The organism is Citrobacter sp. MNAZ 1397 (assembly GCF_023613995.1).
Lineage (GTDB): Bacteria > Pseudomonadota > Gammaproteobacteria > Enterobacterales > Enterobacteriaceae > Phytobacter > Phytobacter ursingii.
The window spans coordinates 861,290-918,797 of sequence record NZ_JAKIVH010000001.1 but is presented as its reverse complement, the minus strand read 5'-3'; the positions used below and the strand labels follow the sequence as shown (position 1 = coordinate 918,797).

General features: G+C 51.8%; 57 protein-coding genes (1 of these 57 only partly in view). 27 read left to right on the top strand and 30 right to left on the bottom strand.

From position 1 onward, the window contains the following. Positions 1 to 177: 177 nt before the first annotated feature. A complete protein-coding gene (locus L2097_RS04190) occupies positions 178 to 678 on the top strand; it encodes a YbaK/prolyl-tRNA synthetase associated domain-containing protein (protein WP_047369916.1) in 501 nt (166 codons plus the stop codon). Between the two features lie 28 nt (positions 679 to 706). On the opposite strand, the gene yoaI is transcribed toward L2097_RS04190, so the two are convergent. Continuing rightward, positions 707 to 817: a small membrane protein YoaI gene (yoaI, locus tag L2097_RS25675; protein WP_277922270.1), complete on the bottom strand. Its 111-nt coding sequence runs from the start codon at positions 815 to 817 to the stop codon at positions 707 to 709. A 311-nt stretch (positions 818 to 1,128) separates the two neighbouring features. Between yoaI and L2097_RS04185 the strand changes: the two genes are divergently transcribed. The 3 genes from L2097_RS04185 (at position 1,129) to L2097_RS04175 (ending at position 5,081) form a co-directional block, all read left to right on the top strand. Next, positions 1,129 to 2,463, top strand: a complete 1,335-nt coding sequence (locus L2097_RS04185) for a glycoside-pentoside-hexuronide (GPH):cation symporter (protein WP_250352184.1) — start codon at positions 1,129 to 1,131, stop codon at positions 2,461 to 2,463. Between the two features lie 16 nt (positions 2,464 to 2,479). Next, on the top strand, positions 2,480 to 4,519 hold the full coding sequence (locus L2097_RS04180) for a glycoside hydrolase family 31 protein (RefSeq protein ID WP_250352183.1): 2,040 nt from the start codon (positions 2,480 to 2,482) through the stop codon (positions 4,517 to 4,519). A gap of 115 nt (positions 4,520 to 4,634) precedes the next feature. Next, positions 4,635 to 5,081 (top strand): DUF441 domain-containing protein, encoded by a 447-nt coding sequence (locus L2097_RS04175; protein ID WP_041851670.1) that lies wholly within the window; start codon positions 4,635 to 4,637, stop codon positions 5,079 to 5,081. On the opposite strand, the gene L2097_RS04170 is transcribed toward L2097_RS04175, so the two are convergent. The 6 genes from L2097_RS04170 to L2097_RS04145 all read right to left on the bottom strand — a co-directional run bounded on the left by L2097_RS04170 (position 5,064) and on the right by L2097_RS04145 (position 9,136). Beyond that, positions 5,064 to 5,570, bottom strand: a complete 507-nt coding sequence (locus tag L2097_RS04170; RefSeq protein WP_250353129.1) for an ABC transporter permease subunit — start codon at positions 5,568 to 5,570, stop codon at positions 5,064 to 5,066. The genes L2097_RS04175 and L2097_RS04170 overlap by 18 nt on opposite strands. Before the next feature lie 9 nt (positions 5,571 to 5,579). Continuing rightward, positions 5,580 to 5,756 carry a hypothetical protein gene (locus tag L2097_RS04165; protein WP_250352182.1) on the bottom strand — a complete coding sequence of 59 codons (177 nt, stop codon included), beginning with the start codon at positions 5,754 to 5,756 and terminating at the stop codon, positions 5,580 to 5,582. Then, complete coding sequence (locus L2097_RS04160) at positions 5,746 to 6,501, bottom strand: amino acid ABC transporter permease (protein ID WP_142518124.1); 756 nt, start codon at positions 6,499 to 6,501, stop codon at positions 5,746 to 5,748. The genes L2097_RS04165 and L2097_RS04160 overlap by 11 nt, the downstream gene beginning before the upstream one ends. Further along, entirely contained in the window at positions 6,501 to 7,322 is an 822-nt protein-coding gene (locus tag L2097_RS04155; protein ID WP_250352181.1) for an amino acid ABC transporter ATP-binding protein, read from the bottom strand. Before L2097_RS04155 ends, L2097_RS04160 begins: the two co-directional genes overlap by 1 nt. A gap of 1 nt (position 7,323) precedes the next feature. Continuing rightward, complete coding sequence (locus L2097_RS04150; RefSeq protein WP_041851674.1) at positions 7,324 to 8,145, bottom strand: ABC transporter substrate-binding protein; 822 nt, start codon at positions 8,143 to 8,145, stop codon at positions 7,324 to 7,326. 205 nt (positions 8,146 to 8,350) lie between these two features. After that, complete coding sequence (locus tag L2097_RS04145; protein ID WP_250352180.1) at positions 8,351 to 9,136, bottom strand: AraC family transcriptional regulator; 786 nt, start codon at positions 9,134 to 9,136, stop codon at positions 8,351 to 8,353. 99 nt (positions 9,137 to 9,235) lie between these two features. Here L2097_RS04145 and L2097_RS04140 point away from each other — a divergent pair, with 99 nt between their 5' ends. Then, entirely contained in the window at positions 9,236 to 10,423 is a 1,188-nt protein-coding gene (locus tag L2097_RS04140; RefSeq protein WP_250352179.1) for a CynX/NimT family MFS transporter, read from the top strand. Between the two features lie 33 nt (positions 10,424 to 10,456). Here L2097_RS04140 and L2097_RS04135 read toward each other — a convergent pair whose 3' ends face one another. After that, a complete protein-coding gene (locus tag L2097_RS04135) occupies positions 10,457 to 11,164 on the bottom strand; it encodes a CTP synthase C-terminal region-related (seleno)protein (protein ID WP_085006514.1) in 708 nt (235 codons plus the stop codon). Positions 11,165 to 11,399: 235 nt separating this feature from the next. On the opposite strand from L2097_RS04135, the gene L2097_RS04130 reads away from it, so the two are divergent. Next, the gene (locus L2097_RS04130; RefSeq protein ID WP_047369906.1) at positions 11,400 to 11,741 is read left to right on the top strand and encodes a DUF488 domain-containing protein; all 342 of its coding nucleotides are present in this window, start codon (positions 11,400 to 11,402) and stop codon (positions 11,739 to 11,741) included. A 1-nt stretch (position 11,742) separates the two neighbouring features. Here L2097_RS04130 and L2097_RS04125 read toward each other — a convergent pair whose 3' ends face one another. After that, the gene (locus L2097_RS04125; RefSeq protein ID WP_047369905.1) at positions 11,743 to 12,048 is read right to left on the bottom strand and encodes a hypothetical protein; all 306 of its coding nucleotides are present in this window, start codon (positions 12,046 to 12,048) and stop codon (positions 11,743 to 11,745) included. Positions 12,049 to 12,123: 75 nt separating this feature from the next. Further along, entirely contained in the window at positions 12,124 to 12,366 is a 243-nt protein-coding gene (locus L2097_RS04120; RefSeq protein WP_071845983.1) for a putative hemolysin, read from the bottom strand. A gap of 317 nt (positions 12,367 to 12,683) precedes the next feature. Here L2097_RS04120 and L2097_RS04115 point away from each other — a divergent pair, with 317 nt between their 5' ends. Further along, positions 12,684 to 13,712 (top strand): sensor domain-containing diguanylate cyclase, encoded by a 1,029-nt coding sequence (locus L2097_RS04115; RefSeq protein ID WP_229221701.1) that lies wholly within the window; start codon positions 12,684 to 12,686, stop codon positions 13,710 to 13,712. A gap of 277 nt (positions 13,713 to 13,989) precedes the next feature. Next, positions 13,990 to 15,813: a sensor domain-containing phosphodiesterase gene (locus tag L2097_RS04110; RefSeq protein WP_250352178.1), complete on the top strand. Its 1,824-nt coding sequence runs from the start codon at positions 13,990 to 13,992 to the stop codon at positions 15,811 to 15,813. A 664-nt stretch (positions 15,814 to 16,477) separates the two neighbouring features. Here the strand turns inward: L2097_RS04110 and L2097_RS04105 are convergent. Beyond that, entirely contained in the window at positions 16,478 to 16,738 is a 261-nt protein-coding gene (locus L2097_RS04105; RefSeq protein ID WP_047369904.1) for a hypothetical protein, read from the bottom strand. A 938-nt stretch (positions 16,739 to 17,676) separates the two neighbouring features. On the opposite strand from L2097_RS04105, the gene L2097_RS04100 reads away from it, so the two are divergent. Continuing rightward, positions 17,677 to 18,300: a helix-turn-helix domain-containing protein gene (locus tag L2097_RS04100; RefSeq protein ID WP_085006516.1), complete on the top strand. Its 624-nt coding sequence runs from the start codon at positions 17,677 to 17,679 to the stop codon at positions 18,298 to 18,300. A gap of 154 nt (positions 18,301 to 18,454) precedes the next feature. Here the strand turns inward: L2097_RS04100 and L2097_RS04095 are convergent, their stop codons facing one another. From L2097_RS04095 to icd, 4 genes are all read right to left on the bottom strand, one after another. Further along, on the bottom strand, positions 18,455 to 18,982 hold the full coding sequence (locus tag L2097_RS04095; protein WP_250352177.1) for a helix-turn-helix domain-containing protein: 528 nt from the start codon (positions 18,980 to 18,982) through the stop codon (positions 18,455 to 18,457). Then, the gene (locus tag L2097_RS04090) at positions 18,975 to 19,187 is read right to left on the bottom strand and encodes a hypothetical protein (protein ID WP_047369900.1); all 213 of its coding nucleotides are present in this window, start codon (positions 19,185 to 19,187) and stop codon (positions 18,975 to 18,977) included. The genes L2097_RS04095 and L2097_RS04090 overlap by 8 nt, the downstream gene beginning before the upstream one ends. Positions 19,188 to 19,204: 17 nt before the next feature. Then, the gene (locus L2097_RS04085) at positions 19,205 to 19,678 is read right to left on the bottom strand and encodes an outer membrane beta-barrel protein (protein ID WP_172399057.1); all 474 of its coding nucleotides are present in this window, start codon (positions 19,676 to 19,678) and stop codon (positions 19,205 to 19,207) included. 955 nt (positions 19,679 to 20,633) lie between these two features. Then, a complete protein-coding gene (gene icd / locus L2097_RS04080; RefSeq protein ID WP_085006518.1) occupies positions 20,634 to 21,884 on the bottom strand; it encodes an NADP-dependent isocitrate dehydrogenase in 1,251 nt (416 codons plus the stop codon). A 116-nt stretch (positions 21,885 to 22,000) separates the two neighbouring features. On the opposite strand from icd, the gene rluE reads away from it, so the two are divergent. From rluE to L2097_RS04030, 10 genes are all read left to right on the top strand, one after another. Beyond that, the gene (rluE, locus tag L2097_RS04075) at positions 22,001 to 22,651 is read left to right on the top strand and encodes a 23S rRNA pseudouridine(2457) synthase RluE (RefSeq protein WP_250352176.1); all 651 of its coding nucleotides are present in this window, start codon (positions 22,001 to 22,003) and stop codon (positions 22,649 to 22,651) included. Between the two features lie 71 nt (positions 22,652 to 22,722). Next, entirely contained in the window at positions 22,723 to 23,649 is a 927-nt protein-coding gene (locus tag L2097_RS04070; protein WP_047369895.1) for a hypothetical protein, read from the top strand. A 23-nt stretch (positions 23,650 to 23,672) separates the two neighbouring features. Continuing rightward, on the top strand, positions 23,673 to 24,122 hold the full coding sequence (locus L2097_RS04065) for an NUDIX hydrolase (RefSeq protein WP_047369894.1): 450 nt from the start codon (positions 23,673 to 23,675) through the stop codon (positions 24,120 to 24,122). A 333-nt stretch (positions 24,123 to 24,455) separates the two neighbouring features. Beyond that, positions 24,456 to 26,408, top strand: a complete 1,953-nt coding sequence (locus L2097_RS04060) for a methyl-accepting chemotaxis protein (protein WP_085006541.1) — start codon at positions 24,456 to 24,458, stop codon at positions 26,406 to 26,408. Between the two features lie 187 nt (positions 26,409 to 26,595). Continuing rightward, positions 26,596 to 27,738 (top strand): tRNA 2-thiouridine(34) synthase MnmA, encoded by a 1,143-nt coding sequence (gene mnmA, locus L2097_RS04055; protein ID WP_255498899.1) that lies wholly within the window; start codon positions 26,596 to 26,598, stop codon positions 27,736 to 27,738. A 35-nt stretch (positions 27,739 to 27,773) separates the two neighbouring features. Further along, positions 27,774 to 28,403, top strand: a complete 630-nt coding sequence (gene hflD, locus L2097_RS04050; protein ID WP_085006522.1) for a high frequency lysogenization protein HflD — start codon at positions 27,774 to 27,776, stop codon at positions 28,401 to 28,403. A 19-nt stretch (positions 28,404 to 28,422) separates the two neighbouring features. After that, positions 28,423 to 29,793, top strand: a complete 1,371-nt coding sequence (gene purB, locus L2097_RS04045) for an adenylosuccinate lyase (RefSeq protein WP_041851691.1) — start codon at positions 28,423 to 28,425, stop codon at positions 29,791 to 29,793. Positions 29,794 to 29,930: 137 nt separating this feature from the next. Continuing rightward, on the top strand, positions 29,931 to 30,605 hold the full coding sequence (gene phoP, locus L2097_RS04040; protein ID WP_041851692.1) for a two-component system response regulator PhoP: 675 nt from the start codon (positions 29,931 to 29,933) through the stop codon (positions 30,603 to 30,605). Then, positions 30,602 to 32,065, top strand: a complete 1,464-nt coding sequence (phoQ, locus tag L2097_RS04035; protein WP_250352175.1) for a two-component system sensor histidine kinase PhoQ — start codon at positions 30,602 to 30,604, stop codon at positions 32,063 to 32,065. The genes phoP and phoQ overlap by 4 nt, the downstream gene beginning before the upstream one ends. Before the next feature lie 90 nt (positions 32,066 to 32,155). Further along, on the top strand, positions 32,156 to 33,277 hold the full coding sequence (locus tag L2097_RS04030; RefSeq protein WP_047369889.1) for a ribosomal protein uL16 3-hydroxylase: 1,122 nt from the start codon (positions 32,156 to 32,158) through the stop codon (positions 33,275 to 33,277). A 66-nt stretch (positions 33,278 to 33,343) separates the two neighbouring features. On the opposite strand, the gene pepT is transcribed toward L2097_RS04030, so the two are convergent. Next, complete coding sequence (pepT, locus tag L2097_RS04025; RefSeq protein ID WP_250352174.1) at positions 33,344 to 34,570, bottom strand: peptidase T; 1,227 nt, start codon at positions 34,568 to 34,570, stop codon at positions 33,344 to 33,346. Positions 34,571 to 34,827: 257 nt separating this feature from the next. Between pepT and potA the strand changes: the two genes are divergently transcribed. The 4 genes from potA to potD all read left to right on the top strand — a co-directional run bounded on the left by potA (position 34,828) and on the right by potD (position 38,792). Beyond that, positions 34,828 to 35,979, top strand: a complete 1,152-nt coding sequence (potA, locus tag L2097_RS04020) for a spermidine/putrescine ABC transporter ATP-binding protein PotA (RefSeq protein WP_172399059.1) — start codon at positions 34,828 to 34,830, stop codon at positions 35,977 to 35,979. Continuing rightward, a complete protein-coding gene (potB, locus tag L2097_RS04015; protein ID WP_250352173.1) occupies positions 35,963 to 36,820 on the top strand; it encodes a spermidine/putrescine ABC transporter permease PotB in 858 nt (285 codons plus the stop codon). The genes potA and potB overlap by 17 nt, the downstream gene beginning before the upstream one ends. Beyond that, positions 36,817 to 37,665 (top strand): spermidine/putrescine ABC transporter permease PotC, encoded by an 849-nt coding sequence (potC, locus tag L2097_RS04010; protein ID WP_250352172.1) that lies wholly within the window; start codon positions 36,817 to 36,819, stop codon positions 37,663 to 37,665. Before potB ends, potC begins: the two co-directional genes overlap by 4 nt. A gap of 80 nt (positions 37,666 to 37,745) precedes the next feature. Beyond that, positions 37,746 to 38,792 (top strand): spermidine/putrescine ABC transporter substrate-binding protein PotD, encoded by a 1,047-nt coding sequence (potD, locus tag L2097_RS04005; RefSeq protein ID WP_250352171.1) that lies wholly within the window; start codon positions 37,746 to 37,748, stop codon positions 38,790 to 38,792. Between the two features lie 68 nt (positions 38,793 to 38,860). Here the strand turns inward: potD and cobB are convergent, their stop codons facing one another. Genes cobB through lolC form a run of 5 tightly spaced genes read right to left on the bottom strand, consistent with a single transcriptional unit; the run spans position 38,861 to position 43,769 of the window. Next, the gene (gene cobB / locus L2097_RS04000; RefSeq protein ID WP_103279048.1) at positions 38,861 to 39,682 is read right to left on the bottom strand and encodes a Sir2 family NAD+-dependent deacetylase; all 822 of its coding nucleotides are present in this window, start codon (positions 39,680 to 39,682) and stop codon (positions 38,861 to 38,863) included. Between the two features lie 15 nt (positions 39,683 to 39,697). Beyond that, a complete protein-coding gene (gene nagK / locus L2097_RS03995) occupies positions 39,698 to 40,609 on the bottom strand; it encodes an N-acetylglucosamine kinase (protein WP_250352170.1) in 912 nt (303 codons plus the stop codon). A 22-nt stretch (positions 40,610 to 40,631) separates the two neighbouring features. Further along, a complete protein-coding gene (lolE, locus tag L2097_RS03990) occupies positions 40,632 to 41,876 on the bottom strand; it encodes a lipoprotein-releasing ABC transporter permease subunit LolE (RefSeq protein WP_047369882.1) in 1,245 nt (414 codons plus the stop codon). Beyond that, the gene (gene lolD / locus L2097_RS03985; RefSeq protein WP_047369881.1) at positions 41,876 to 42,577 is read right to left on the bottom strand and encodes a lipoprotein-releasing ABC transporter ATP-binding protein LolD; all 702 of its coding nucleotides are present in this window, start codon (positions 42,575 to 42,577) and stop codon (positions 41,876 to 41,878) included. The genes lolE and lolD overlap by 1 nt, the downstream gene beginning before the upstream one ends. Next, positions 42,570 to 43,769 carry a lipoprotein-releasing ABC transporter permease subunit LolC gene (gene lolC, locus L2097_RS03980; RefSeq protein ID WP_172399058.1) on the bottom strand — a complete coding sequence of 400 codons (1,200 nt, stop codon included), beginning with the start codon at positions 43,767 to 43,769 and terminating at the stop codon, positions 42,570 to 42,572. The genes lolD and lolC overlap by 8 nt, the downstream gene beginning before the upstream one ends. Before the next feature lie 289 nt (positions 43,770 to 44,058). Here lolC and L2097_RS03975 point away from each other — a divergent pair, with 289 nt between their 5' ends. The 3 genes from L2097_RS03975 to ldtC all read left to right on the top strand — a co-directional run bounded on the left by L2097_RS03975 (position 44,059) and on the right by ldtC (position 49,801). Next, positions 44,059 to 45,132: an acyltransferase family protein gene (locus tag L2097_RS03975; RefSeq protein ID WP_250353128.1), complete on the top strand. Its 1,074-nt coding sequence runs from the start codon at positions 44,059 to 44,061 to the stop codon at positions 45,130 to 45,132. A 114-nt stretch (positions 45,133 to 45,246) separates the two neighbouring features. Next, positions 45,247 to 48,693, top strand: coding sequence for a transcription-repair coupling factor (gene mfd, locus L2097_RS03970; protein WP_250352169.1), 3,447 nt, complete (start codon positions 45,247 to 45,249; stop codon positions 48,691 to 48,693). A gap of 154 nt (positions 48,694 to 48,847) precedes the next feature. Further along, a complete protein-coding gene (ldtC, locus tag L2097_RS03965; RefSeq protein WP_085006531.1) occupies positions 48,848 to 49,801 on the top strand; it encodes a L,D-transpeptidase LdtC in 954 nt (317 codons plus the stop codon). A gap of 70 nt (positions 49,802 to 49,871) precedes the next feature. Here the strand turns inward: ldtC and bhsA are convergent, their stop codons facing one another. Beyond that, positions 49,872 to 50,129: a multiple stress resistance protein BhsA gene (gene bhsA, locus L2097_RS03960; protein ID WP_047369878.1), complete on the bottom strand. Its 258-nt coding sequence runs from the start codon at positions 50,127 to 50,129 to the stop codon at positions 49,872 to 49,874. 244 nt (positions 50,130 to 50,373) lie between these two features. Between bhsA and L2097_RS03955 the strand changes: the two genes are divergently transcribed. Beyond that, positions 50,374 to 51,006, top strand: coding sequence for a TetR/AcrR family transcriptional regulator (locus L2097_RS03955; RefSeq protein ID WP_250352168.1), 633 nt, complete (start codon positions 50,374 to 50,376; stop codon positions 51,004 to 51,006). A 465-nt stretch (positions 51,007 to 51,471) separates the two neighbouring features. Here L2097_RS03955 and L2097_RS03950 read toward each other — a convergent pair whose 3' ends face one another. The 8 genes from L2097_RS03950 to hinT form a co-directional block, all read right to left on the bottom strand. Then, entirely contained in the window at positions 51,472 to 52,011 is a 540-nt protein-coding gene (locus L2097_RS03950; protein WP_041851711.1) for a glycine zipper 2TM domain-containing protein, read from the bottom strand. Between the two features lie 196 nt (positions 52,012 to 52,207). Continuing rightward, on the bottom strand, positions 52,208 to 53,512 hold the full coding sequence (locus tag L2097_RS03945; RefSeq protein WP_047369876.1) for an NAD(P)/FAD-dependent oxidoreductase: 1,305 nt from the start codon (positions 53,510 to 53,512) through the stop codon (positions 52,208 to 52,210). Positions 53,513 to 53,784: 272 nt separating this feature from the next. Beyond that, positions 53,785 to 54,327, bottom strand: coding sequence for an alpha/beta hydrolase YcfP (gene ycfP, locus L2097_RS03940; protein ID WP_041851713.1), 543 nt, complete (start codon positions 54,325 to 54,327; stop codon positions 53,785 to 53,787). A gap of 39 nt (positions 54,328 to 54,366) precedes the next feature. After that, on the bottom strand, positions 54,367 to 55,392 hold the full coding sequence (nagZ, locus tag L2097_RS03935) for a beta-N-acetylhexosaminidase (protein WP_250353127.1): 1,026 nt from the start codon (positions 55,390 to 55,392) through the stop codon (positions 54,367 to 54,369). A gap of 2 nt (positions 55,393 to 55,394) precedes the next feature. After that, positions 55,395 to 56,219, bottom strand: a complete 825-nt coding sequence (thiK, locus tag L2097_RS03930; protein ID WP_250352167.1) for a thiamine kinase — start codon at positions 56,217 to 56,219, stop codon at positions 55,395 to 55,397. Beyond that, positions 56,200 to 56,862 carry a penicillin-binding protein activator LpoB gene (lpoB, locus tag L2097_RS03925; protein ID WP_047369874.1) on the bottom strand — a complete coding sequence of 221 codons (663 nt, stop codon included), beginning with the start codon at positions 56,860 to 56,862 and terminating at the stop codon, positions 56,200 to 56,202. Before lpoB ends, thiK begins: the two co-directional genes overlap by 20 nt. A 10-nt stretch (positions 56,863 to 56,872) precedes the next feature. Then, the gene (locus L2097_RS03920; protein ID WP_250352166.1) at positions 56,873 to 57,247 is read right to left on the bottom strand and encodes a YcfL family putative periplasmic lipoprotein; all 375 of its coding nucleotides are present in this window, start codon (positions 57,245 to 57,247) and stop codon (positions 56,873 to 56,875) included. Position 57,248: 1 nt separating this feature from the next. Further along, on the bottom strand, positions 57,249 to 57,508 hold the 3' portion of the coding sequence (gene hinT, locus L2097_RS03915) for a purine nucleoside phosphoramidase (RefSeq protein WP_085006537.1). The gene runs 100 nt beyond the window's last position; 260 of the gene's 360 nt are visible here — the last part of the coding sequence; its start codon lies beyond the right edge, outside the window; it ends in the stop codon at positions 57,249 to 57,251.

Below are 57,508 nucleotides of genomic sequence, written 5' to 3'. Positions count from 1 at the left end.
TCACCAGACAAACTCGATTCTTACTTCGTTCCTTGCGAGCGTCGTTTTTTAAACAGTACACATAAAGCGTTGTAGTCGTGCTTGTACTTTGGGCCGCCCTCCGGGCGGCTTTTTTATTTTCATCCCTGCGTAGCTGGACTATTCTTGCCGGGTGCTTATTACCGTTAAGGAGGGACGATGTCCGAAATTGCCAGTCGAAATATCCATCACCATCTACTTGAACTGCTGGAGCAGCACCAGGCGCGTTATCGTCTGGTCGAACACGAAGCCTCCGGCAAATGTGAGGCTGTTAGCGAGATTCGTGGTACTGCGCTTGGGCAAGGGGCTAAAGCACTGGTGTGTAAAATCAAAGGCAACGGCGTGAAGATGCATGTGCTGGCGATCCTTGCGGCCGATCAGCAGGCTGATTTATCGAGGCTTGCGGAACATTTTGGCGGGAATAAGGCATCGCTGGCGAGCCCGGTCGAGGTGGATGATTTGACAGCCTGTGTCTTCGGCGCTATTCCGCCGTTCAGTTTTCATCCATCGTTGAACCTGGTGGCAGACCCGCTCCTTTTTGACCGCTACGAAGATATTGCTTTCAATGCAGGCCTGCTCGAAAAGTCGATCATTCTCAACACGCAAGATTATTTACGCATTGCGCGTCCTGAACTGGTTGAGTTTCGTCGCGAGACTTAACTACCATGCGGGCTCCCTGCCTGTATGCTCAGGGCCAGCCCGCTTTTTCCAGCGCAAGAACGGAAACCACCAGCACCACCATGATGGCAATAAATGACGAGGTGATGATAACGCCATCTGTCAGTATAAAATCGTTCATGGGTAACCTGCCTCTTTTAGCCCGGTTCCCTTATTCATAATGTTACCGGGTGACAATTCGATGACAGTTTTGGGTTATTCAGATGAATTTCCCGGCGCTGAAACGATTCCTGCCGCTTGCTTATCAGCACGTTAAAAACACAAGGCAAAATAATGCTTTTCAGTGTCCGTTCAATAAATTGTTACCGGTATCACGAAAAGTAGTTTCCGTAATTCCGATGACAAATCTCGCAATTGTTATAAATACAATATTGCAACACCCTTATTCCGTAGCGCACCCCTGAAATAACCTTACAAACCCAGGTGAATACAATGAATTTAACGATCACCCGTAAAGAAAAAATCAGTTATGGACTCGGTGATATGGCCAGCCATGTTGGGCTGGATAATGTCATTATATTTCTGACATTTTATTACACCGATGTTGTTGGATTACCCGCCGCGTTTGTTGGCACCATGTTTTTACTGGCCCGTACCGCTGATGCCATTATTGACCCGGCGATGGGTTATCTTGCCGACCGCACAAATTCACGCTGGGGGAAATTCCGCCCATGGATGCTGTGGCTGGCGTTACCCTTTGGCGTCAGTTGCCTGCTAACCTACGCCGTGCCTGAATCGTTAACCCTTACCGGTAAAATGGTGTTCGCGACAATCACCTATACCTTTATGATGTTGATGTACACGGCGATCAATATTCCCTATTGCTCAATGGGCGCGGTCATTACCCCCAATAATGAAGATCGTATTTCGCTGCAGTCATATCGTTTCTTTTTAGCCACTCTTGGCGGCGCCATGTCGACATTCTTTATGATGCCGCTGGCGCAATATCTCGGCGGTGAGGATAAATTATCAGGCTATCGCTGGGCGATGGCGATAATGGCCAGCGCTGCCGTTATCATGTTCTGGATCTGCTTTGCGAATACACGTGAGAGAATTAAAGCGCCAGCGACCCACAACAATTATCTCGGCGAATTACGCGACTTATTACGCAACGATCAATGGCGCGTTGTCTCTGTGCTGGTGATTACCAATATCGGTTTTGGGGTTATTCGCCTTGGCGCGATGATGTATTTCGTCACCTATTATTTGGGCAGCGCCAGCTATTTTATGTGGATGCTTGGCGCGCATATTCTGGGTAAGGCCGCAGGCAGCGCGCTGGCAAAACGACTGACCCGCAATTTTAGCAAAGTACAGATGTTCGGTTACTGTGCCGTCCTTGCTGGTGTACTGAGTATCGCCCTCTTCTTCGCGCCAAAATCGATATACGTGCTGGTGCCGCTGACCTTCGTGGTATCCACCCTCTACCAGGCCACGACCACGCTAATGTGGGTCATGATGGCAGACGTCGCCGACTATGGCGAATGGCTGCAGGGTAAACGCATGGACGGCGTGATTTTCTCAACTTTCCTTGCAGTCCTGAAACTCGGCATGGCCATCAGCGGCGCTATTGTCGGCTGGACGTTAGGGCTAAGCGGGTATATCGCCAACGCCCCACAGCAGACATCTGTTGCCATGTACTGCATCGTCGCCCTCTTCACCGTGGTGCCGGGGCTGCTGTCGCTGGCCGCTTTCGCCACCCTGCGCTGGTACAAGCTCGACGATAACACCATGAAATCTATCAACCTTGCCCGTCACAGTCTCTCGTAAAAAGGACGTATTACCCATGAGCGAACTTATTCAACACCCGGACAGCATTGAATGGCGTTTTGAGCGTCAGATCCTGCGTATCGAAGCCTGGGGAGAACACAGCCTGCGCGTGCGCGCCACCTGCGCCCCGACGTTTAGCGACAATCCGCACGCCCTGTTGCCGCCACAGACCTGTGAGCCGCAGATAACCGCAGGCGCGGAACAGTTGACGCTGCGCAACGGTAACATTACCGCAGTGCTTAATCTGAAAGGGCAACTGGCGTTTTACAACCAACGCGGCGAATTACTGCTCGAAGAGATGTGGCGGCAACGCTCTACTGTCGGTATCGGCGCCAGTGAAAAAAGCCAGGATAAATACATCAGCGCCCTGAAACTTGATGGCCGCGAATTTAAACCGCTGCCAGGCGGCAAGTATCAGCTTACCGTCCGTTTTGAATCACGCCCGGAGGAGCGGATTTATGGCATGGGGCAATATCAGCAGCCATGGCTGGATCTGAAAGGCTGTGCGCTGGAGCTGGCGCAGCGTAACTCGCAGGCCAGCGTCCCCTTTATGCAGTCAAGCCTCGGCTATGGCCTGTTATGGAATAACCCGGCGATTGGTGAAGCGAACTTCGCAAAAAACCAGACCATCTGGCTTGCCCGCGTCACGCAAGAGATGGATTACTGGATCACCGCAGCTGACAGTGTTCAACAGCTTACCCGCCAGTACGCTAAAGCCACAGGGACGCCGCCGCCTGCACCGGCATTCACCAGCGGGCTCTGGCAGTGCAAACTGCGCTATCGCACTCAACAGGAGGTGCTGGAGGTGGCTCGTGAGTACCGCCGCCGCCATCTGCCGCTGTCGGTGATGGTCATCGACTTCTTCCACTGGCCGAATCAGGGGACATGGTGTTTTGACCCGGTGGACTGGCCGGATCCGAAGGCAATGGTGGACGAGCTGAAATCGATGGGCATTGAACTGATGGTTTCCGTCTGGCCAACAGTGGAAGCGCGTAGCCCGCTCTTTCCGGTGATGAAGGCCAGGGGGTTGCTGGTGACCAGCGATCGCGGGGTACAGGTTAATCTCGACTTTATGGGCAACACCACTTTCTTCGATGCCACACATCCCCAGGCCCGGGCATTTGTCTGGGAAACGGTGAAGAAAAACTATTACGATCTGGGCATTAAATTGTTCTGGCTGGATGAGGCCGAACCGGAGTACCGCGCCTACGATTTTGATAACTACCGCTATCACGCCGGGCCGGTGCTGGAAGTGGGCAACCAGTATCCTCGCGATTTTGCCCAGGGCTTTTATGACGGCCTGCAGACCTGCGGTGAGCGCGAGATCATTAACCTTGTGCGCTGCGCCTGGGCGGGCAGCCAGCGTTTTGGCGTACTGGCATGGTCCGGCGATGTGCATTCCTCGTTCCATGCATTTCGTAACCAGCTTGCTGCCGGGTTAAATATGGGGCTGTCGGGGATCCCCTGGTGGACGACCGATATTGGCGGTTTCCAGGGCGGGAATGTCAACGACTCCGCTTTCCACGAACTTTTGATCCGCTGGTTCCAGTGGGCGGTCTTTTGCCCGGTACTGCGTATGCACGGCTACCGTGAACCGCAAATCCAGCCGCCGGAAAGTTACCGTAACGGTATCCCGCAATGCAACAGCGGTTCGCCTAATGAGCTGTGGAGCTACGGCGAAGAGAATTACGCCATCATGCAACACTGGTTATCCGTGCGTGAAAAGCTGCGCCCCTATGTGGATGCGCTATTCGCTAATGCCCACCAGCATGGCGATCCGCTGATGCGTCCGCTGTTCTGGCACTACCCGGATGAGCCGCAAAGCTGGCAGGTGGAAGATCAGTATCTGTTTGGCGAGGACATTCTGGTGGCGCCGATTCTGCACGCAGGGCAACGCCAACGTGAAGTCTGGTTGCCAGGCAATCACGGTTGGGTAGCGTTGAACGGTGAACGCTATCAAGGCCAGCAGCGAATGACCGTGGACGCCGGGCTGGAGACGATTCCGGTCTTTATTCGTGAAGGCAGTAAAGCAACAGGAATGTTGCCTGACGCCTGATGCAAATGCCTGAAAATGAGGGTTTCGTTATAAAAAGCCTGCTTAACAATGCCTATCCGCGTAAAGTAATGTAAGCAGGCTTATCTTTTCACTGGCAAGGAACGAAACACTCTCCATGTTTGATACCACTCTCTTTATCCTCATTGGCCTTGTGGCGCTGAGCTTCTTTAGCCACAACACCACCGTTGCGGTTGCCGTTATGGTGTTGATCATTATTCGTATCACACCGCTCAATGCTTACTTTCCGTGGGTCGAAAAACAGGGTTTGACCCTCGGCATTGTCATTCTGACCATCGGGGTGATGGCCCCTATCGCCAGCGGTTCACTGCCGCCATCAACGCTGATTAGCTCTTTTCTCAACTGGAAATCATTAATAGCCATTGCAGTGGGGGTGTTTGTCTCCTGGCTCGGGGGCCGTGGAGTGACGCTGATGAGCGCGCAGCCATCGCTGGTGGCAGGCCTTCTGGTGGGAACCGTATTGGGTGTGGCCCTGTTCCGGGGCGTACCGGTAGGGCCACTGATTGCGGCAGGTCTGGTTTCGCTGCTAATTGGTCGGCAGTAAATGCCGCCTCTGCCAGCGTTTTACCCCAAACTCCAGTAAGGTACACAGCAGGTAATAGACCAGACCGGTGAAGATAAACAGGGCCGCCGGGTACACCTGCACCCGGTTATTCACCTGCCCGGCGACCGTGGTCAACTCCGGCACATTGACGATAAACGCCAGTGAGGTGTCTTTCAGCAGGGCGATAAGCAAACCAATGTAAGACGGAATGGCATTACGTAACGCCTGCGGTAGCAGCACCAGACGCAGGATGTCCAGGCTGCCAAACCCACTGCTTATCGCCGCCTCATATTGCCCCTTCGGTAACGCGTTAAGCGCCGCCAGCGTCGAGTACATTACCGATGCGGAGGTAAACCACGCCAGCGCCAGGGTGACGGTCACCGCCCCCGGCAAGTCGGCGCCAGTGAGCCACGGCAGCAAAAACCACAGCCAGAAGATGACAAAAATCAGCGGGATCCCACGAATCAACTCTGCCCACAGAAAGAGCAGCTTGCGCGGCTAGCCCGCAAAACGCCACGCGCAGCAGGCAAGCAACACGCCGCCGGGAAACGCCAGCACGGCGGCCCCCAGGGTCATCAGCACCGATAACAGCACGCCACCCGGTTCGCCCTGTGCGGCACGCCCCAGCATCAGATAACCAAGGTTATCGGTGATCACGGTGATATTATCGATCACGGTGCGCCTCCTTGCGGGCCATTGCTCGCCATCCGCGCGGCAGGTTAAACAGCAGACTCATGACCAGCCCCAGCGCCAGATACAGCACACTTCCCACCGTAAAGGCTTCCAGCGCATGGGCATTAAAGCTTTCAATTTGCCGGGTCTGATAAGTGAGTTCAGCAAAACCAATGCCGGTTGCCAGCGACGAGAGCTTCATCAGGTTCAGATACTGCCCCACCACCGGCTGCCAGGCGTTCTCCAGCCCCTGCGGCAGAAGCACCCAGCGAAACAGCGCCAGATCGCTAAAGCCCTGTGATTTTGCGGCTTCGATTTGCCCACGCGGTACGGCGTGCAATCCGGCCTGGATCTCTTCGACCAGAAACGCCGCGGTGAATAACCCCAGCGCCCAGGCCGAAGAGAGAAATTCCGGGGTAAACCACCAGACATCTCCCGGCAGAATGCTAAAGGCGTGGTCATCGTTGACGTACTGACGAAATGCCAGGGGCAGTACGTTCCATGCGGCGAAATACCAGAACAGGAGTTGCACCAACAATGGCGTATTGCGAAACAGCGAAACCCACCCCGCCACTACCGCTCGCCCCACTCTCCCGCCTGCCAGACGCAGGGCCAGTAGCAATACCGTCATGGCAGTCGCCAGGATAACCCCAGTCACCGTAACCCAGATGGTGGTCAGAAAACCCGACGTGAGCCATTGTGCGGGTTGGCCGGTAAAGACGCCCGCCCAGTCGAGATGAATCCCCATTACAGCTCCTTGCCGTCAGCATGGAGCGGATTGAGCACTTTTTGCAGGAAGCGCCGGGCGCGCGGATGCTGTGGCGCGGTGAAAAACGCCTCCGGTGCAGCCTGCTCTAGAATTTCGCCCCCATCGATAAAAATCACCCGGTCCGCAATTTCCCGGGCAAATTGCATTTCGTGGGTCACGACGATCAAGGTGATCCCGCTATGAGCCAGCGATTTCATCACTTGCAGCACTTCGCCAATCATCTCCGGGTCGAGCGCCGAGGTTGGTTCATCAAACAGGATGATATGTGGCCCAGCCGCCAGCGTACGGGCAATCGCCACCCGCTGCTGCTGGCCGCCGGAAAGCTGTGCGGGGTAGTGACTGGCTTTGTCACGCAGTCCGACACGGTCCAGCAGTTCCAGAGCAATTTTTTTCGCTTCTGCTGCTGACCTGCCATGGATACGGGTCAATGCGAGGGTGATATTTTCCAGCGCGTTCAGGTGCGCATAAAGGTTGAATTGCTGGAACACAAAACCGACCTGTCGGCGCAAATTACGCAATTCACGCCCCTTAAGCTGGCTGGTCGGTTTGCCGTCCACCAGAATTTCGCCGCTGGTCAGGGTTTCCAGTTGATTGATAAGACGGATCAGCGTCGACTTGCCAGAGCCGGAAGGCCCGCAGACGGCAATGACTTCCCCTGCCGCAACCTGCAAATCGATAGCGTTTAACACACGATGATCGCCATAGCTTTTGCTGGCCTGGCGAAACTCCACCGTTCCTTTTTGCACGGGAAAAGCCTCCGGGGCCTGCGCCACGGAGGTAGAAAAGAGACCTGCCAACATATTACTTCGCTTCTATTTTAAAGCTGCGTGGAGCCGGGGCTTTAGTTTGTGGACCAAACCAGACGTCGTAGATTTTTGCCGCTTCGCCGCTCTGCTCCAGTTTCACCAGTTCATCGTTCACCGCTTTCAGCAGCGCGGTTTCGCCTTTGGTTACACCCACGCCAATCTCTTCTTTAGAAAGCAGGTCCGGCAGAATTTTGAATTTGGCTTTATCCGGCGCTTCCGCCAGCAGCCCCGCCAGGATGGTACTGTCCTGGGTAATGGCCTGTACGTTGCCGTTACGCAGTGCGGTCAGCGCCAGTGGGATATCGTCATAGGCCAGCACACGAGACTGCGGGAAGCGCTGATGCAGCGCCTGCTCGCCGGTGGTGCCTTTTACCGCACCAATACGCGCTTTGCTGTAACTATCCAGTTTGTCGGACGCGCTGGCGGGCACCAGGAATTGCTGCCCGGTAACGAAGTATGGGGTTGAGAAATCAATAACCTGTGCACGCTCCGGGGTGATAGTGATATCTGCGACGATCAGATCCACTTTACCGGACTGCAACAGCGGAATACGGTTCGCCGGGTTGGTGGCGACCAGTTCAAGTTTTACGCCGAGGCTTTTCGCCAGCGCTTTCGCGAAATCAACGTCATAGCCAACGATTTCATGGCTCTGCGGGTCGATGGCGCCAAACGGCGGGTTCGCGTCAAACGTTGCGACTTTCACTACGCCAGCGGCTTTGATATCGGCCAGTTTGTCTGCATGCGCGGCAAATGAGAAAGTTGAAAGCAGTGCCAGTGCGGTTAGCGCACCGATTTTTTTGGAAGATGTGGTTGCCATGCTAATCCTTACGCCCTGTTATTAGTAAAATTTCAGGGCTAAAGTCACATAACCGTAATCATCAGACAAATATCAAAAAGTGCATTTATTATCTAAAAAAGTTATTAAAAATACTCATACCATATGAACTACTTATTGATAAGTCACCGGCAGAGGAAACCCACATAAACCCTGGTACTTAAAGGGAATGTGCAGCAGAAAATAATCATCCGCTCCCAAGTGTGGCAAGATAACGCCCCGGAGTTTGGCCTAACCCCTTCTTAAACATTGTAATAAAGGCAGTAGTCGAATCATAACCCAGCGCCTGCGCGACATTTTGTACCGACTCGCCGCCAATCAATAAACGCAGGGAAAGGATCAACAGCATCTGATGCCGCCAGCGGCGAAAACTCAATCCTGTCTCCTTTACCACCAGCCGTGCCAGGTTACGTTCGCTCATCGCAAATTCCTGCGCCCATTGTCCCAGCGTCTGCCACCGGGCCGGCGCCTGTTCCATAGTTTCGACCATCTGACGAATTTTATAGTGCGGGGAAACGGGAAGCTGGAGCTGCATTTGCGGCTGACGGGGCAGTTCATCAAACAAAACCTGCACCAGCCGCTGGGTTGCCGGTTGCTGGCGTTCACGATGGTTACGCGCAGAAAGCGTCAGGATCAGTTCGCGCACCAGGGGGGAAATTTTCAGGGTACAGCACTGTGCTGGCATATCGACGCAATCGGGTTCAACAAACAAAAAGCACAGCTTCGCCCCCGGCGTCGCGAGATTACTGTGGGCAACCAGACCCGGCAACCACACGGCGTGATGGGGCGGCACCATCCAACGGGCGTTTTCTACTTCACTGGTAATTGCCCCGCTCAGAGCCAGAATTAATTGTCCCTTGCGGTGCCGATGCTGTGGGATCCGCTGCTCATCGGCCTCGACAGTAATACTAAACGCCAGTGCCGCCTCTTGCTGACTGTCAGGGTTAAAACCCGCCAGGCCAAGACCGTGCATAATATTGTCCGAATTTAGCGATAAAGTGTCATTTTAGCTTGATTCCATCAGGACAAAAAAGGGGTATGGTGTGGTTCTGCTATTTATCCTGAGAATACAATGACCACTGCGATTTCTTCACGGGGCAAACAAGGAGCACTGCTTATTGCGGGGATCCTCATGATTGCAACTACGCTGCGCGTCACCTTTACCGGGGCCGCACCACTGCTTGATTCCATTCGCATCGATTATGGCTTAACCACCGCGCAAACCGGGATGCTCACCACTCTGCCTCTGCTGGCTTTTGCGCTTGTTTCTCCCCTGGCCGCAGGCATTGCCCGGCGTCTGGGTATGGAACGCAGCCTTTTTACCGCAATGCTGCTGATATGCGCGGGCATCGCCATACGCTCCCTGCCCTCACCGGTGCTGCTTTTTATCGGCACCGCCATTATTGGTAGCGGTATCGCACTGGGGAATGTGCTGTTACCGGGCATCATTAAACGCGATTACGCAGGCCAGATCGCCAGACTGACCGGCGCCTATTCTCTGACTATGGGGGCTGCAGCGGCGCTCGGTTCCGCGCTGGTTGTCCCGCTCTCGCTGATGGGCGCCGGCTGGCATGGCGCGCTGCTGATGCTCATGGCTTTTCCGCTTGTTGCGATGCTGCTGTGGCTACCGCAGTTGCGTTTCGCAAAACCCGCCGACGTATCAGGCTCACCGCTGGCACACAGTCGGGGGATCTGGCGCTCACCGCTGGCCTGGCAGGTCACGCTGTTTTTAGGCATTAACTCGCTGATTTATTACGTAGTGATTGGCTGGTTACCGGCCATTCTTATCACGCATGGCTATAGTGAGTCCGGTGCAGGTTCGCTGCACGGCCTGCTCCAGCTCGCCACGGCATCGCCCGGCATTCTGGTTCCGCTCATTCTGCACCGTCTGCGTGACCAGCGTGCGCTGGCAGTGCTGTTTGCGCTGCTGTGCGCGGTGAGTGCTGCCGGGTTCTGGCTTTGGCCGGAACAGGCGGTTATCTGGACGCTGGTGTTTGGTTTTGGATCCGGCGGCACGATGATCCTCGGTCTGACCTTTATTGGCCTGCGCGCGCGCTCCGCGCATCAGGCGGCTGCGCTGTCAGGGATGGCACAATCGGTAGGCTATCTGCTGGCGGCCTGTGGTCCACCGCTGATGGGGAAAATCCACGATGCCAGCGGCTCCTGGCAAATCCCGCTTATCGCCTGCGCGATATTGTCGGTCCTGATGGCGGTATTTGGCGCCTGCGCCGGACGCGATCGTGAAATGGCGACTGCATAAGAAAACAGGCCTGTGCGGTCTGTTTTCTTGCCCTCAATCTTTTGCGGCTTTCAGCATCGCCTGTACCAGCGGTACCGGACGTCCGGCAAGAGCATTACGCTCGTGCTGGAACAAGGTGGCAACAAAGAACGGATGGTTGGTAAGCTCAACTGCGCGAATTTCTCCATCTTCATCCCAGCCGGTCACTCGCATATCGCTCTTCTCCAGTTCGGCAGCAAATTCAGGCGAGATACCGTAGTTACAGTGATAGCCTTCACTGATTTTCTCTTGTCCATAGGCGCGGGCGATTAACGTGTTCGGGCGCAATTCAATTTCCGCTACCTGCTCGACCAGCGAGCAGCTTAGCGGAACAATCACCATCCTCCCGGTGCTGTCGGTTTCCTGATGAGCGGCATCACTCACACCCATGACGTGGCGGGCATATTCGATAATGGCATGCTGGAAGCCACCACAGGTGCCAAGGAACGGTATCGCATTTTCCCGCGCATATTGAATGGCAATAAAGGCTCCCTGGGGATTTTTATACGGGCTTGCCGGAACAACCCAGATTGCATCATAGCCAACCAGGTCATCGCTACTTCTGATCTCAGAAGTCGCCAGCCAGTCGTAATCTGCGGTAATCTCAAGAACGGCGGCGGCATCGTCGATGGCCAGTGGAATGGCCTGATGCGCAACCACGTCGTGATTGTAATCACCCACAAGGGCAATTCGCAGGGTATCTTTAACGGGAATATGGGTCATGAAGGGGTCCCTATGTCGGAGCAATTAACGAATAACATAAGGAACCTCACATTAGCGATCTTTCGTCTACATCACAACACATTAAAAATGGCAGGACACATTTTGCTGTATTCAGATGAAAACGGAGCTTAAGGCAACAGAAGCGTCGAAGCTGGAGAAATAATAGACAGTAAAATTCTGGCTCGCTGGCGGCACGTCCAACTGCAGCCATACGCGAGGGAGAGGAAACGTAAAAATGATTCAATGTAAACGCGTTTATGACGCGGCCTCCGGACAGGATGGCTATCGGGTGCTGGTCGATCGCCTGTGGCCGCGAGGGGTGAAAAAAACCGATCTCAACTACGACGAGTGGTGTAAGGATTTGGCCCCATCGAGCGAACTACGCAAAGCCTTTCACGGCGACGTGCTGGATTTCGCCGCGTTTCGCGAAGCGTACCTTGCTGAGCTTGCGGATAAGCACGAAACAGGAAAACAGCTCTGCGAGAAGGGTAAAGACGCTCTCACCCTACTCTATGCCGCCAAAGACACCAGGCAAAATCATGCACTGGTGCTGGCGGAATGGCTGGAATCGCTATAAATCAGCAAATAACCTGCCCACGTTGATGTTCGGGCAGGCTATCCGGGTCAAGGGGTAGCAGATGCTCGGCGCGAATAAAGGCGAACCCCTGTTGCCCATCGAACGATCGCACATCACCGGTCACCAACCACAATGCACGACGTGCATTTTGCGGCATACGCGTCATCACGCCATTGACCGGGTTCAGAAACACCTCGCCAGGCTGGCAAAGGCCAAATAATTCAACTGATTTACCGATATTGGCGCGCCCGGCAGGCGTTTGCGCACCAATGACTATCGCCAGGCTACCCGGTCGTAACTGAAACATAATTCTCTCGCGTACACATGCATCATGGAAAATAAGATTATTCTTAAGCAAGTTTACCCTGATGCAGGTCGCGTGTCACGAGCGAGATTGAGGATGGTCGCGTCGCCAAAGCTCCCACTCATCCATCACTTCACCGCCTGATAATTTACACTCTGTACGTACCCCTTGCGGGCTTTGCACAGGCACGCGTTGTCCGCCCACCTGCAGACAATACACCGCTGCCGGATTGGCTTTCCCCGCAGCAGGTGGACGAGGCGTACCGGGTTTCGTGGAGCATGCCGTTAATGTACAAATAAAAAAGAAAAAAACATTACGCATCGAATTATCCATATTGAAATAATAACCCATCAATTTAGCTTAATGCGTTACATCAAACATCTCCATGATTTCTCCATTCTTACGCCACTTTTTGCCGATATATTGGCCTCGTTCTCACCCATGACCAGAGAACATCATTCCGTAATCAATGAGTTTTTGCCCCGTCTCATCAACGGGGCTTTTTTTTCCGTCATCTCCTGAGAAACCCATTTAGTGATGCAGATATATAATTTATCTAAGCCATGTTTTAATATGGCGGCCTAAATTTTCCGCATCAAGTGCATATGGCGCGCAGTGCACAGGAGTTAATGAGCGTAATGTCCGATTTCATTCTGGCCCGAGTTTCCGAAACACTCTATAAAGATCAATCTCTTGAAAGTCTGGTACGGCAACTCCTTGAAATGCTGCAGATGGTCACTGAAATGGAATCGACGTACCTCACCAAGATCGACGACAATGGCCGTTTTCAGCATATCCAGTATGCGCGAAACAGCAAAAAACTGGATATTCCTGAGGGTTTTTCGCTGCCGTGGGGCGACAGCCTGTGCAAGCGGGCGCTCGATGATGGCTGTTTCTTTAGCGATAACGTAGCAACTCACTGGGCAGATTGCGAAGCGGCGCAAACGCTCGGTATCACCAGTTATTTAAGCACACCTGTACATCTGGCGGATGGCTCTCTGTATGGCACGCTCTGTGCCGCCAGCAAGGGCACCCGCACACTGAGCGTTCGCGGCGAACAAGTCTTACGCCTGTTTGCCGGGTTGATTGCGCGATCCATCGAAAAAGATCAGCTCGTGGAACAACTGCAAGAAGCTAACGCGGCGCTTATCGCACATTCTTATACTGACCCACTGACCGGTCTGCCTAACCGACGGGCTATCTTTGAAAATCTGACAACTTTGTTTTCACTTGGCAGGAACCTTAATACCCGGATAATTATCGCGTTTATTGACCTCGACAATTTTAAGAAAATAAATGATGAGCTTGGTCATGAATCAGGCGATCAATTCCTTATTCAGATTGGCCATCGACTTTTGGATGGTTGCGACAAAGATGACGTTGTCGGACGCCTTGGCGGTGATGAATTTTTAATTGCCTGCCCCGGTGGGCCACGCGATCAAACACAGTCCGAAAGATTATCCTCCCTTAAGCAAAATTTGCATAAATGTCTCACAGGGGAATATCGACTGGGTCCCGTACGAATATTTTATCCTGGTGCAAGTATCGGTGTTGTTGAAATTAATCCCGATAATACTGATGCTGACAGCGCATTGCGCATCGCCGACCAGGCTATGTATCAGGATAAAAACGAAAAACACAAGAAGCCTTTTTTACGACTCAATTAATTGGCTTCTGACCGTTTTTTTGCTTGAGAATTGTCTTATTTTCTTCTATTTAATTATTATCTGTATCGCTGGCAACGTTGCCAGCTCAGGAGCACGTTCGTGAGAAAGTCAACAATCATTATGCTCATTGTGGCTGTTGTTGCCGTCGCTGGTACTCAACTCGGCTGGTGGTAGATGGTGAGCTAAACTTAACAGTCATAGTAGATGTCATCGTGACCAGTGATGTTGTCCACAGAGCATAACCTAACAGCCTCATTTATTTGAGCAGGAGCTCGCAATGTTCACCGGACTTAAAAGAAGCGAAAGCAAACGGCTGGCGGCGTTGGAATTATTGCGTAAAGAGGATAAAACCCGCGACGCGGCCCTGACAGAGTATGCCTGCCTTGCCTGCGAGGTGATGAATGTCGAAGGCTGCTTTATTACCGTATTTGATGATGACTACCAATATATCAAATATGTTAAAAATGTACCGCTGGAGCATCTCAAAGTCCCGATTGAAAAAACGATGTGTCAGTATTCCCGCGCCAGTGGGCAGACTGTTGTTTGTCCTGATGCCCGGCTGGATGATCGTTTTTCTCATCAACCGCTGGTGCAGAACGGCGATATTCTGTTTTATGCTTCTGCGCCGATGATGACGCAAGAAGGAATGGTGCTTGGCACACTTTGTGTCAGTAGTTCCAGCATCTTTACCCCGACGCAGCAACAGATAGAAAATTTTAATCGCATCGCAGAGCTTTCAGCCGTCTACCTCGAAGCGCGATATTCCATTGGCCGCGTCGATACGCTCACGGGGCTTCCTAACCGCCAGTTTTTGCTGCGTGAAATGGAACAGAAAACGCTGGAAAAAGATCCCGGAACCTATGGTCTGGTGATATTTGATTGTATTGATATGCCTCGCGCCTATGAGCTTATCCGCTACCTTGGGTTGCATGCGGTGGATAATATGCTGCGTAGCTTTATCCCACTGTTGCGTATGCGCCTGCGGTTAAAAGAGAGTATTCCTTTATATTCTTTCGCGCCCGCCCGTTTTGCGGTACTGGTTGAGTTAGAACAAGCATTGGCGCTCGTTAAGCGCGCAGAAACCCTGCCAGGAACGCAGGCGCAAATGGCGCAAAATATTGATATTACACTGACTATACATACCGGTTACGTCAAATTTTCGCCCCAGGAAGATGACGCCCATGAAATTGTCCGCCAGGCGATCAGCGCCCTGCACGAATCCATTCGCCAGGATATTCCAGTCCTGCAATTTAATCCCATCCTTGATCACAAAAGAAATAAAGACTTTAAACTCTTGTATGACTTAAGTGAGGCGATTAAATCAACCAGCCAGCTATATCTGGTTTTTCAACCGAAGGTATCGTTGCGCTCTGGCAAAACGGAAGGGGTGGAAGCGCTGTTGCGCTGGCGTCATCCACAACTCGGAAATATTTCTCCGGCAACTATTGTTGCGCTGGCAGAAAAAACCAGCCTGATGTCGAAAATTACCCAATGGGTCATTAAAAAGGTCATCGCGCAACTGACATCCTGGCGTAGCCAGGGTATTACCCTGCCAGTTTCAATAAACGTGACAGTCAGTGACTTTTCTCATCCCGGTTTTGCGGATGAACTGGAAAGCAACGTGCTGAATGCCGGCTTGCATCCGGCAGATATTCGCATTGAGTGTCTGGAGACAGAAAAAGTTCTGGAGAGTGAAGCCGCCCTTGAAGAGCTGGATCGCCTGAAATTACTCGGTTTCCAGATCCTCCTGGACGACTTTGGCGCCGGTTATAGTAATATCAGTTACTTGCGTCGCATCCCCATTGATGTGATTAAACTGGATCGCTCCCTGGTAAGTCAGATTACAACTGACACTGGCAGTCGCATCATTGCCCGAAATGTCATCATGATGTTGAAAGAACTCCATTATGTAGTGCTGGCCGAAGGGGTTGAAGATCATGAGACGGCGCAAATGCTTACTGACTTTGGCTGTGATGAGGCGCAAGGCTATTATTTTTCAAGACCCATCCCACCAGAAGACATGATGGCCTGGCTTGCGGACTCTAAGCCCTATCGTGTATTAGGACGGATTCACAACGATCAACATCAGTATGGCTCATAATGACGCCCGGGCGCCCTTTTCTGCTGAGGGCGCCTGTTGGGGCCGAACCAATAAAGCCCGATATTAATAACCCGATCATCAATTTTCTCAATCCATAACAAGAAAAAAATGCATTGGTAAGTTTAGCTTAGGAAAGATATAAAGTACGCATGTGAAGGAAATACAATTTAACATTCTCTACCGCATTCTCGGACAGTTTTGATGTCGAAACTGTCCTTTTTCTTTTTTGTTTTTCAGCGCAAATAATTTATTTTTTTATCGAAAGCGTTCGCCCCACTCGAAATATTCGCTTTATGGGTTTGTAAGAAATGCGCTCAAATCTCTTGATAAAAGGCCGCTAATTATTTCAGATGCAACAATACGCAGCCTTGGCGGAAGGCGGATATATGTTAATACTGACCGTATGTCTGTTTTCCCTTAACGCATTCGCATTTTGGTCACCAGATTGACGATCCGGGATATCGATAACGATTCCTGATTTTTTATGTACCAGCGAAGAATACTCCATCCCACGCCTATCGGCGTACAGACGCACTTATCGGCGGATGATATTGACGTCTCTAATCATCAATATCCTGAACGGCTGACGTGAAGGCATGAAAAAGTGCCTCACCGTCCCGTCAGCCAAATTGTTGTCCCGGCAATTCAACCCCTGACGCGTAACTTAGTGGGCTTTTTGAATCATATGGATTGTCGCCTCTTCGGACAATCCATGCCCCTGAATTTGAACTTCCAGAGAGACATCCTGGGTTTCGTTATGAAAGGTTTGATCGCCTTCACCATGCAGGAACCCAATGATGATATCCCCTCTTTCAATATCGTTTCCTGTAAGCAGTTTTACGACGGTGTGATTGCCGAATTCATCGCGAATGATGACATAACCAATCCGGTGTTCATGATGAAGGACGACTCCGCGCTGACGCATTTGAATGCTCCTTTAGGCTATTTGATAAAGAAAGAATAGCCTAAAGTGGCAAGCTTTTACGTGAGGGCGCGCGGTTTATATCAAACCAAATGCGTCATGAAGGACAAAGATCAGGAAACGCGAAACCAGGATGATAACTGCAGAACTCAGCTTTCCTTAGCCTGATAACTTACCCGACCTCTTCACATCTGTTCAGCCCGGTCGTTTTAAATAGATATCGGTAAACAGACACTATCAACATCATTACAGCGACACAACTTGCTCCTGTTTCAAACATCGAATCCTGGTCGCTTTCCCTGCTCAACGATGCGGATAGCAAAACAACCATCTGGTTTAACAGAAGGCTCCCCGCAACGGCCACAACAGCGCTAAATATATAAGGGATAGATTTCCCCTGTGAGTCACTGTGCTTCTTTTTTATCATATAAGCGCGCTAAGCCTGCTAATTATAAGGAAAACCATACTGAAAAAAGAACGCTAAGGATATGTTAACTTATTGTACTCATTAGCACATCCTGTGCTTAACACGGTACTTCACGAGATCAATATATGACATTCCAGATACAAGTTACAAACTGATTAATAATAGACCTCGCCAACCCTTTTTGATAATACATTATTATTATATTAAAATCACAGAACGAATAAGTACAGCCCCATCTAACGGATAAAGATTATGGCACACAAAATATGAACATATAATTGCCGATAAAAAGAACAACCCTAATAAACGATTTACTCTGGCATATACCACCAGTTCTCTGAACGCAATGACTTAAAGCTATTACAACATGCGTCTCACCATCAATTACATGTAAGAAAATATTACATCATTTGTGCATTAATACACAAATTGATAACCAACAATGTACTTGATTTTACTACTAAAAAACATATCATCCAATTACTTTAAACGATGAGATGAGTAGAAAAATATTATGAACAGCATGAATAACATCCATGAGCTTGAAGTGGTTATTCCTTTTTTAGAAAGTGCATCAGGGAGTCAACTTATATATGCATCTGAGAATCAACGGATCCCATTCACGATAAAAAACAAAAAGTATATCTATTTTTTATCTGAGGGAAAAGTAGATATTCATAGAGCAACAGATGATATTTTACTCTTTTCCCTCCGTGCACCTGCATTACTGGGCGTTATCGCATTAAATGGTGAAAATATATACCACTACTTAAAAACAGCGACCGACTCAAAACTTGTTGCGATTGAAAAAAATTCATTTATAGAGTTAATTAGCGCACAATCCTTATGGCGCGAAATTTATATCATATCAACAGAAATGGCAAATTTCTTTTTTAAAAGAGATGAAAAATTCAACTCTAAAAACGTTTATAATATAATAAAAAACAATCTTGAGGTTTTATGGGAGCTGCCACAAAACGAACGAGAAAAGATATCCGTCTTTAAGTTCATAATGAGTCGAAGCAACATATCCAGAAGCTCGTTAAATAATATACTGAGAGAATTGAGCGATGGTCAATATATAAAGATAAATAGAGGGAGGCTTTTAGACATGAAAAATCTCCCTGAAAGATACTAGTGTCATTCAGGGGGAAAAATCATTAACCTCCATCCTGGTTTACTTTTCGCACAAATATCGTTCATAAGATTGTATTTATAATTTTTAAAGAAAAAAAACAAACAACAAAATAAGAGTATAAAAAGGATTATAATAAGCATTACTTCATTGCTGTTCACTGGTCACCTTCTTTTATTGCTAAAGCGTATAAATAAAGCTCATTCCTGTTTTTTAGATTGAGCTTAGCCAGAATGTTACGCCTGTGCGCACTGATTGTTTTCTTCGAAATTTGTAAAATTGCAGCAATTGAATCATCATCAATCCCCGCTGAGAAAAAAGCAAACAATAACTTCTCCCTGAGGGAAAGTTGTTTAAGACATTTTTCAAGGCTATCAACCTTTATGCTTTTAAGATCATTAAAGCAATCAACGTATGTTGTCACATCAAAGTTTGCAGGCAGTATAATAACATTTTTAACTGCATTTTGCGACGCAAGGTAGCGATGCAAATAATTATCAGAAATGATAATGTCATAGCTTCGTTCTTTTGAGTATATTGAACACTCTGGTAATTTATTGGTCTGTGATATTGTCCAAACCTTGTCATTATAAACCCCGATCTGTTCTATTAAACTTTTAAAACCCAGGTAAAGGTACATATTATCCGTCACGATAAAAAAACGCACAAATGAATGATCATTCATAATATTTATCTATTTCCCCAACCTCTGAGATGGATTCCAGAAACTTTTTTAATTCCTTCGCGATAAGAACCAAATGGAGATCTGCTTGTGCTATTTCCAGCCCTTCAATTATCAAATGCAAGTTTTTAATTTGGTGGTAAATACCATAGGAATAAAAAGTAAGCCCATTAATAACCAACATAGCTCTTTCTTTTTCTTCATCCACATGCCCACCTCTTCTTTTCAAAAGCTATAGCCGACACCCAGATAAGCCACATTGATAGTTGTGTCATTTATAATGCCTAATTCATATCCGGCATTGAGAGTAACATTACTGACTAATTTATATTTCACGCCAGTACTAAATGCCACACCATACTTTTCATTTGGTTGATCGTCCTTGAGCTTCGAGGCTGCTGAAATACCTGCCTTACCATATAAAAAGAAGGAATCCGATAAAGCAAAAGAAGGCCCTACCTGGATTGAGGCATATTGTGTTTTTACATATTCCCCATCCGTTTTTGACAAATAGGTTGCCGAGCCAATTACTCCGATATTATCCTTTTGATGCAAAAATTCGGCATTAACCCCTTGCAGTCCGTGCTTTCCCTTCGTGCTCCCCACCCCATAATTAATAGAAATATTATCATCAGCATAACCAGGCAATGATGAAACGATAAGACCAAAAACAAAAGCGACAGAGAATTTTCTTTTCATATACACCCCCGAGCCCATTTATCGAGAGTATATAACTAAGTTTTTGGCGAAGTATTTAAAATAGTACAACTTAATTATTGTTTTAATGCTTTTTTTAATGTGCAAAAATAAACATTCCACTATTTAACATCATCTGTTGATACCCGCAATTAAATACACCCTGCATTTAATCAACAAATAATAGCGGATTATTCATCTGATTTTTTTATTGTTTTTTTTGCATGATATAGACAACAATCGTGGTTTCGTTAGTTCGCTGTGGTTTTCACGCGGTATTCTTAATACACTGTCTCAGGCATTCAGTGAATGCCTGTTACTATTTCATATGAAAATATAAGCCCTGCTAAGGTTCTTGCCGATGTTATCGGGTAAAAATTCTGATTAGATAAAGCACGCTCGGCCCGAAACTGACCGCCAGTACAATAGCTATGCCATACATGTTAGACAACTTTATACCCGGCACTGTCACATACTCAAACAGTGGCGTATATACTATGGCCACATACTGCAAGATGGAGAAAAATAATACCAAAAGGAGAAATAACAGCATGCTCTTTAAAGTGAAATAAACCCAACGTCTCAGGCTAATTACATTCTTAAGCGTAAATGCCGCTTTGTAGTCGCTCACAAACTCTGACATTTTCAATTATCCCATCACCGCATCATTTCAAGCCTCAGATTACAACTTCCGCAGCTTTCGCTAAAGTAGCGCGTTACGCTGTCAGTATCCCGTATAATCGTGCCATTCACATTTAGCGATCTTCCGGCATACTCAAGGCGATCGCCATACATAAAGCCCGTTATACCGAAGAACAGATTGCATTGGCGCTGAAACATCATTCAAGCGGGGCGTATTGACAGTGGTTTTGGAGAAAGATTTTGGGGGAGGATTTTCTGGGCCACATAAAAAACGGGAACCTACTGGCTCCCGTTCTTCTTTAACCCGCCAGGCGGATTACATGTTCGCGATGATCGCGTCGCCAAACTCTGAGCATTTCAGCAGTTTAGCGCCTTCCATCAGACGTTCGAAATCGTAGGTCACGGTTTTGTTGTTGATAGCGCCTTCCATACCTTTAACAATCAGGTCAGCGGCTTCGAACCATTCCATGTGACGTAACATCATTTCTGCGGACAGGATGATAGAACCCGGGTTCACTTTGTCCTGGCCCGCATATTTCGGCGCAGTACCGTGGGTCGCTTCGAACAGTGCGCATTCGTCACCGATGTTCGCACCCGGTGCGATACCGATACCGCCAACCTGGGCTGCCAGGGCGTCGGAGATATAGTCACCGTTCAGGTTCATACAGGCGATAACGTCATATTCGGCTGGACGCAGCAGGATCTGTTGCAGGAACGCATCGGCAATAACATCTTTAATGATGATCTCTTTGCCGGTGTTCGGGTTTTTGATTTTCTGCCATGGACCGCCGTCGATCAGCTCACCACCGAACTCTTCGCGAATCAGCTGGTAGCCCCAGTCTTTGAACGCGCCTTCGGTGAACTTCATGATGTTGCCTTTATGTACCAGGGTCAGTGAATCGCGATCGTTAGTGATAGCGTATTCAATGGCCGCACGTACCAGACGTTTGGTGCCTTCTTCGGAGCACGGTTTGATACCGATACCGCAATGTTCCGGGAAGCGAATTTTCTTCACGCCCATCTCTTCACGCAGGAATTTAATCACTTTCTCCGCGTCAGCAGAGTCGGCTTTCCATTCGATACCGGCATAAATATCTTCGGAGTTTTCACGGAAGATGACCATGTCGGTCAGTTCCGGGTGTTTAACCGGGCTTGGCGTGCCTTGGTAGTAACGTACCGGGCGCAGGCACACATAGAGATCCAGTTCCTGACGCAGAGCAACGTTCAGAGAGCGAATACCGCCGCCAACTGGCGTGGTCAGCGGACCTTTAATGGCAACGCGGTATTCACGAATCAGATCGAGGGTTTCAGCTGGCAGCCAGACATCCTGGCCGTAAACCTGGGTAGACTTCTCACCGGTGTAAATTTCCATCCAGGAAATTTTACGCTCGCCTTTATAGGCTTTCTCCACGGCGGCATCGACCACTTTCAGCATCGCCGGGGTAACGTCGACACCGATACCGTCACCTTCAATGAACGGGATAATCGGGTTATTCGGAACGTTCAGCTTGCCGTTTTGCAGGGTGATCTTCTTACCTTCCGCCGGAACAACTACTTTGCTTTCCATTCACCTCTCCTTCGAGCGCTTCTGGTTGTTACTGATTTTTGTTAATGAATTGTAATTAGCCTGTCAATACTACCTGATAGTTGGGTTCCATGAAAGGCAATCATGTTTCAGTTATAATGCGGCAATTGATAACCACTGAAAATACCATGAAGAAAACTTCTTTTAGAAATCACCACCTTGAGCGATTCAGCTCACGACAAGCTACTAAGCCACGGCGCGAAAACCAGCCAAAGCGGGTGATTTTGTTTAATAAACCCTATGATGTTTTGCCACAGTTCACCGATGAGGCCGGACGCAGTACGCTTAAAGATTATATACCTGTTCAGAATGTCTACGCGGCGGGGCGTCTCGATCGCGACAGCGAAGGTTTACTGGTGTTGACCAACGATGGAGTATTGCAGGCAAAGCTGACGCAACCGGGGAAACGTACCGGCAAAATCTATTTTGTCCAGGTCGAAGGAGAGCCCGGTGACGAGGTGCTGGCCGCGTTGCGCGACGGCGTTACCCTGAATGATGGCCCCACTCTGCCCGCCGGTATTGAACGTGTTGCCGAACCTGAGTGGTTGTGGCCGCGTAATCCCCCCATTCGTGAACGGAAATCCATTCCCACCAGTTGGCTTAAAATCACCCTTTACGAAGGCCGCAATCGTCAGGTTCGACGAATGACCGCCCATGTCGGCTTTCCGACTCTGCGGCTTATCCGTTATGCGTTGGGTGAATATACCCTCGATGGGTTGCTCAATGGCCACTGGCGGGAAGTCAAATAAAGGCGTTGTTTATACTGAATAATGCCGGAAACGACGCGTTAACTGTATGTTGTCATGGATGAGGAGAAGGTATGTTGTTACGGGTTGCGACTTTTTTACTGCTCTGCGCTGTTTCTTCATTATGTTTTGCTGAGGAAAATTGCGAAACCATTGGCGGGAGGGCCGCAGGCGAAGCAGACTATCTCGTCGAGGTTGCAAAAGTGACCAGCCCTGATCGGTTGCACTTTTATTCTGCCCCCGGCTCGGAATGCCAGCTTCCCGCTTTTTTAGTCAACGGCGACACCGTTGAAATCCTGCGAAGCTCAGTTTTATACGGTAAATCAGGCGGGGTATCCCCAACCCATCCCTTTCGCTATGTACGCTACCGGGATGCCAGTGGCGCTTTCGCCACCGGTTGGGTGACGGCCGATCAACTGACCCCCTTACCCCCCCCTTTGCCGATCAGTCATGAATGCCAGGCGTGGGCAAATGAGGCCCTGCCTTCACGTGTGCGAGAAGCCCCTTCGACCACGAACAGATTCCGCGTTCAGGGTCAGGCGCGAGCGTGGTTTTACTCAATGCCCAACGAAAAGTGCCGTAGCCCGTCGGTATTCCTGGTGCCGGGGGATAGTGTTTCCGCTCAGGAACAGTCCGAGGATGATTTTCTTGAGGTGGCCTGGTACGGTCCCGATCACCGCATCATTCGCGGCTGGCTTAAAAAATCACAGCTGGCACCGGTTGACGAGGGCGATCGTTATCGCGATGACATAAACCCGCTCTCTGTCGATAAAGCCACGCGCATTGCCACGCTTTCCCTGCGTACCGACTATCACTGTGTGTTTTACGAAAGCTGGGACGCGCCAAAAGAGATTCAGATTATCGTGCGCGAAGATCACCAATCAGCGCTGTGCCGTGGCAGTGCTGATAGCGAGACGTCTCCACCGGTGGCCTATATTAGTATCAATAAGCAGAGTGGCGAGATCAGTTGGCCGGATATGGCCGATGGCTTTGATGAATAACTTCGATAAACAAAGAGGAACGTATGTTTAAACCTCATGTCACCGTCGCCTGCGTCGTCCATGCGCAGGGCAAGTTTTTGGTCGTAGAAGAGACAATCAGTGGCAAGGCGCTGTGGAACCAACCTGCCGGACATCTGGAAGCCAATGAAACGCTGGTGCAGGCGGCAAAACGTGAGCTGTGGGAAGAGACGGGTATTCATGCCACGCCCGATGCCTTTATTCGTATGCATCAGTGGATTGCGCCGGACAAAACCCCCTTCCTGCGTTTTCTGTTTGCCGTCGATCTGGAGGATGTCTGCGCCACGGAGCCACACGACAGTGATATTGATCGCTGTCTGTGGGTCAACGCTGACGAAATTCTGACCGCGAAGAACCTTCGCTCCCCGCTGGTCGCAGAAAGCATTCGCAGCTGGCAAACCGGCACACGTTATCCGTTATCAGTGATTGGCGAATTCAACTGGCCCTTTCAATAAGCACCTGTTTCCGACAAAAGCCGCGCCAGCGCGGCTTTATTGTTCATACCTGTCGTAACCGGGCTCACCGCTTGTGGAATTAATACCAAAGCGAAATATTTAACTACAACTTAACACACCAGAAGTCACGCTACACTCGGTATATTCCTTCACATTTCACATAAGTGGCATATTACTCCTGCTACCTAAGGGCTTTTTTGTGCATTTTTACGCCATGGTGGTCACATAGTTAACAATTAAAGATCAAAAAATATACGCCGATAGTCATCGAGGAAGGCATTCCCGATTTGCGGGATTGTAATGATGCTACACGTTGAAATCAGAGGTACGGTGATGGCAAGACAATATGTGCAAAAAAAGATGAGTACCCGCGCCCAGATGTTACTTACAGGCGCCTTAACCATCACTCTCGGCTTTGTTGCAACCATTGGCGTGCTGAGCTGGCAGTCCAGCAATGAGCAAAAATCATTAGCAGAACAATACTTACACCAGATTGCGCAGAGTGAAGCCCTGAAAATTCAGCAAGATCTTAACTATGCGCGCGATGTTGCGCATAACCTTGGCCACAGCCTCATTGCCTTACCGGGTGCCGGGATAACAGATCGAAAAGTCGCCGATAAAATGATGGAATCCGCCCTGCGTGACAATCCTGATTACCTTTCCATCTCGGTGATTTTTGAAGAAAACGCCTTTGACGGAAAAGATGCGGATTTTGCTGATAAGCCCGATCAGGCGCCGAAGGGCCGTTATGCCTTTTTCGTTGACCGCGATCAGTCAGGCAATTTCAAGATGCACCCCCTGCTCTCTTATCTGACGCCAGGCCAGGGTGATTATTATCTGGTGCCGCAAAAATCGCAGAAAGACACACTGATTGAACCCTATAGCTACGCTTACAACGGCGTGCCGACGCTGTTGACCTCTGTCGCGGCCCCGGTGGTCAGTCAGGGCAAACTGCAAGCTGTGATCACCTCGGATATCTCGCTTGCTTCATTACAGGAAAAAGTAAACCAAATTAAACCGTGGGAAGGCGGCGGCTACGCCGTTCTGCTGTCGACGGCGGGCAAAGTGATTTCCTATCCCGACAAGAAAATGACCAGCAAACCTTTTCCGGGCAACACGAATAATTTCTCTTCACAGGTTGTGGAACAACCTGACGCCATCCTCGGTGAAAATGCTTTAGTGACCTGGCAGCCTGTCTCTATCGGTAACAGTACCGACAAATGGTATCTGGGCGTCGTCGCGCCGGTCAGTCAGGTGATGGCAGCGGCCAACCGTCAACTGATGAACGCCATCATTCTGATGGTACTCAGCATCCTGCTGGTTAGCGCCTTGCTGGGTATCGTCTTTAGCCGCAAGGTCTTGAAACCGATTGGCGGCGAACCTCTGGAAGCCGCAACCATCGCGCTGGCGGTCGCAGACGGCAAGCTGGATAACGAAATTAATGTTAAATCCGGTGATCGCCATAGCCTGTTTTTCGCGTTGCAGACCATGCAGGCACAACTTCGCCAGATCGTCGGGCAGATCAAAGATGCCAGTGATTCCGTGCGTCAGGGCGCGGGGGAGATTGTTAGCGGCAACATAAACCTCTCTTCACGCACGGAGCAGCAAGCCGCAGCGCTGGAACAAACGGCCGCCAGCATGGAGCAATTCAGTGCGACGGTGAAACATAACGCTACCAACGCACACCAGGCAACGGCCCTGACGGCGAATGCAACGCAGATTGCCAGCCGGGGTGAAGCGCTGGTCGGTCAGGTGGTCAAAACCATGTCGCAGATTGATGACAGCTCGAAGAAAATCAGTGACATCACCACCATGATCAACAGTATCGCCTTCCAGACCAATATTCTGGCACTTAACGCCGCCGTCGAAGCGGCGCGCGCAGGCGAACAGGGGCGCGGTTTTGCCGTAGTGGCCTCCGAAGTACGTAACCTCGCACAGCGCAGTGCCAATGCGGTGAAAGAAATTGCCGCACTGATTGAAGAGTCGAGCCAGCGTGTCGAAAACGGCGTTCAACTGGTTAATGATGCCGGGAAGACAATGCAGGAAATGACCCAGGCGGTTCATTCTGTACAAACCATCATTAATGAGATTGTTGTCGCCTCTGATGAGCAGGCCAAAGGCATTAGCCAGGTGACCATTGCGGTTAACGAGATGGATGGCGTCACCCAGCAGAACGCTTCGCTGGTGCAAGAGATGGCGGCGGCGGCCAGTTCTCTTGAAGAACAGGCCCAGCAACTTGCCCAGAGTGTGGAGCAGTTCAGCATCGACGATCAGCGTGCCGCCTGACACACCGACTCAAAAGGCATGTATTAACACTAACCCCAGCCACGCTGGGGTTTATCGTTCTGTGCCTCATTTGCCACGAACCATCACGCCGCAACGCTCACGACCGGGCAGGTCAGCGGTATTTTCCGTCCCACTTGTTGCGGATTGGTAATATGCAGGGGTGCCTGCGCGGCGAGTGCGTGATAGAATACGCCGCCTTGAAGTTCAATGTCGTGAGTATTCTATGTCTGATAGCCCAAAAAAAGTGATCGTCGGCATGTCCGGCGGTGTCGATTCTTCCGTTTCTGCCTGGCTGTTACTGCAACAGGGTTATAAGGTGGAAGGCCTGTTCATGAAGAACTGGGAAGAGGACGACGGCGAGGAATACTGTACCGCAGCGGCCGATCTGGCCGATGCGCAAGCCGTGTGTGACAAACTCGGTATTGAACTGCACACCGTAAATTTTGCCGCAGAATACTGGGATAACGTGTTTGAACACTTCCTGGCGGAATATAAAGCCGGACGCACGCCGAACCCGGATATTCTGTGTAACAAAGAGATCAAATTTAAAGCCTTCCTCGAATTTGCCGCCGAAGACCTGGGTGCCGATTATATTGCGACCGGCCACTACGTGCGTCGCGCGGATGTCGATGGCAAAAGCCGTTTGCTTCGCGGGCTGGATGGTAACAAAGATCAGAGTTATTTCCTTTATACGCTTGGCCATGAGCAGATTGCGCAAAGCCTGTTCCCTGTCGGTGAACTGGAAAAACCCGAAGTGCGTAAAATCGCCGAAGAGTTGGGGCTGGTCACGGCGAAGAAAAAAGACTCTACCGGTATCTGTTTTATCGGCGAACGCAAATTCCGCGAATTTTTAGGCCGCTACCTGCCTGCCCAACCGGGCAAAATCCTCACCGTTGATGGCGAAGAGATTGGCGAGCATCAGGGGCTGATGTACCACACGCTGGGCCAACGCAAAGGTCTGGGGATTGGTGGTACCAAAGAAGGCACTGAAGACCCGTGGTACGTGGTCGACAAAGACGTGGAAAACAATATTCTGGTGGTCGCGCAGGGGCACGATCACCCACGTCTGATGTCCGTTGGGCTGATTGCTCAGCAGTTACACTGGGTTAATCGCGAACCGCTGGTCGGTACGCTGCGCTGCACCGTGAAAACCCGTTACCGCCAGACCGATATTCCGTGCACCATTACGGCGCTGGATGACGATCGTATTGAGGTTCGTTTTGACGAGCCGGTGGCTGCGGTGACCCCAGGCCAGTCTGCCGTTTTCTATAGCGGCGAAGTGTGCCTCGGCGGCGGCATTATCGAACAGCGTATCGCGCTGCCGGTTTAATCGACGAGACTGAGATAGCGAATCAAGGAGCGAGTGTGGCTAAGAATTACTACGACATCACCCTGGCGCTGGCGGGTATTTGCCAGTCCGCCCGTCTGGTGCAGCAACTGGCGCATCAGGGACATTGCGACGCCGACGCGCTCCATGTTTCTCTCAATAGCGTCATCGACCTCAACCCGGATTCCACCCTGAGCGTTTTTGGCGGTAGCGAAGCGAACCTGCGTACCGGGCTGGAAACGCTGCTCGGCGTGCTTAATGCCAGCAGCCGTCAGGGGCTGAATGCCGAACTGACCCGCTATACTCTTAGCCTGATGGTGCTGGAGCGCAAGCTGGCGGGCCACAAAGATGCGATGAATACGCTCGGTGACCGTATCGCTGGTTTGCAGCGCCAGCTTGAGCATTTTGATCTCCAGTCAGAGACGCTGCTTAGCGCCATGGCCGCGATTTATGTCGATGTGATTAGCCCGCTCGGGCCGCGCATTCAGGTCACGGGTTCGCCTGCGGTTCTGCAAAGCCCGCAGGTCCAGGCAAAAGTTCGCGCCACACTGCTTGCCGGCATTCGTGCCGCTGTGCTGTGGCACCAGGTTGGCGGTGGCCGCCTGCAGTTAATGTTTTCCCGTAATCGCCTGACCACTCAGGCCAAACAAATTCTCGCTCATTGTTAACCTCCCGGAGTTCTGAACTATGGAATTATCCTCACTGACCGCCGTTTCCCCTGTCGATGGACGCTACGGCGATAAAGTCAGCGCGCTGCGCGGGATCTTCAGCGAATTCGGTTTGCTGAAATTTCGTGTACAAGTCGAAGTACGCTGGTTACAAAAGCTGGCGTCACATGCAGCGATCAAGGAAGTTCCTGCTTTTGCTGACGACGCAAACGGTTTCCTCGATAAAATCGTCGCCGACTTCAATGAAGAAGACGCGGCGCGCATTAAGACTATCGAGCGCACCACTAACCATGACGTGAAAGCGGTCGAATATTTTCTGAAAGAAAAAGTGGCGGATATCGCGCAGTTACACGCGGTGTCTGAATTTATCCACTTTGCCTGCACCTCAGAAGATATCAATAACCTCTCCCACGCATTGATGCTGAAAACCGCGCGTGATGAGGTCATCCTGCCATACTGGCGTCAGGTTATTGATGCGGTGAAAGACCTGGCCGTGCAATATCGCGATATCCCTCTGCTTTCCCGTACTCACGGGCAGCCGGCGACGCCGTCTACCATGGGCAAAGAGATGGCCAACGTGGCATACCGTATGGAACGGCAGTATCGCCAGCTAAATCAGGTGGAAATCCTCGGCAAAATCAACGGTGCGGTAGGTAACTACAATGCCCACATCGCCGCCTATCCGGAAGTGGACTGGCACCAGTTCAGCGAAGAGTTTGTGACCTCACTGGGTATCCAGTGGAACCCATACACTACGCAGATCGAGCCGCATGATTATATTGCCGAGCTGTTTGACTGCATGGCGCGCTTTAACACCATTCTGATCGACTTCGATCGCGACGTATGGGGTTACATCGCGCTGAACCACTTCAAACAGAAAACCATCGCTGGCGAAATTGGTTCTTCCACCATGCCGCATAAGGTTAACCCGATTGACTTCGAAAACTCCGAAGGCAACCTCGGCCTGTCCAATGCCGTATTGCAGCACCTGGCCAGCAAACTGCCGGTTTCCCGCTGGCAGCGCGATCTGACCGACTCCACCGTACTGCGTAACCTCGGCGTTGGCGTCGGTTATGCGCTGATTGCCTATCAGGCAACGCTGAAAGGCGTGAGCAAGCTGGAAGTGAACCGCGACCGTCTGCTGGACGAGCTGGATCATAACTGGGAAGTACTGGCAGAGCCGATTCAGACCGTTATGCGCCGCTACGGTATCGAAAAACCGTACGAGAAGCTCAAAGAGCTGACCCGTGGTAAACGTGTGGATGCCGAAGGCATGAAACAGTTTATCGATAGCCTTGCGCTACCCGAGGACGAGAAAGTTCGTCTGAAAGCGATGACCCCGGCAAATTACATTGGTCGCGCCATCACGATGGTTGATGAATTGAAATAATCCCTTCCTGCCGACTTTCGCCCTCTTTTCATCGGGAAAGAGGGCTTCCTTCCTCTCGGTTTAACAAATGTTTATCCCTGCCGCCAGAGAATCAGCGTTACACTATTCGTATTGAAAATATAAGGAGAGTTAAGACGATGCGCGTACTCGTTGTGGAGGACAATGCCCTGTTGCGTCACCACCTGAAAGTTCAACTTCAGGAACTGGGACATCAGGTCGATGCCGCGGAAGATGCAAAGGAAGCGGACTACTTTCTTAATGAACACGTGCCTGATATCGCCATTGTCGATCTCGGCCTGCCCGATGAAGATGGATTATCGCTCATTCGCCGCTGGCGCAGTCATGAGGTCTCTCTGCCTGTTTTAGTCCTGACCGCACGTGAAGGCTGGCAGGATAAAGTCGAAGTGCTGAGCGCGGGCGCCGATGATTACGTCACCAAACCCTTCCACATTGAAGAAGTTGTGGCCCGCATTCAGGCATTAATGCGCCGTAACAGCGGTCTGGCCTCGCAGGTTATCTCTATGCCGCCGTTTCAGGTGGATCTCTCGCGCCGGGAAATGTCGATCAGCAGCGAAGTGGTTAAACTGACGGCGTTTGAATACACCATTATGGAGACTCTGATTCGCAATAGCGGCAAAGTGGTCAGCAAAGACTCCCTGATGCTCCAGCTCTATCCTGATGCCGAACTGCGCGAAAGCCACACCATTGATGTCCTGATGGGGCGCTTGCGTAAGAAAATCCAGGCACTCTATCCCGCAGAGGTGATCACCACGGTACGTGGCCAGGGTTATCTCTTCGAATTGCCCAAATGAAACGGGTAATGCGGCATCTTCTGCCGCTCTCGTTACGGGTTCGTTTTCTTCTGGCGACCGCCGCCGTTGTGCTGGTGTTGTCACTCGCCTATGGCATGGTTGCCCTGATAGGCTACAGCGTCAGTTTCGATAAGACCACGTTTCGTCTGCTGCGCGGTGAAAGTAACCTGTTCTATACCCTTGCCCGCTGGGAAAAAAACACCCTGAGTGTCGACCTGCCTAACAGCCTCAATTTACAGAGCCCGACCATCACGCTGATTTATGATAAAGATGGCAAACTTATCTGGGCGCAGCGAGATATCCCCTGGCTGGCAAAACGTGTTGATCCCTCCTGGCTCCAGGCCGACGGATTCCATGAAATCGAAGCGGATGTGGACGACTCCAGCACGCTGGTGGATAACGATGAGTCGGTGGTGGAACAGTTCAACGAAATTCGCGAAGATGACAACACGTCCGAAATGACCCACTCGGTGGCGGTCAACCTCTATCCGGCCACGGCGCGAATGCCGCAGCTCACCATTGTCGTTATTGACACCGTTCCCATCGAACTCAAGCGATCCTGGATGGTGTGGAGTTGGTTCATTTATGTTCTGGCGGCAAACCTGTTGCTGGTGATCCCACTGTTGTGGATAGCCGCCTGGTGGAGCTTACGCCCCATAGAGGAACTGGCGAAAGAGGTACGCGAGCTGGAAGAACACCACCGCGAGAATCTGAACCCGGCCACCACGCGCGAGCTGACCAGTCTGGTGCGTAACCTCAACCGCCTGCTGAAAAGCGAGCGTGAGCGCTACGACAAATACCGGACCACCCTCACCGATCTGACACACAGCCTGAAAACACCGCTGGCCGTGCTGCAAAGTACGCTGCGTTCGTTACGCAGTGAAAAACTGAGCGTCAGCGACGCCGAACCGGTAATGCTGGAACAGATAAGCCGTATTTCTCAGCAAATTGGTTATTATCTGCACCGCGCCAGCATGCGCGGTGGCAGCGGGCTGCTTAGCCGTGAACTTCACCCGGTCGCTCCGCTTCTTGATAGCCTGACCTCGGCGCTGAACAAAGTGTATCAACGCAAAGGAGTGAATATCAGTCTCGATATCTCGCCGGAAATCAGCTTTGTGGGTGAGAAAAACGACTTTATGGAGGTGATTGGCAACCTGCTGGATAACGCCTGTAAGTATTGCCTCGAATTTGTCGAAGTGTCGGCAAGGCAGACCGATGAGAACGTGCACATCATTATCGAGGATGATGGTCCGGGGATCCCGTTATCCAAACGTGAGGTGGTGTTTGATCGTGGCCAGCGCGCCGACACGCTGCGCCCGGGTCAGGGAGTGGGATTATCCGTCGCCCGCGAAATCGTTGAACAATACGACGGACAAATCCTGACCAGCGAAAGTTTACTCGGCGGGGCAAAAATGGAGGCCATCTTCGGCCGCCAGCAACCGATAAGCGGCGATAATTAACGCATTCAGTCAAAATAACTCGGCCTGTCCCACGCAGGCCGTCCACCATCCGTTATACTCCGACTCAAACTAACGTTTGGGGAAACAAACATGGACTATAACATCAACCTTAACTGGCCGGATTTTATCGAGCGCTACTGGCAAAAACGCCCGGTGGTACTCAAACGCGGCTTTGCACAATTTATCGATCCCATTTCCCCTGACGAACTGGCCGGTCTGGCCATGGAAGATGAAGTCGACAGCCGACTGGTAAGCCATCTTGATGGCAAATGGCAGGTCAGCCACGGGCCGTTCGAAAGCTATGATCATCTGGGCGAGAGCAACTGGTCGCTACTGGTGCAGGCGGTGAACAATTGGCATGAACCGACTGCGGCGCTGATGCGTCCGTTCCGCGCCCTGCCCGACTGGCGCACCGACGATGTGATGATTTCGTTTTCCGTGCCCGGCGGCGGCGTGGGCCCGCATCTCGATCAGTACGATGTGTTTATCATTCAGGGTACCGGCCGTCGTCGCTGGCGTGTGGGTGAAAAGACGCCAATGAAGCAACACTGTCCACACCCGGACCTGCTGCAGGTCGATCCCTTTGAGGCCATTATCGATGAAGAGATGGAGCCGGGCGATATTCTCTATATTCCGCCAGGATTCCCGCATGAGGGCTACTCGCTGGAAAACTCCATGAATTACTCCGTCGGCTACCGGGCCCCTAGCGGACGCGAATTGATCAGTGGTTTTGCCGATTATGTGTTGCAGCGCGAACTGGGCAGCCAGCGGTATACCGACCCGGATGTGCCGTCACGCGAACACCCGGCAGATGTCCTGCCGCAAGAGCTGGATGGCCTGCGCCAGATGATGCTGGATCTGATCAATCAGCCAGAGCATTTCAATGAGTGGATCGGTGAGTTTATTACCCAGTCGCGACATGAGCTGGACGTCACCCCACCTGAGCCGCCCTACCAGCCTGATGAGATTTATGATGCGTTGAAACAGGGTGATAAGCTGGTGCGTTTAGGCGGGCTGCGCGTGTTGCGTATTGCGGGCGAAGTATTTGTTAACGGCGAGCGCATTAACTCCCCGCACCGCCCGGCACTCGACGCGCTGGCAAATCATATCGTTCTGGATGAGAGCGCCTTTGGCGATGCACTTGAAGACCCGTCATTCCTTGCAATGCTCGCCGCGCTGGTCAACAGCGGATATTGGTTCTTCGAAGACTAAACCATAAAAAAGCCGGGCAGCGTCGCGTTTGCCCGGCCTGTCTGTCTCGTTGTTAAGAAAAAATGTTTATTCCTGTTTCGCTGTCAATTCGGCGATACGCACAATCACCTGTACCGCTTTTTCCATGCCTTCCAGCGTCACAAACTCATGTTTGCCATGATAGTTATAACCGCCAGTAAACAAGTTCGGACAAGGCAGCCCCATAAATGACAGCTGCGCACCATCGGTACCGCCGCGAATCGCTTTCATCTGCGGTTCAATATCGCAATCGCGCATAGCCTGACAGGCGATATCGATAATATGCGGATGATCGACAATCTTCTCGCGCATATTGTAATAACTGTCCTCAATCACCAGCTCAATGTAGCAGTCCGGGTGCAGGCCTTTCCCGACTTTTTTGGCAATTTCCATTATCTTGCGTTTACGCGCCTCAAACGCTTTGCGGTCAAAATCGCGAACGATGTAATGCATCTCCGCGCGTTCAACGGTGCCTTTGATGCTGGTAAGGTGGTAGAAACCTTCATAACCCTCGGTATTTTCCGGGCTCTCGTCGGCAGGCACCAGCGCATGAATACGGCTGGCCAGCGACAGCGCATTCACCATCACCCCTTTCGCGGTTCCGGGATGCACGTTATTACCAACAATTTTGATCGTGACTGAGGCGGCGTTGAAGTTTTCGAACTCCAGTTCACCCACTCCACCGCCGTCAACGGTGTAGGCCCATTTCGCGCCAAACGCCCCGACGTCAAAATGCTTCGCCCCTTTACCGACCTCTTCATCCGGGGTGAACGCCACATGAATATCACCGTGCGGGATTTTTTTCTGTTTCAGCACGTCCATCGCGGTCATGATTTCTGCCACACCGGCTTTGTCATCGGCACCCAGCAAGGTTTTACCGTCGGTGGTAATGAGCGTCTGCCCCAGTAACTGATGCAGCACCGGGAACATGACGGGTGAAAGTATTTCATCGCCGATACCCAGTGCGATATCGCCGCCACGGTAGTTTTCGAGGATTTGCGGGTTCACATTTTTACCGCTGCAATCCGGGGAGGTATCCACATGCGAGATAAAGCCAATAGCGGGCACCGGCTTGTCAACCGTAGAGGGCAGCGTAGCCATCACTGTCCCTTTCTCGCTCAGTGTGACATTTTCCAGCCCCATCTCTTCAAGCTGCTGCTGGAGTAAGCGCAAGAGCTTCCATTGCCCGTCGGTACTCGGTACCTGACGGACACCCGGCTTCGACTGAGTATCCAGCGCAACATACTGTAAAAAACGCTCTAATAATTTATCCATACAGCCACCCTCGCTAAACGTGACAACATTATTAATAAGCCCGAAAAGACAAATATTGCGTCAGGTCACTTTTATCCCGCAAACGAGGATATTTTCATTTTTGTTTTGTTCAGTTAAACGTAGCTGACAAAACCAACTTTTGGCCGCGTAAATAGATCAATGATTGGCGATTTCAGTGCTTTGCCGTAGAATGCCAGGCCTTCATCACTGTGTCAGACCCTAAGGTGGTTAATCACAAACCCCGCATCCGGAGTGTTATCCGATGCGTTGACAAGGGACAGAGTAAAAAATTGAATACACAACCGCGTTCGCCCACTCCGCTGGTGCAACTGGTCGACCTTTGTAAAGGTTTTGATGGTAAAACGGTCATTTCTGACTTTAACCTGACCATCAATCACGGCGAATTCCTCACCCTGCTCGGCCCGTCCGGCTGCGGCAAAACCACCGTGCTTCGCCTGATAGCCGGGCTTGAAAGCGTTGATGTGGGCCATATCAAACTCGACGACCAGGATATCACCGACGTACCGGCAGAACATCGCCACGTTAATACCGTCTTTCAAAGCTACGCGCTTTTCCCTCATATGACCGTTTTTGAAAACGTGGCATTTGGTCTGCGGATGCAAAAAACGCCTGCGGCAGAGATTGCTCCGCGCGTCACTGACGCCCTGCGAATGGTGCAGCTTGAAGAATTCGCCCGGCGCAAACCGCACCAGCTCTCCGGTGGTCAACAACAGCGTGTTGCTATTGCTCGCGCCGTGGTAAACAAGCCACGCCTGCTCTTACTGGATGAATCGCTCTCCGCGCTGGATTACAAGTTGCGCAAGCAGATGCAAAACGAATTAAAGGCGTTGCAGCGTAAACTGGGTATTACCTTCGTCTTCGTAACCCACGACCAGGAAGAAGCGCTGACGATGTCAGACAGGATCGTGGTGATGCGTGACGGCAAAATAGAACAAGACGGTACGCCGCGGGAAATTTACGAGGAGCCGAAGAACCTCTTCGTCGCCAGTTTCATTGGTGAGATTAATATCTTCAGTGCCATCGTCATTGAGCGTCTCGATGCCCGGCGCGTGCGTGCGACCGTCGAAGGACGCGAATGCAATATTTACGTCAGCTTCCCGGTCGAAAAGGGCCAGTTGCTAAACGTAATGCTGCGCCCGGAAGATTTGCGCGTCGAAGAAATCAATGACGTCGCAGAGGTTGAAGGATTGGTAGGTTATGTACGCGAACGTAATTATAAAGGGATGACGCTGGAGTCGGTGGTAGAGCTGGAGAACGGCAAAATGGTGCTGGTCAGCGAGTTCTTCAACGAAGATGACCCCGATTTTGACCACTCTTTGAACCAAAAAATGGCGATTAATTGGGTGGAAAGCTGGGAGGTCGTACTGGCTGATGAAGAGCACAAGTAAATTCCAGAATGTGGTGATTGCCACTATCGTCGGTTGGCTTGTGCTGTTTGTCTTTCTGCCCAACCTGATGATCATTGCGACCAGCTTTTTGACCCGTGACGATACCCACTTCGTGTCGATGGTCTTCTCGCTGGATAGCTACGCCCGCCTGCTGGACCCTCTCTATTTTGATGTGCTAATGCATTCGCTGAATATGGCGGTAATAGCGACCCTTGCCTGCCTGGCGCTGGGGTATCCCTTCGCCTGGTTTCTGGCAAAGCTGCCCGCGAGAGTGCGCCCGTTATTGTTATTTTTACTGATCGTTCCGTTCTGGACCAACTCGCTGATTCGTATCTATGGCCTGAAAATTTTCCTCAGCACCAAAGGGTATCTGAATACTTTTTTGCTCTGGCTGGGGGTCATTGATGAACCACTCCGCGTGATGTTCACCCCTGCGGCGGTGATTATCGGACTGGTATATATCCTGCTGCCCTTTATGGTCATGCCGCTCTACTCCAGTATCGAAAAGCTCGATAAACCCTTGCTGGAAGCGGCGAAGGATCTCGGTGCCAGCAAGTTGCAGACCTTTTTGCGTATTATTATTCCGCTGACCATGCCGGGCATTATTGCCGGTTGTCTGCTGGTGTTGCTGCCAGCGATGGGGTTGTTTTACGTCTCGGATCTGATGGGCGGCGCCAAAAATCTGCTGATTGGCAATGTGATCAAAAGTCAGTTTCTTAATATTCGCGACTGGCCGTTTGGCGCGGCCACCAGCATCACGCTGACCCTTGTGATGGGCCTGCTGTTACTGGTTTACTGGCGCGCCTCGCGTCTGCTTGACAAGAAGGTGGAGCTGGAATGATCGGTCGACTGCTGCGCGGCGGTTTTATGACCGTCATTTACGCGTACCTTTATATTCCCATCATCATTCTGATTGTGAACTCGTTTAACAGCTCACGATTCGGGATTAACTGGCAAGGGTTTACCACCGACTGGTACAGCTTGCTGATGAATAATGACAGTCTGTTGCAGGCGGCACAGCACTCGCTGACGATGGCGGTGTTCTCCGCCACGTTCGCCACGCTTATCGGTTCGCTGACCGCCGTGGCGCTGTACCGCTATCGCTTTCGCGGCAAACCTTTTGTCAGCGGTATGCTGTTCGTGGTGATGATGTCGCCGGATATCGTCATGGCCATCTCATTACTGGTGCTGTTTATGCTGCTGGGTATAGAACTGGGGTTCTGGTCGCTGCTGTTTTCGCACATTACTTTCTGCCTGCCGTTTGTGGTCGTGACGGTCTATTCACGCCTGAAAGGATTTGATGTGCGGATGCTGGAGGCGGCAAAAGATCTGGGCGCCAGCGAGCTGGTGATCCTGCGCAAAATCATTCTGCCGCTGGCGATGCCTGCCGTGGCGGCAGGATGGCTGTTGAGCTTTACCCTGTCGATGGATGATGTGGTAGTCTCGTCCTTCGTTACCGGACCGGGCTATGAAATTCTGCCGTTGAAAATCTATTCCATGGTGAAAGTCGGCGTCTCACCCGAGGTGAACGCGCTGGCAACCATTCTGCTCGTTCTGTCGCTGGTGATGGTTATCGCAAGCCAGCTTTTTGCACGTGATAAAACGAAAGGCCGCCAGGGCCGATACCCTAAGAATTTCGAGTTGCATTGCGGCCGCAAGCTCGTTAATCCCCGGGAGCATAGATAACTATGTGACTGGGGTTAGCGAGCGCAGCCAACAAAGATGCGGCTTGAAAGACGACGGGTATTTATCTCAGGGGACGTTAAATGAAAAAATGGTCACGCCACCTGCTTGCTGCCGGAGCTCTGGCACTGGGCATGAATGCCGCTCACGCGGACGACAGCAAGACACTCTACTTCTACAACTGGACGGAATATGTACCGCCTGGTCTGCTGGAGCAGTTCACTAAAGAGACGGGCATCAAGGTTATCTATTCGACCTATGAATCGAATGAAACCATGTATGCCAAGCTCAAAACCTATAAAGATGGTGCATACGACCTGGTCGTACCCTCAACTTACTTCGTCGACAAAATGCGTAAAGAGGGCATGATCCAAAAGATCGATAAATCGCAGCTGAGCAACTTCCATAATCTCGACCCGGATATGCTGAACAAGCCGTTTGACCCGAATAACGACTACTCCATTCCGTATATCTGGGGTGCGACAGCGATTGGCATTAATAGCGAAGAGATCGATCCTAAGTCGGTGACCCGTTGGGCGGACCTATGGAAACCTGAGTATAAAAGCAGCCTGCTGCTTACCGATGATGCGCGCGAAGTCTTCCAGGTGGCGCTGCGCAAACTGGGGCTGTCCGGCAATACGACCGATCCGAAAGAGATTGAAGCGGCATACCAAGAGCTGCAAAAACTGATGCCTAACGTGGCGGCGTTCAACTCCGATAACCCGGCGAACCCGTATATGGAAGGCGAAGTAAATCTCGGTATGGTGTGGAACGGCTCCGCGTATGTCGCCCGCCAGGCGGGCACGCCGTTGCAGGTTATCTGGCCTGAGGAAGGCGGCATCTTCTGGATGGATAGCCTTGCGATTCCGGCCAATGCTAAAAACAAAGCGGGTGCGCTTAAGCTTATTAACTTCCTGCTGCGCCCGGAAATTGCTAAGCAGGTAGCGGAAACCATTGGCTATCCGACGCCAAACCTCGCGGCCCGTAAGCTGCTCAGCCCGGAAGTGGCTAACGATAAATCACTCTACCCGGATGCTGAAACCATCAGCAAAGGTGAATGGCAAAACGATGTCGGCAACGCCAGCGCCATTTACGAAGAGTATTACCAGAAGCTCAAGGCAGGCCGTTAACACTCATTCTGCCAGGCTCACCCCATAAAAAAGGGCCGCATCTTCGCGGCCCTTTTTCTTCACACGACTTAAAGCCCTTTCAGCAGCTTTTCAACATATTCCGGCACCACTTCACTGGCGAGGCCGTAATGCTTCTCTTCGAACTCGCTGCCGACCTGGCTCGGTTCAAGGTTGAGCTCAACGGTGTGCGCACCGTGCAGTTTAGCCTCATGGACAAAACCGGCCGCCGGATAGACATGGCCGGAGGTACCAATGGCGATAAACACATCGGCCATCGCGAGTGCATGATAAATCTCGTCCATCCCGAGCGGCATCTCACCAAACCAGACTACATGCGGGCGTAACGGCGCAGGAAACTGGCAACAGTGACACTTGTCTTCCGCAGTGACATCCTGTGTCCACGTCAGCACCTGCCCGCTCTGCGAACAGCGCACTTTCAGCAATTCGCCGTGCATATGGATGATATGGTGGTTTCCGGCGCGTTCGTGCAGGTTGTCGATATTCTGCGTCACCAGTAAAAAGCGATCGCCGAGGATATCTTCCAGCTTCGCCAGCGCCAGATGCGCCGGGTTTGGCGCGATTTCCGGGAGCTGGAGCTGCTGGCGACGCGCATTATAGAAAGACTGCACCAGCTGCGGATTGCGGGCGAAACCTTCTGGTGTTGCCACATCTTCCACATGATGTTCTTCCCACAAACCATCGGCAGCGCGAAAAGTGCGAATACCTGATTCTGCGGAGATCCCCGCCCCCGTTAGTACCACTACTCTCGGTTTTTCCATCACTTCCGGCACCACCTGGTCTCTGAAAAAAATCCGCTGACGTAAGCGCTCACGCAAACGGCGTTTGTTACGGCGAAAACAGCTGAGACGATGTGACCGACGAGACTGCATATCATCCTCTCAGGATTAATCAGTAAGATGAAGGAAAGCGGCGCCGCGCATGCCGCCAGCATCGCCGTGGCGAGCACGTTCAATGCGGGGTATCCGGGCAACCGGCAACAAGTGTGGCGGTAAACGCGCCGCCAGCAACGACGTCAGTGCAGAGAAATTCGATAAGCCGCCACCGATAACCAGTAAATCCGGATCCACTATCGTCAGGATATTCCCAAGACACACCGCCAGCAAATCAGCATAGCGCTCAACATGCGCTTTCGCCTGCGCATCGCCCTGCTCCCAACGCGCAATGATTTCCGGGGACGATAAGGGTTGGTGGTAGTAATGTTGATACAACCAGGCAAAACCGCGCCCGGAAAGGTAGTTTTCGATACAGCCCAGTTTGCCGCAGCCGCAACGCGTGAGCGGAAAATCAAAGCCCATCAGCGTCATAGCATCCACCGGCAGACGAATATGGCCAAACTCGCCGGTAATATAGCTGCGTCCCTTGAGGGTCTGGCCGTTGGCGACGATGCCACCGCCAACGCCGGTCCCCAGGATAAGCCCCATCACAATCGGATACTGACGAAACTCATCATCCCAGGCTTCGGAAAGAGCAAAACAGTTGGCGTCGTTATCAAGGCGGACATCACGCGCGAGCCTTTCGCTCAAATCCTTGCGCAGCGGTTGACCACTGGCGGCCGGCACATTGGCGGCATAGAGGGTGCCATCGGCGGTTTCCGGCATGCCCGGAATACCGATGCCGACGCTGCCCTGACCGCCGAAGCGTGCATCAGCGTCGGCCACCAGTTGAGTGATAGTCGTTAAAAATGTCTCATAACTGTCTTTCGGTGTGGCGACGCGCTTTTCCCATTGCAAACGACGGGTATCGTCAAATACCCCCAGCGCTATCTTGCTTCCGCCGATATCAAATCCGTAATACATCGCCTCTCCTTTTTGCTTTTTATTATTGTCCGCTTAACACCCTCGCCGGATCGATATTGCTTGCCCGGCGTGCCGGATACCAGCTTGCCAACAGACTCAGCACCAGGGCGGTGACCAATACATACACCACATCCAGTACGTGTAACTCCGACGGTAGAAAATCGATAAAGTAGATATCGCCGGATAAAAATTGATGACCAATAATCTTCTCAATCACGCGGATTATGGCGGTCAGTTGCAGTGACGCAACCACACCGATCACCGCGCCGATCACGCTACCCAACAGGCCGGCCAGCAAGCCGTACCAGACGAAAATCGCCCGGATCAAACCATCTTTCGCTCCTAATGTGCGTAGCACGGCGATATCGCTGCTCTTATCTTTTACCGCCATGACCAGCGTGGAGACAATATTGAAACAGGCCACGCCAATCACCAGCACCATCGCCAGATACATAATGGCGCGGATCATCTGAATATCGCGGTACATATAGCCGTACTTACCGATCCAGCTTTTAATATAGACATAGCTGTTGGTGACTTCACCGGCGCTACGCACCAGCGTGTTCGCGTTAAAAACGTCCTTCACTTTTATGGCGATGCCCGTAACGCTACTGCCCATATCCAGATATTGCTGCGCGTCTTCCATGGGGATCATCGCAAACGCATGGTCGAGCTGACCGCTCAATTGCAATACGCCGGTAACATGCAGTCTGACGCGTTTGGGCTGCAACAGTTTGTGGTCGGTGTCGGAATTGGGGATCATTATCGATACCCAATCACCCTGTTTTACGTTCAGCGCATCCGCAACACCTTTACCAAGGATAATCTGCTGCTCACCAGGTTTAAAATTGCGCCAGGCGTCGGCCTGCACAAAATGGGGTAATGCGCTCAGACGGGATTCCTGCTCAGGGTTTACCCCCTTCACCTGGATCGCTCGCAAATTGGTGCCGCTCTCCACAAGGCCGGTGAAATTAATATAGGGCGCAGCGGCGACAATACCAGGCACTTTTTCTACTTTTTCCAGTGCGTCGTTCCAGTTATTCCACGGCTGATTCACTGGCTCAATTTCGCCATGCGGCACAACCGCCAGAATACGGTTATTAAGCTCACGCTCGAAGCCGTTCATTGCGCTCAGACCGACAATCAATACCGCAACGCCAAGGGAAATACCTATCGTGGAGATGACGGAAATCAGCGAAACCATACCACTGCGGCGGCGGCCACGGCTAAAACGCAGGCCAATCAGTAATGACAGAGGAGACGCCATCACTCGGCCCCCATCAGGGTCATTTCAGTGCTCAGGCGACCGTCGCGCATCTCCAGTTGGCGGCTCATCCGTTTCGCCAACTGCAGATCATGTGTGACCACCAGGAACGCCGTGCCCTGTGACGCGTTCAGTTCCCCCAGCAGTTGGAAAATACTGTCCGCATTGCGGGCATCAAGGTTACCGGTCGGCTCGTCCGCCAGCACCAGACGTGGATTATTCACCAGCGCACGAGCAATGGCCACGCGTTGACGCTCGCCGCCTGAGAGCTCCGAGGGGCGATGACTGGCGCGATGCTCAAGCCCAACCGCCCGCAGCATTTCCCGCGCCCGGACATCAATTTCCGCCGCTTTGTGCTTACCAATCAGCAGCGGCATCGCGACGTTCTCCAGAGCGGTAAAATCCGGCAGCAGGTGGTGAAACTGATAGATAAAGCCGAGTTCGCGGTTGCGTAGCTCCGCTTTCGCCGCAGAGGAGAGTTTGCTCAGCTGTTGGTTATCGAAGGTCACTTCGCCAGAGGTCGGCGTGTCCAGCCCGCCCAACAGATGCAGGAGCGTACTTTTACCGGAACCGGAGCTGCCGACAATGGCCATCAACTCACCTTCACCCACGCTAAAGCTCACATCGTGCAACACGTCGGTTTGCACTTTCCCTTCCTGATAGCGTTTGCACAGGTTGTCGCATTGCAACAGGATCTTATTCATAACGTAAAGCCTCAGCGGGTTGAGTGGCGGCAGCGCGCCAGGAAGGATAAAGCGTAGACAACAGCGCGATGGCCATTGCCACCAGCGCGATAACAACCACCTGTAACGGCTCGATGGCCACCGGCAACGCAGCGCCATCAAGAAACGCACCGATGACAGGCATCAGGTTATTCAACTGACTGGCAAGCAGTGCGCCTAGCGCCGCCCCCAGCAGCGCGCCAATGATGCCGGCGCTTGCGCCCTGCACCATAAAGACGGCCATGATCTGACGCGGCGTCAGCCCCTGGGTTTGCAGAATCGCTACTTCTCCCTGTTTTTCCATCACCATCAGGCCAAGGGAGGTAATAATATTGAAAGCCGCCACCGCAATGATCAGGCTTAACAGCAGCCCCATCATGTTTTTCTCCATACGCACAGCCTGGAAGAGTTCGCCTTTACGCTCGCGCCAGTCCTGCCATTTGGTCCCTTGCGGCAACGCCTGCTGGCTCAGAACATCGACCTGCAGTGGCGCATTCAGCCATAAACGCCAGCCGGTAATATTGCCCGCGGGGTAGCGCATCAGACGGGACGCATCCTGGATATTGACCAGCATCTGGTAGTCATCCACTTCACTGCTGGCAGCAAAAGTCCCGACCACGGTAAACAGGCGTTGACTGGGCAAACGCCCCATCGGCGTAAACTGGCTGGCAGATGGCACCATGACGCGAATCTGGTCGCCACGATTGACGCCTAATTGTCCGGCCAGACCTTCACCGAGGATCACATTGTACTGCCCGGCTTCCAGCGAAGATTGCTGTACATTGACCAAATACGGGGTGAGCGGATCTTTTTGCGCCGGGTCGATCCCCAGCATTACGCCAACAGCCACGCTGCGTGCGCTCTGGAGAACGACATCACCGGTACTCAATGGCGCAATGCGATTAACGCCCTGTAATTTGAGCGCGCTGGCAGGTAATTGTTCAGGGTTGAGCGAGCCGTTTTGCGCGGTGATGACAGCCTGTGGCATCAGACCCAGGATGTTATTTTGCAGTTCGCGCTCAAAGCCATTCATGACCGACAGCACGGTCACCAGCGCCATTACGCCAAGCGTAATGCCAATGGTTGACAGCCAGGAAACGAAACGACCGAAGCGGTCGGCTGCACGCCCACGCATATAGCGCAGGCCGATAAAGAGAGTGACAGGCTGGTACATGAAATCCGTCTGGTTGCTGTTAGCAGACTCCGAAGTATATAAGCGAAAGCGTAGAGCGTAAATGAGTGAAACGGTAAGCGGACGTCTCAGAGGCCAGGAAAAAATCCGATAAATCAAATTGCTAGTTGCGCGACTTTTACGCGTTTCGTGTCCCGTCGCTATGTCGTTTTCTTACTCACCCCCTGATATTTATCCGAAAAGGGATGAAATACAGACTGTTTACCGTTACACCCCGCACCGACGCCACCAGGATAAACGCCGAACTTTGTAATACAAACGGCGAAAGATGATGAAAAAAAAGACTCTATGGATAAATCAAATCAAGGGATTATGTATCTGTCTGGTGGTTATCTATCACTCAGTTATTACGTTTTACCCGCACCTCACCACATTCAGCCACGCGTGGTCAGAAACGCTGGCAAAGTGCTGGATCTACTTTAATCTTTACCTTGCTCCTTTCCGCATGCCCGTGTTCTTTTTTCTCTCTGGCTACCTGATTCGACGCTACATTGACGAGGTGCCATGGAAAGAGACGATCGACAAGCGGATCTGGAGCATCTTTTACGTGCTTGTGCTCTGGGGCGTACTCCAGTGGCTGGCGCTAAGCCACATTAATGACTGGCTCGCCCCAGCGCGGGATTTAAGCGGTGCTTCTAACGCCGCCTATGCGGATACCCCCTCTGCGTTTATTAAAGGGATGCTCACCGCCAGTACCAGCCTGTGGTATCTCTACGCGCTGGTGGTTTATTTCATTCTGTGCAAATTACTGAGCCGCTGGGCTCTTGCTGCACTCGCCCTAATGGCACTCCTCAGCGTCGCGATTAACTTTTTGCCCTCGCCCTGGTGGGGTATGAACAGCGTACTGCGCAACATGATCTACTACAGCATGGGAGCATGGTTTGGCGGCGCCATTATGGATGCAATGACGCGTTTCTCTTTTCGTCGCTACATTGTCTGGCTGGTGGGAGCATTGCTTGCTGCGGTGGCCCTCTGGTTTTTAAATGTGCCCTTGCCCCTTAGTCTGCTGTCGGTAGTGCTGATTTTGCGTCTGTTCCATGCGCTGGAAGCGCGTGTTGGTTCAGGCGACAATGCAGTGCTGAATATCGTCGGCAGCAATACGCTCGCTATCTACACCACCCATCGCATTCTGATTGAAGCGCTCAGTCTGGCTTTATTGACGCCGATGAATGCCGGGCGCTGGTCGCCTGCCGTCGAACTTACCATCGTATTGCTCTATCCGTTCTGCAGTCTGGTTATTTGTACCCTGGTTGGCTTGTGTATACGGAAAATATCCTCGGCGATTTTTGCCGATCTGTTTTTCACTCCGCCCGCAAAATTGGCACCGCCGCTGCAAACACGATAAGCGCGTGTGTTGAGGTTGGCGAATAGTGCACAATCGCGGATAATAAAGGGATTGCGTATCAGTGATATGCCCCCATAACAAGGGGCATATCCATAAGAGACCCAGACCCTATCTATGCCTGAACAATACCGTTATTCTCTGCCCGTCAAACCCGGCGAGCAGCGCCAGCTTGGCGAACTGACTGGTGCTGCCTGCGCGACCGAAGTCGCGGAAATCATTGAGCGACACAAAGGTCCGGTAGTACTGATTACGCCGGATATGCAAAATGCCCTGCGTCTGCATGACGAAATCAGCCAGTTCACCGACAATCTGGTGATGAATCTTGCTGACTGGGAGACGCTGCCGTATGACAGTTTCTCGCCGCATCAGGAAATCATCTCCTCCCGTCTCTCCACACTCTACCAGTTGCCCTCTATGCAGCGTGGTGTGCTGATTGTCCCGGTAAATACATTGATGCAGCGCGTCTGCCCGCATAGCTATTTACACGGGCATGCGTTGGTCATGAAAAAAGGCCAGCGGCTGTCCCGTGACGCGCTGCGCGCGCAGCTGGACAGCGCGGGGTATCGCCATGTTGATCAGGTTATGGAGCACGGTGAGTACGCGACCCGCGGGGCGCTGCTGGATCTCTTCCCGATGGGGAGCGCACAACCTTATCGTCTTGATTTCTTCGATGATGAAATTGACAGCCTTCGTCTGTTCGATGCGGACAGCCAGCGTACGCTGGAAGAGGTCGAGGCGATCAATTTACTGCCTGCTCATGAATTCCCGACGGATAAAACCGCAATCGAACTGTTTCGCAGTCAGTGGCGCGATAAGTTTGACGTCAAGCGCGATGCCGAACATATCTATCAACAGGTAAGCAAAGGCACTTTGCCAACCGGTATTGAATACTGGCAGCCCCTGTTTTTCAGCGAACCGTTGCCGTCGTTGTTTAGCTATTTGCCGGACAATACGCTGCTTATTAACACGGGCGATCTGGAAAACAGCGCTGAACGCTTTAGCCAGGAGACCCGGGCGCGCTTTGAAAATCGCGGCGTGGACCCGATGCGCCCCTTGCTGGCGCCTGAGTTGCTGTGGCTGCGGGTAGATGAGTTGTTCAGCGAACTCAAACTCTGGCCTCGCGTGCAACTCAAAACCGAAAACCTGGCGGACAAAGCCGCCAATGTGAACCTCGGCTACCGGACATTGCCGGATTTGGCCGTTCAGGCACAGCAAAAATCACCGCTGGATAATTTGCGCAAATTCCTCGAATCCTTTAGTGGGCCGGTCGTGTTTTCGGTCGAGAGCGAGGGACGTCGTGAAGCGCTGGGAGAACTACTCTCACGTATCAAGGTTGCGCCGAAACGCATTACCCGACTGGATGACGCGCAAGATGCCGGGCGCTATCTGATCATTGGTTCGGCAGAACATGGCTTTATCGACACGCTACGTAACCGCGCGCTGATTTGCGAAAGCGATCTGCTGGGTGAGCGCGTTGCCCGCCGCCGCCAGGATACGCGCCGCACGATTAATCCCGATACGCTGATTCGCAACCTTGCTGAACTGCACCCAGGCCAGCCGGTGGTACACCTGGAACATGGGGTTGGACGCTATGCAGGGATGACCACGCTTGAAGCGGGCGGCATTAAAGGCGAATACCTGATGCTGACTTATGCCGGGGATGCCAAACTCTACGTACCGGTCTCCTCATTGCATCTGATTAGCCGCTATGCCGGGGGCGCGGAGGAGAACGCGCCGCTGCATAAACTGGGCGGTGATGCCTGGGCGCGGGCGCGGCAGAAAGCGGCAGAAAAAGTTCGTGATGTCGCGGCAGAACTGCTGGATATTTACGCTCAACGCGCCGCGAAGTCCGGCTTTGCATTTAAACACGATCGCGAACAGTACCAGCTTTTCTGCGACAGCTTCCCGTTTGAAACCACGCCAGACCAGGCTCAAGCCATTAACGCGGTGTTGAGTGATATGTGCCAGCCACTGGCTATGGACCGCCTGGTCTGCGGCGATGTCGGCTTCGGTAAAACCGAAGTGGCCATGCGCGCCGCCTTCCTTGCCGTCGAAAACAACAAGCAGGTGGCGGTGCTGGTGCCCACTACCCTGCTCGCTCAACAGCATTTCGACAATTTCCGTGACCGCTTCGCCAACTGGCCAGTGCGTGTGGAGATGCTTTCGCGTTTTCGTAGCGCAAAAGAACAGACGCAGGTGCTGGAGCAGGCGGCTGAGGGCAAAATCGATATTCTTATCGGTACCCATAAGTTGCTGCAAAACGACGTGAAGTGGAAAGACCTGGGGCTGCTGATTGTCGATGAAGAACACCGCTTCGGCGTACGTCATAAAGAGCGGATTAAAGCGATGCGCGCAGACGTGGATATCCTCACGCTAACCGCGACGCCAATTCCGCGTACACTCAATATGGCCATGAGCGGTATGCGCGATCTGTCGATTATCGCAACGCCTCCTGCGCGCCGCCTGGCTGTGAAAACATTCGTTCGCGAATACGACAGCCTGGTCGTACGCGAGGCGATACTGCGTGAAGTCCTGCGTGGCGGGCAGGTTTACTACCTTTATAACGACGTCGAAAATATTCAGAAAGCTGCCGACAGACTGGCAGAACTGGTACCGGAAGCACGTATCGCCATCGGCCACGGCCAGATGCGTGAACGCGAACTGGAACGGGTGATGAATGATTTCCACCACCAGCGTTTTAATGTGCTGGTCTGTACCACCATCATCGAAACCGGAATCGACATCCCTACCGCGAACACGATCATTATTGAGCGAGCCGATCACTTTGGCCTGGCGCAACTCCACCAGCTACGTGGGCGCGTGGGTCGTTCACACCACCAGGCCTATGCCTGGCTGCTGACACCACACCCGAAAGCGATGACGACCGATGCACAAAAGCGTCTCGAAGCTATTGCCTCACTGGAGGATTTAGGTGCCGGTTTCGCCCTTGCGACCCATGATCTGGAAATCCGCGGCGCCGGCGAACTGCTGGGAGAAGATCAGAGCGGTTCAATGGAAACCATCGGCTTTTCGCTGTACATGGAGCTGCTGGAAAATGCGGTCGATGCGCTTAAAGCCGGGCGTGAGCCATCGCTTGAAGATCTCACCAGCCAGCAAACGGAAGTCGAACTGAGGATGCCTTCCCTACTGCCGGATGATTTTATTCCCGACGTCAATACCCGCCTCTCTTTCTACAAGCGCATTGCCAGCGCGAAGAGTGAAAATGAGCTCGATGAGATTAAAGTGGAGTTGATTGACCGCTTTGGCCTGCTGCCTGACGCCGCACGAAACCTGCTCGATATTGCGCGGCTGCGTCAACAGGCGCAGAAACTGGGGATTCGTAAGCTTGAAGGGAATGAAAAAGGCGGCTCGATTGAGTTCAATGAAAAAAATCATGTCAATCCCGCATGGCTAATCGGCCTGTTGCAAAAACAGCCAAAACACTTCCGCCTTGACGGCCCGACGCGCCTGAAATTCTTCCAGGAGCTGACGGATCGCAAAACTCGCATGGAGTGGGTTCGTAACTTCATGCGACAGTTGGAAGAGAACGCGATCGCATAGTGTTCTGTGGGCCAGTACCCGTACTGGCCCGGTTATTTTTTGAAATATTTACAAACACTTTGCACTCTTCCAGGACTTCCCGACATTCCCTCCCGCCATAATTCCATTATCTCTATCTGACAAAATAACATTATAATTTACATGGATAATGGTAATGCTTAATAACTCCCGTTTTGTCCTCTGGGCGATTTTCCTCGCCGCCACGCTAGTCTTACCAGCGAAAGCCAATACCTGGCCTTTACCGCCCAACGGTAGTCGGCTGGTCGGTGAAAATCGTTATCACGTGGTAGAAAATGATGGCGGCTCGCTGGAGGCAATTGCCAAAAAATACAATGTCGGTTTCCTGGCTCTGTTGCAGGCGAACCCCGGTGTCGATCCTTATGTTCCGCGCGCAGGCAATGTGCTGACGATCCCGCTACAAACCCTGGTACCAGACGTGCCGCGCGAAGGTATTGTCATTAATCTGGCCGAACTGCGTCTCTACTATTACCCGCCAGGTAAAAACGAAGTCACCGTCTACCCTATCGGAATAGGGCAACTGGGTGGCGATACGCTGACGCCTACGATGGTGACGACCGTTTCCGATAAACGGGCCAATCCGACCTGGACGCCTACAGCCAATATTCGTGCGCGTTATAAAGCCCAGGGGATAGATTTACCGGCGGTCGTCCCTGCCGGGCCGGAAAATCCGATGGGGCACCATGCCATTCGCCTTGCTGCTTACGGTGGTGTCTATCTGATTCATGGAACTAACGCCGATTTTGGCATTGGTATGCGTGTGAGCTCTGGCTGTATCCGTCTGCGTGATAACGACATTGCCACCTTATTCAGGGTTATCACACCCGGTACGCGCGTGAATATTATCAATACACCGATAAAAACATCGGTTGAACCTGACGGCACACGACTTGTAGAAGTGCACCAGCCGCTATCAAAATCCATTGATGACGACCCGAAGACCTTACCGATTGTACTTAATGCCACAATGCAGGCCTTCAAAGACTCACCGCAAAGCGCAAGTGAGGTATTTGAACGTGCGATGGAAGTGCGTTCCGGCATGCCGGTCGATGTCACCCTCCATGACAATGCGCTGCAACAATCCCTTTAATGTCCGGGTAACAAAAAAAGGCCTCGCAGTTGCGAGGCCTTTTTTATGAGGGTTAATTCAGTGGCTTAACTTATTTGTACAGCACTGCCGTGCCATGCAGGGTATCAGAACCGGTCACAGAGGTGATACGGAAAGATTTTGCGCCCATCTCATCAGCTTTTTGAGCCAGTTGATCTTCAACAGAAGAGAGGTTAGCGCCTGCAGAAGCACCAATGATACCGACTTGCTGCTGGCCTGCCGGAGCACTCTGGACTTCAACAGCAGCGAAGCTTGCAAAAGAAAGTGAACTCAGTACGGCAGCGGCAAACAGTGTTTTAACGTTTTTCATGATTTTGTTCCTGTAGCAGATGAAAGAAGCGTCGTAAGCATTAACTTAACGATCGATAGACAAATGATAAGTGTGATCTGCGTCACGCGTCAATACATTTTAATAACGAACGTTAACTAAATTAATAAAATGATATTTATCATATAGATAGAATTTAATCATTTGTGCTATTTTGCCTCTGGTGTCTGACAGCATTTATTTTTATAATGATTGCTCAACAAACCAACAAAGGTTGAACGGCACTATGACCAGTGAAGTCACTTGTACGAAAAAAAGCCGTGGCCGACCGAAAGTGTTCGACAGGGAAGTGGCGCTTGATAAGGCCATGGTATTATTCTGGCAGCATGGCTACGAAGCCACGTCTTTATCTGATCTCGTAGAGGCAACGGGCGCGAAAGCACCGACGCTGTATGCGGAATTTACGAATAAAGAAGGCCTGTTCCGCGCGGTGCTGGATCGCTATATCTCGCTTTTTGCAGCCAAACATGAAGCCCAACTGTTATGCGACGACAAACCGCTGGGACAGGCGTTAAAAGATTACTTCACGGCGGTGGCAAACTGCTTTACCAGCACGGATACTCCGGCGGGCTGTTTTCTGATCAACACCTCCGCGACGCTGGCCGCCTCATCGCAAGCGATTGCCGAAACCATCAAGTCACGCCATGCGCAGCAGGAACAGATGTTGCTCACATTTTTGTTACAACGTCAGGCGCGAGGGGAAATTCCCTCCCACGCGGATGTTCAGGAGCTGGCGCAATTTTTAAGCTGTATTCTGCAGGGCATGTCTATCAGTGCCCGGGAAGGAGCGAGTCGTGAGAAGTTGCTGCAGATTGCGGCAACTACGCTGCGTTTATGGCCCCAGTTGACCACATCCTGATTTGCCTCCCTCCGCAATAATTATCGTTTTCACCTATTATATTAATAGGTGAAAACTGCATGCCATTTTTGCCGTTTTGCTAATATTAAACAGGAATTATTTCGCTGCTAACCATTAGTAGTAAAAGAACCATAAATGTCAGGATGACGGTATAAGCGAACTGTTAGTTCTAACCCTACGCTATCTTATTGTATATACGGAATTATGTACTTTGGCTGACTATTCACATTCAGAAGGAAAATGGAGATGATTTTGCTATTACCATTACTTAAAGTGCTAATAGTAATAACATTGTTATTCGGGCTCTGGGTTGTATGTGGTGGTTCGGTGTTATTCGCGTTTATCTCAGTGGTCATTACCGGCTTTCTGCTCTATCGGCAGCATGATCTTATCTGAATTCTGTGCCTGTAAAAAAGGCTCCTCAGCCTGAGCAATTGAGGAGCCAATGGGTACAGTACTGCTATTTTAGGCCTTGTTATTCAAAATAAGCTGACCGTTGTCATCCAGTGGGATCTGGGTTCCAGGGTCTTTATCCATGCGGATTTTCCCTTGCTGGTCGCCAATTTTATAGGTGACGTCATACCCCAGCATTTTTTCCGATTTGTCATACACCGTTTTACAACGCTGCTCAGTCGTGGTGTAAGTGTCTCTTGCCTGCATTTCGCCCTGGACCTGATTACCGGCGTAGCCACCGCCCAGCGCGCCGACGACCGTGGCGACATCGCGACCACGGCCCCCACCGAACTGATGACCGATAACGCCACCGGCAACCGCGCCCAGTACTGAACCGGTCAGGCGATTTTCATCCTGAACCGGACGGCGATGCGTCATGGTGACATTACGACACTCCTGACGCGGCGTTTTAATGGATTCTTTGATTGGCGTGGCGGAAACCACCTGCGCATACTGCGGCCCGCGATTGAAGACATTCATACTTGCAACCGCTGCGACACCCAGAGCAGCGGCCACGCCAATACCGATACCCGCTAACATTGACTTATTCACAGGATTTCCTCCCTGGTTTGCTATTCGTAACAATTTTGCAACCTGGCAGTGCTATAAGCCAATCGGAATGAGCGGAAAAAAAGAGAAATCAGGCAGGAGAACAGCATGATTCGGAGTTATCCGAGCATATGCTGGCGGTATAGCAGAAGGATGTACTGCTCTCCTGGAATGTAACCCAGGAGAGCAGTAAGCCCCGTTAGTGAAGCTTGAGGCGCGGGCGAATGACACGGTTAATACTGCCGACCAGCATCATTAATCCCGTCTTGAAGTAACCATGCAGCGCAATCTGATGCATACGGTACAGTGAGATATAAACAAAGCGCGCAATACGCCCTTCAATCATCATTGACCCGCGCATCAGGTTACCCATCAGGCTCCCCACGGTGGAGAAGTTGGAAAGTGAAACCAGCGAGCCGTGATCTTTATAGACATAGGACTTCGTCGGTTTCCCTTTCATTTGCGCCAGGATGTTGTGCAGCGCAAGACTCGCCATCTGGTGTGCGGCCTGAGCGCGCGGCGGCACAAAGCCCCCTTCCGGACGCGCGCAGGAGGCACAGTCGCCAATGGCATAAATATCCGCATCACGTGTCGTTTGCAGGGTCGGCTCAACCACCAACTGGTTAATCCGGTTCGTTTCCAGGCCGCCTATTTCTTTCATAAAGTCCGGTGCTTTGATACCGGCTGCCCAGACCATAAGATCGGCTTTAATATATTCGCCATCTTTGGTGTGAAGACCGCCTTCATCGGCGCTGGTGACCATCGTCTGCGTCAGAACACGCACACCCATTTTGGTCAGCTCATTGTGCGCAGCGCCGGAAATACGCGGCGGCAGCGCGGGCAGAATGCGCTCGCCTGCTTCCACCAGCGTGACGTTCAGCGCCTCGTTGGTCAGCCCTTTATAACCGTAACTGTGTAGCTGTTTCACTGCGTTATGTAACTCGGCAGACAGCTCAACACCCGTCGCCCCACCGCCGACAATAGCGATGTTTACTTTGCCGTTCGCCCCCAGGCTGGCAGAGTATTTCAGGAACAGGTTCAGCATCTCCTGATGAAAACGGCGCGCCTGGTGCGGGTTATCAAGGAAAATGCAGTGCTCTTTTACGCCAGGGGTATTGAAGTCGTTTGACGTGCTGCCTAACGCCATCACCAGCGTGTCATACGCCAGCTTACGTTCAGGAACCAGCAGTTCACCTTTCTCGTCACGCAACTCTGCCAGGGTTATCGTTTTCGCGTCGCGATTGATATCAACCACAGAGCCCAACTGGAACTGGAAATGGTGATTACGCGCATGCGCCAGATAGCTCAGCGCATCAACACCTTCATCAAGCGATCCTGTTGCTACTTCATGTAACAGTGGTTTCCACAGGTGGCTATGGTTGCGATCCACCAGCGTAACTTTTGCTTTCTTACCGCGGCCCAATTTTTTACCCAACTGTGTCGCCAGTTCAAGCCCGCCAGCACCACCGCCAACAATCACAATTTTCTTCAATGGTGTAGTCAACGTGACCCCCTCAAAATTATTAACCAATTGTTAATTAAAAGTTATAAATATAACTCTTAATTAACAACAAGTTACATCATGAAAACCAAATTATGTCAGTGAGAATAACATGAACGGTGCATTGGTCATACCAAAATTGATATGCATCAAGTTTTGGTGCTTAAAAGATGAACAAGTGTAGTTGCTCTGAAACACGCTGGTCGAAAACGTGAGCTAAAACCAGTTAACGAAGGGAGCAAAACAAAGCCCGACGAGTGTCGGGCTGAGGAGGATTAACCAAGTGTTTTAAAAGCTTTAATTCGCTGCAGGTGCGGCGAGATATTTTTAAATTTATGCGTCTGTTCTTCGTCCCAGACAATTTCGTAGTAATGGTGCAGAACATCAGACGAACGTTGACTATCCAGCGCTTCATCACGGCGAGACAGGATCGCCAGGCAGCGATCGCGATTTTTCTCGCGAAAATTCGACACACATTTTGTGGCAATGTCGAGGTACTCTTCCGGTCGGTCGATCTTGCCTTCCATGTTTTCAAAGGGGAACAAGTTAGGATTGAACATGACCTGCCGAATGTCGCAAAGGAAACCTATGCGCTCCGCCCAGTATCCTCCCAGCCCCACGCCGCAAATGAGCGGCCGTTCATCCACGTTGAGCTGCAGCATTTTGTCCACCTCTTTTAACAAATGCTGCATATCATGCTTCGGATGACGCGTGCTGTAACTGATCAACCGGACATCCGGGTCGATAAATTGCAGTTGCAGTACCTTCTCATGATTTCCCGGACTGTTTGAGTCAAAACCGTGCAAATAGATGATCATTGTATCCTCACCCTACTCCAGTACCCCGTCCACAAAGGTTCACTGAGCCACCTTGTATTCCTGCCAACGCGCGTGGAGTTGTTCCAGTTCACGGTTGGCGGCCTTCCAGCGTGCAGAACTCAGCAATTCCTGACGGGAAAATGAACCTTTATGATACAATTTCGTAACACGCTCTGCTTTGATCGGCGACAGGTTATCCAACACACTGACTGCGCCCTTACGATTATTACAGACCAGGATCATATCGCAACCTGCATCCAGCGATGCCTGTCCACGCTCGGCATAGCTGCCCATGATCGCCGCGCCTTCCATTGATAAATCGTCGGAAAAAATCACGCCATCAAAATTCAGCTCACTGCGCAGCACGGTTTTCAGCCAGTGGGGAGAACCGCTGGCCGGACGTGAATCCACATCCGTATAAATAACGTGCGCAGGCATAATCGCATCCAGCTTGCCCTGTTCAATTAGCGCGCGGAACACCGCCATATCCTTGCCACGGATCTCCGCCTGAGCCCGCGGATCGCGCGGCGTCTCTTTATGTGAATCGGCCGTCACGGCGCCATGCCCCGGAAAATGCTTACCGGTGGTTTTCATGCCCGCACTGTGCATGCCATCGATAAAACGTCCTGCGATGGAGAGCGCTTTTACCGGATCTTCGTGATAGGAACGTTCGCCAATCGCGGCGCTGATATGGCCCACATCAAGTACGGGCGCGAAACTGATGTCGATATCCATCGCAATCATCTCGCTTGCCATCAGCCAGCCCGCCTCTTCTGCCACTCTGCCGCCCTCTTCCATTCCCAGCAAGGCCGCAAAAGATTGCGCTGCCGGCAGATGGGTAAAACCCTCGCGAAAGCGCTGAACCCGCCCACCTTCCTGATCGACCGCGACCACCAGACGATGGCGAGATGCGGCACGGATCTGGCGTACCAGTTCGCGCAACTGCGCCGGATCGTGATAATTGCGGGTAAATAGAATCAGGCCACCCACCAGCGGATGCGCCAGAATTTCGCGCTCTTCCGCATCCAGTTCGTAGCCTTGCACATCTAACATGACCGGACCCACACTCACCTCTCTTTTCCTTTCATCTTTAACTGACGCCATGCGGCATCAGCCAGCGTTATAAATTGTTGATCGCCCGTCTGCTGCCAGCGGCACTCAAACCAGCCCGCCATCAACATTGCTATCCACGGACGCCAGCGTAGCACCTGACGCCATAAACGCGTTTCGTCAAGCATGGCGAAACGTGCATATTCAGCCACCAGTTCACGCCGTTGATGCTCGCTCCCGGTCCAGACGCCTGCCAGTTCCATCGCGATATCACCGTCACCGGCATACTCCCAGTCGATCAACCGCAACCCGTCATGAGTGTGCACCAGGTTGCCCGCGTGAACATCCATATGTAATGGAGCCAGTCGCAAGGGTGCCGGCTCGCCCTCTTGCCTGCGCGATTTTAATTGCTGCAGCCAGAACGGCGTACGACGCGACGGCGAACACTGTTGCCAGTACGTCTCCAGTAAAGGCAGCAGAGTAAGACGCCAGCCAAAGCGGGGGCAGCGATGCAGATCATACAGTAAGGCCGCCAGATTATGGCTGGCCGGCAAGTTGCTTTGCATATCGCCAGCAATATAGTCAATTACCATCCAGCCTTTAACGAAAAAGCAGGGTTGCGGCGCAATGCGCTGCGGTAATCGTTTAAGCGCGCGATACTGGCGCAAAAAGGGTGACGATGTTGCCTGATGCTGCTGGCGTAAAATCAGACGTTGATGGCCATTGCTGATAAGACAACTCCCGCCGCTAAGGCCAGTATCCTGACCTTCGACGGGAGCATAATGCGGGAAATAGCGTGACAGCAGCGCGTCACGCGTAAGATTATTGTTGCTGAACCGCACCTTTACCTGACCAGACAATTTCGCCAGTCTGCACCAGCATCAGTTGCATTTGCAGTGTCGGCGCATTGGCGTTGCCTGTCGCGCTGGAATACAGCACGTACTGAGCTCCTACATTGCGGGCAATACCAATCGCTTTGCTGCGCGTACCGAGACTATCCTGTGGCGACAGGCCCAGTTGCTGCTTGGCAATTGCCAGTTGCTGCGCTGAAACCAGGGTAAACTTGCCATTGTTGGTCAGCGCGCTGCGCAGGGTTTCGGTTGCTTCGCTGGTGTTCACCGAACCGTTAGTCCGGTTGTTCACGCTATCAACGAGCAATACGTTACCCGCCGAGGCTCCACTCGCCTGCAACATTTTACCTATCATCGGCTGTACGGCGCTGTTCCAGTCGTAGTGACGCTCACGCGGTGTCGGCTGAGTCGTTTGATCAGGATGTTCGATTGGCCCAGGTTGTTCCGGGATCGATGGCACTGACGGCACCGTCGGTACAGGTTGCGACGGCTGTGGTTGCTGCGGAACAGGCTGTTGTGGCGTTGGGTTCGCTTGTTCAACCGGTGCGGGTTCTTGCTCGCCACGGGTAATACACCCTGAAAGGATAACCGCCACTGTGGTCAGTAGCGCGAAACGTCCTAATGTTTTAATCAATTTTCACCCCTTATAGATAGAGATAAAGTCTGACCTTGTGCGCACCCAGGAAGTTTGCATTTCCATAAAGTGTGACAGCGGAGTGCGCCGGGATCGTTACCCTACGCGGTTCTTCGAGCGGGTGCATTTCCAGGCCTCTGGCGTCGTACCAGTAAAAACGGTAATTGATGGTTACCGGCTGCGCGCGTTCATTGAACAGGCGAGACGAGGCAGAGGGCTGGATTTCTTGCGTGCTCAGCGTGGGGGAATCAGCGGTGATGCCTGCGGCCAGCACATTGGCTTCCATTACCAGCGTTTGATCGTTGGCCACCGGGATCGCAGGACGCGAGCCGCAACCGACTAAACTCAGAGCCGTCACCAGAAGTACAACGCGTCCGTTGATCATATCAATCGCCTTTATGTGCCAGCATCGGACCTAAGGGGCGACCACCCAATAAATGCATATGGATATGCCAGACTTCCTGCCCACCATGGCGGTTACAATTCATGATGAGGCGATAACCCTCTTCTGCAATCCCCTCAGCGCGGGCAATTTTTGCCGCTACGGTCATCATGCGCCCCATTGTCTGTTCATGCGCTTCGGTGATGTCATTCGCCGTAGGTATAAGAATATTGGGCACAATCAGCACATGCGTCGGTGCCTGGG

Bases quoted from the DNA above. Each gene is read 5' to 3' on its own strand.
- L2097_RS04190 (WP_047369916.1), top strand. From the start codon at position 178: ATGTCCGAAATTGCCAGTCGAAATATCCATCACCATCTACTTGAACTG.
- yoaI (WP_277922270.1), bottom strand. From the start codon at position 817: ATGAACGATTTTATACTGACAGATGGCGTTATCATCACCTCGTCATTT.
- L2097_RS04185 (WP_250352184.1), top strand. From the start codon at position 1,129: ATGAATTTAACGATCACCCGTAAAGAAAAAATCAGTTATGGACTCGGT.
- L2097_RS04180 (WP_250352183.1), top strand. From the start codon at position 2,480: ATGAGCGAACTTATTCAACACCCGGACAGCATTGAATGGCGTTTTGAG.
- L2097_RS04175 (WP_041851670.1), top strand. From the start codon at position 4,635: ATGTTTGATACCACTCTCTTTATCCTCATTGGCCTTGTGGCGCTGAGC.
- L2097_RS04160 (WP_142518124.1), bottom strand. From the start codon at position 6,501: ATGGGGATTCATCTCGACTGGGCGGGCGTCTTTACCGGCCAACCCGCA.
- L2097_RS04155 (WP_250352181.1), bottom strand. From the start codon at position 7,322: ATGTTGGCAGGTCTCTTTTCTACCTCCGTGGCGCAGGCCCCGGAGGCT.
- L2097_RS04150 (WP_041851674.1), bottom strand. From the start codon at position 8,145: ATGGCAACCACATCTTCCAAAAAAATCGGTGCGCTAACCGCACTGGCA.
- L2097_RS04145 (WP_250352180.1), bottom strand. From the start codon at position 9,136: ATGCACGGTCTTGGCCTGGCGGGTTTTAACCCTGACAGTCAGCAAGAG.
- L2097_RS04140 (WP_250352179.1), top strand. From the start codon at position 9,236: ATGACCACTGCGATTTCTTCACGGGGCAAACAAGGAGCACTGCTTATT.
- L2097_RS04135 (WP_085006514.1), bottom strand. From the start codon at position 11,164: ATGACCCATATTCCCGTTAAAGATACCCTGCGAATTGCCCTTGTGGGT.
- L2097_RS04130 (WP_047369906.1), top strand. From the start codon at position 11,400: ATGATTCAATGTAAACGCGTTTATGACGCGGCCTCCGGACAGGATGGC.
- L2097_RS04125 (WP_047369905.1), bottom strand. From the start codon at position 12,048: ATGTTTCAGTTACGACCGGGTAGCCTGGCGATAGTCATTGGTGCGCAA.
- L2097_RS04120 (WP_071845983.1), bottom strand. From the start codon at position 12,366: ATGCGTAATGTTTTTTTCTTTTTTATTTGTACATTAACGGCATGCTCC.
- L2097_RS04115 (WP_229221701.1), top strand. From the start codon at position 12,684: ATGTCCGATTTCATTCTGGCCCGAGTTTCCGAAACACTCTATAAAGAT.
- L2097_RS04110 (WP_250352178.1), top strand. From the start codon at position 13,990: ATGTTCACCGGACTTAAAAGAAGCGAAAGCAAACGGCTGGCGGCGTTG.
- L2097_RS04105 (WP_047369904.1), bottom strand. From the start codon at position 16,738: ATGCGTCAGCGCGGAGTCGTCCTTCATCATGAACACCGGATTGGTTAT.
- L2097_RS04100 (WP_085006516.1), top strand. From the start codon at position 17,677: ATGAACAGCATGAATAACATCCATGAGCTTGAAGTGGTTATTCCTTTT.
- L2097_RS04095 (WP_250352177.1), bottom strand. From the start codon at position 18,982: ATGAATGATCATTCATTTGTGCGTTTTTTTATCGTGACGGATAATATG.
- L2097_RS04085 (WP_172399057.1), bottom strand. From the start codon at position 19,678: ATGAAAAGAAAATTCTCTGTCGCTTTTGTTTTTGGTCTTATCGTTTCA.
- icd (WP_085006518.1), bottom strand. From the start codon at position 21,884: ATGGAAAGCAAAGTAGTTGTTCCGGCGGAAGGTAAGAAGATCACCCTG.
- rluE (WP_250352176.1), top strand. From the start codon at position 22,001: ATGCGGCAATTGATAACCACTGAAAATACCATGAAGAAAACTTCTTTT.
- L2097_RS04070 (WP_047369895.1), top strand. From the start codon at position 22,723: ATGTTGTTACGGGTTGCGACTTTTTTACTGCTCTGCGCTGTTTCTTCA.
- L2097_RS04065 (WP_047369894.1), top strand. From the start codon at position 23,673: ATGTTTAAACCTCATGTCACCGTCGCCTGCGTCGTCCATGCGCAGGGC.
- L2097_RS04060 (WP_085006541.1), top strand. From the start codon at position 24,456: ATGGCAAGACAATATGTGCAAAAAAAGATGAGTACCCGCGCCCAGATG.
- purB (WP_041851691.1), top strand. From the start codon at position 28,423: ATGGAATTATCCTCACTGACCGCCGTTTCCCCTGTCGATGGACGCTAC.
- phoP (WP_041851692.1), top strand. From the start codon at position 29,931: ATGCGCGTACTCGTTGTGGAGGACAATGCCCTGTTGCGTCACCACCTG.
- phoQ (WP_250352175.1), top strand. From the start codon at position 30,602: ATGAAACGGGTAATGCGGCATCTTCTGCCGCTCTCGTTACGGGTTCGT.
- L2097_RS04030 (WP_047369889.1), top strand. From the start codon at position 32,156: ATGGACTATAACATCAACCTTAACTGGCCGGATTTTATCGAGCGCTAC.
- pepT (WP_250352174.1), bottom strand. From the start codon at position 34,570: ATGGATAAATTATTAGAGCGTTTTTTACAGTATGTTGCGCTGGATACT.
- potB (WP_250352173.1), top strand. From the start codon at position 35,963: ATGAAGAGCACAAGTAAATTCCAGAATGTGGTGATTGCCACTATCGTC.
- potC (WP_250352172.1), top strand. From the start codon at position 36,817: ATGATCGGTCGACTGCTGCGCGGCGGTTTTATGACCGTCATTTACGCG.
- potD (WP_250352171.1), top strand. From the start codon at position 37,746: ATGAAAAAATGGTCACGCCACCTGCTTGCTGCCGGAGCTCTGGCACTG.
- cobB (WP_103279048.1), bottom strand. From the start codon at position 39,682: ATGCAGTCTCGTCGGTCACATCGTCTCAGCTGTTTTCGCCGTAACAAA.
- nagK (WP_250352170.1), bottom strand. From the start codon at position 40,609: ATGTATTACGGATTTGATATCGGCGGAAGCAAGATAGCGCTGGGGGTA.
- lolE (WP_047369882.1), bottom strand. From the start codon at position 41,876: ATGGCGTCTCCTCTGTCATTACTGATTGGCCTGCGTTTTAGCCGTGGC.
- lolD (WP_047369881.1), bottom strand. From the start codon at position 42,577: ATGAATAAGATCCTGTTGCAATGCGACAACCTGTGCAAACGCTATCAG.
- lolC (WP_172399058.1), bottom strand. From the start codon at position 43,769: ATGTACCAGCCTGTCACTCTCTTTATCGGCCTGCGCTATATGCGTGGG.
- L2097_RS03975 (WP_250353128.1), top strand. From the start codon at position 44,059: ATGAAAAAAAAGACTCTATGGATAAATCAAATCAAGGGATTATGTATC.
- mfd (WP_250352169.1), top strand. From the start codon at position 45,247: ATGCCTGAACAATACCGTTATTCTCTGCCCGTCAAACCCGGCGAGCAG.
- ldtC (WP_085006531.1), top strand. From the start codon at position 48,848: ATGCTTAATAACTCCCGTTTTGTCCTCTGGGCGATTTTCCTCGCCGCC.
- bhsA (WP_047369878.1), bottom strand. From the start codon at position 50,129: ATGAAAAACGTTAAAACACTGTTTGCCGCTGCCGTACTGAGTTCACTT.
- L2097_RS03955 (WP_250352168.1), top strand. From the start codon at position 50,374: ATGACCAGTGAAGTCACTTGTACGAAAAAAAGCCGTGGCCGACCGAAA.
- ycfP (WP_041851713.1), bottom strand. From the start codon at position 54,327: ATGATCATCTATTTGCACGGTTTTGACTCAAACAGTCCGGGAAATCAT.
- L2097_RS03920 (WP_250352166.1), bottom strand. From the start codon at position 57,247: ATGATCAACGGACGCGTTGTACTTCTGGTGACGGCTCTGAGTTTAGTC.